The 57,671-nt window shown below is 41.4% G+C and carries 54 protein-coding genes and 6 pseudogenes (1 of these 60 running past the window's edge); 35 read left to right on the forward strand and 25 right to left on the reverse strand.

Annotated features, from left to right (window positions below; genetic code table 11):
- A pseudogene (locus tag LC033_RS01590) lies at nt 1-187 on the forward strand (IS3 family transposase); the annotation flags it as partial.
- A gap of 321 nt (nt 188-508) precedes the next feature.
- Here the strand turns inward: LC033_RS01590 and LC033_RS01595 are convergent.
- The gene (locus LC033_RS01595; protein ID WP_226566548.1) at nt 509-1,294 is read right to left on the reverse strand and encodes a carbon-nitrogen family hydrolase; all 786 of its coding nucleotides are present in this window, start codon (nt 1,292-1,294) and stop codon (nt 509-511) included.
- Nucleotides 1,295-1,456: 162 nt separating this feature from the next.
- Between LC033_RS01595 and LC033_RS01600 the strand changes: the two are divergent.
- A pseudogene (locus tag LC033_RS01600) lies at nt 1,457-1,934 on the forward strand (acetylxylan esterase); the annotation flags it as partial.
- On the opposite strand, the gene LC033_RS01605 reads toward LC033_RS01600, so the two are convergent.
- A complete protein-coding gene (locus LC033_RS01605; RefSeq protein WP_226566549.1) occupies nt 1,931-2,245 on the reverse strand; it encodes a hypothetical protein in 315 nt (104 codons plus the stop codon). The pseudogene LC033_RS01600 and the gene LC033_RS01605 overlap by 4 nt on opposite strands.
- 92 nt (nt 2,246-2,337) lie before the next feature.
- Between LC033_RS01605 and LC033_RS01610 the strand changes: the two are divergent.
- The 6 genes and pseudogenes from LC033_RS01610 to LC033_RS01635 form a co-directional block, all read left to right on the forward strand.
- Nucleotides 2,338-2,497: pseudogene (locus LC033_RS01610) on the forward strand (DNA polymerase beta superfamily protein); the annotation flags it as partial.
- On the forward strand, nt 2,487-2,651 hold the full coding sequence (locus tag LC033_RS01615) for a nucleotidyltransferase domain-containing protein (protein WP_264188593.1): 165 nt from the start codon (nt 2,487-2,489) through the stop codon (nt 2,649-2,651). The pseudogene LC033_RS01610 and the gene LC033_RS01615, both read left to right, overlap by 11 nt.
- Nucleotides 2,652-2,895: 244 nt before the next feature.
- On the forward strand, nt 2,896-3,813 hold the full coding sequence (locus LC033_RS01620) for a proline dehydrogenase family protein (protein WP_226566551.1): 918 nt from the start codon (nt 2,896-2,898) through the stop codon (nt 3,811-3,813).
- 23 nt (nt 3,814-3,836) lie between these two features.
- Entirely contained in the window at nt 3,837-5,384 is a 1,548-nt protein-coding gene (gene pruA / locus LC033_RS01625; protein WP_226566552.1) for an L-glutamate gamma-semialdehyde dehydrogenase, read from the forward strand.
- A gap of 114 nt (nt 5,385-5,498) precedes the next feature.
- Complete coding sequence (locus LC033_RS01630) at nt 5,499-6,731, forward strand: PucR family transcriptional regulator (protein ID WP_226566553.1); 1,233 nt, start codon at nt 5,499-5,501, stop codon at nt 6,729-6,731.
- Between the two features lie 165 nt (nt 6,732-6,896).
- A complete protein-coding gene (locus tag LC033_RS01635) occupies nt 6,897-7,034 on the forward strand; it encodes an ArsB/NhaD family transporter (protein ID WP_264188599.1) in 138 nt (45 codons plus the stop codon).
- Nucleotides 7,035-7,036: 2 nt separating this feature from the next.
- On the opposite strand, the pseudogene LC033_RS01640 reads toward LC033_RS01635, so the two are convergent.
- Nucleotides 7,037-7,667: pseudogene (locus LC033_RS01640) on the reverse strand (transporter substrate-binding domain-containing protein).
- A 205-nt stretch (nt 7,668-7,872) separates the two neighbouring features.
- On the opposite strand from LC033_RS01640, the gene LC033_RS01645 reads away from it, so the two are divergent.
- Entirely contained in the window at nt 7,873-8,205 is a 333-nt protein-coding gene (locus LC033_RS01645; protein WP_226566555.1) for a YckD family protein, read from the forward strand.
- Nucleotides 8,206-8,422: 217 nt separating this feature from the next.
- A complete protein-coding gene (locus LC033_RS01650; protein WP_264188594.1) occupies nt 8,423-8,533 on the forward strand; it encodes an AAC(3) family N-acetyltransferase in 111 nt (36 codons plus the stop codon).
- A gap of 200 nt (nt 8,534-8,733) precedes the next feature.
- Here LC033_RS01650 and comJ read toward each other — a convergent pair whose 3' ends face one another.
- From comJ to LC033_RS01665, 3 genes are all read right to left on the reverse strand, one after another.
- Complete coding sequence (comJ, locus tag LC033_RS01655) at nt 8,734-9,120, reverse strand: competence protein ComJ (protein ID WP_226566556.1); 387 nt, start codon at nt 9,118-9,120, stop codon at nt 8,734-8,736.
- Nucleotides 9,121-9,136: 16 nt separating this feature from the next.
- Nucleotides 9,137-9,382 carry a hypothetical protein gene (locus tag LC033_RS01660; protein WP_226566557.1) on the reverse strand — a complete coding sequence of 82 codons (246 nt, stop codon included), beginning with the start codon at nt 9,380-9,382 and terminating at the stop codon, nt 9,137-9,139.
- Between the two features lie 127 nt (nt 9,383-9,509).
- Nucleotides 9,510-9,938: a NucA/NucB deoxyribonuclease domain-containing protein gene (locus LC033_RS01665; protein WP_226566558.1), complete on the reverse strand. Its 429-nt coding sequence runs from the start codon at nt 9,936-9,938 to the stop codon at nt 9,510-9,512.
- Between the two features lie 368 nt (nt 9,939-10,306).
- On the opposite strand from LC033_RS01665, the gene LC033_RS01670 reads away from it, so the two are divergent.
- From LC033_RS01670 to LC033_RS01695, 6 genes are read left to right on the forward strand one after another with little or no spacing between them, the layout of a single operon-like run.
- Nucleotides 10,307-12,376 carry a hydantoinase/oxoprolinase family protein gene (locus LC033_RS01670; protein WP_226566559.1) on the forward strand — a complete coding sequence of 690 codons (2,070 nt, stop codon included), beginning with the start codon at nt 10,307-10,309 and terminating at the stop codon, nt 12,374-12,376.
- Complete coding sequence (locus LC033_RS01675; protein WP_226566560.1) at nt 12,366-14,357, forward strand: hydantoinase B/oxoprolinase family protein; 1,992 nt, start codon at nt 12,366-12,368, stop codon at nt 14,355-14,357. Before LC033_RS01670 ends, LC033_RS01675 begins: the two co-directional genes overlap by 11 nt.
- Nucleotides 14,354-15,439, forward strand: a complete 1,086-nt coding sequence (locus LC033_RS01680; RefSeq protein ID WP_226566561.1) for an ABC transporter substrate-binding protein — start codon at nt 14,354-14,356, stop codon at nt 15,437-15,439. Before LC033_RS01675 ends, LC033_RS01680 begins: the two co-directional genes overlap by 4 nt.
- Nucleotides 15,440-15,447: 8 nt before the next feature.
- Nucleotides 15,448-16,539 carry an ABC transporter ATP-binding protein gene (locus tag LC033_RS01685; RefSeq protein WP_226566562.1) on the forward strand — a complete coding sequence of 364 codons (1,092 nt, stop codon included), beginning with the start codon at nt 15,448-15,450 and terminating at the stop codon, nt 16,537-16,539.
- Entirely contained in the window at nt 16,539-17,411 is an 873-nt protein-coding gene (locus LC033_RS01690; RefSeq protein ID WP_226566563.1) for an ABC transporter permease, read from the forward strand. The genes LC033_RS01685 and LC033_RS01690 overlap by 1 nt, the downstream gene beginning before the upstream one ends.
- Nucleotides 17,401-18,204, forward strand: coding sequence for an ABC transporter permease (locus tag LC033_RS01695; RefSeq protein ID WP_226566564.1), 804 nt, complete (start codon nt 17,401-17,403; stop codon nt 18,202-18,204). The genes LC033_RS01690 and LC033_RS01695 overlap by 11 nt, the downstream gene beginning before the upstream one ends.
- A gap of 179 nt (nt 18,205-18,383) precedes the next feature.
- Here LC033_RS01695 and LC033_RS01700 read toward each other — a convergent pair whose 3' ends face one another.
- The 9 genes from LC033_RS01700 to tcyA all read right to left on the reverse strand — a co-directional run bounded on the left by LC033_RS01700 (nt 18,384) and on the right by tcyA (nt 25,298).
- A complete protein-coding gene (locus LC033_RS01700) occupies nt 18,384-18,923 on the reverse strand; it encodes a hypothetical protein (RefSeq protein WP_226566565.1) in 540 nt (179 codons plus the stop codon).
- Nucleotides 18,924-18,943: 20 nt separating this feature from the next.
- Complete coding sequence (locus LC033_RS01705) at nt 18,944-19,477, reverse strand: stage II sporulation protein M (protein WP_226566566.1); 534 nt, start codon at nt 19,475-19,477, stop codon at nt 18,944-18,946.
- Nucleotides 19,434-20,123, reverse strand: coding sequence for an ABC transporter ATP-binding protein (locus LC033_RS01710; RefSeq protein WP_226566567.1), 690 nt, complete (start codon nt 20,121-20,123; stop codon nt 19,434-19,436). Before LC033_RS01710 ends, LC033_RS01705 begins: the two co-directional genes overlap by 44 nt.
- A gap of 8 nt (nt 20,124-20,131) precedes the next feature.
- Nucleotides 20,132-21,556, reverse strand: a complete 1,425-nt coding sequence (locus LC033_RS01715) for a hypothetical protein (RefSeq protein ID WP_226566568.1) — start codon at nt 21,554-21,556, stop codon at nt 20,132-20,134.
- A 65-nt stretch (nt 21,557-21,621) separates the two neighbouring features.
- Nucleotides 21,622-21,921: a hypothetical protein gene (locus LC033_RS01720; protein ID WP_226566569.1), complete on the reverse strand. Its 300-nt coding sequence runs from the start codon at nt 21,919-21,921 to the stop codon at nt 21,622-21,624.
- A gap of 256 nt (nt 21,922-22,177) precedes the next feature.
- Entirely contained in the window at nt 22,178-22,870 is a 693-nt protein-coding gene (locus LC033_RS01725) for a 4'-phosphopantetheinyl transferase family protein (protein ID WP_226566570.1), read from the reverse strand.
- A gap of 177 nt (nt 22,871-23,047) precedes the next feature.
- Nucleotides 23,048-23,791, reverse strand: a complete 744-nt coding sequence (locus LC033_RS01730; protein ID WP_226566571.1) for an amino acid ABC transporter ATP-binding protein — start codon at nt 23,789-23,791, stop codon at nt 23,048-23,050.
- Nucleotides 23,792-23,803: 12 nt separating this feature from the next.
- Nucleotides 23,804-24,496 carry an amino acid ABC transporter permease gene (locus LC033_RS01735; protein ID WP_226566572.1) on the reverse strand — a complete coding sequence of 231 codons (693 nt, stop codon included), beginning with the start codon at nt 24,494-24,496 and terminating at the stop codon, nt 23,804-23,806.
- Nucleotides 24,483-25,298, reverse strand: coding sequence for a cystine ABC transporter substrate-binding lipoprotein TcyA (gene tcyA / locus LC033_RS01740; protein ID WP_226566573.1), 816 nt, complete (start codon nt 25,296-25,298; stop codon nt 24,483-24,485). Before tcyA ends, LC033_RS01735 begins: the two co-directional genes overlap by 14 nt.
- Before the next feature lie 322 nt (nt 25,299-25,620).
- Here tcyA and LC033_RS01745 point away from each other — a divergent pair, with 322 nt between their 5' ends.
- Nucleotides 25,621-27,054 carry an amino acid permease gene (locus LC033_RS01745; protein WP_376776389.1) on the forward strand — a complete coding sequence of 478 codons (1,434 nt, stop codon included), beginning with the start codon at nt 25,621-25,623 and terminating at the stop codon, nt 27,052-27,054.
- 45 nt (nt 27,055-27,099) lie between these two features.
- Here the strand turns inward: LC033_RS01745 and LC033_RS01750 are convergent, their stop codons facing one another.
- Nucleotides 27,100-28,593, reverse strand: a complete 1,494-nt coding sequence (locus LC033_RS01750) for a peptide MFS transporter (RefSeq protein WP_226566574.1) — start codon at nt 28,591-28,593, stop codon at nt 27,100-27,102.
- 473 nt (nt 28,594-29,066) lie between these two features.
- On the opposite strand from LC033_RS01750, the gene LC033_RS01755 reads away from it, so the two are divergent.
- The 9 genes from LC033_RS01755 (at nt 29,067) to LC033_RS01795 (ending at nt 37,179) form a co-directional block, all read left to right on the forward strand.
- Nucleotides 29,067-29,204, forward strand: a complete 138-nt coding sequence (locus LC033_RS01755; RefSeq protein WP_226566575.1) for a hypothetical protein — start codon at nt 29,067-29,069, stop codon at nt 29,202-29,204.
- A gap of 19 nt (nt 29,205-29,223) precedes the next feature.
- On the forward strand, nt 29,224-30,339 hold the full coding sequence (locus LC033_RS01760; RefSeq protein ID WP_226566576.1) for a right-handed parallel beta-helix repeat-containing protein: 1,116 nt from the start codon (nt 29,224-29,226) through the stop codon (nt 30,337-30,339).
- Between the two features lie 200 nt (nt 30,340-30,539).
- Nucleotides 30,540-31,871, forward strand: coding sequence for an LLM class flavin-dependent oxidoreductase (gene scmK, locus LC033_RS01765; protein WP_226566577.1), 1,332 nt, complete (start codon nt 30,540-30,542; stop codon nt 31,869-31,871).
- An 11-nt stretch (nt 31,872-31,882) separates the two neighbouring features.
- Nucleotides 31,883-32,386 carry a GNAT family N-acetyltransferase gene (locus tag LC033_RS01770; RefSeq protein WP_226566578.1) on the forward strand — a complete coding sequence of 168 codons (504 nt, stop codon included), beginning with the start codon at nt 31,883-31,885 and terminating at the stop codon, nt 32,384-32,386.
- Between the two features lie 22 nt (nt 32,387-32,408).
- Nucleotides 32,409-33,203, forward strand: a complete 795-nt coding sequence (locus LC033_RS01775) for an amino acid ABC transporter substrate-binding protein (protein ID WP_226566579.1) — start codon at nt 32,409-32,411, stop codon at nt 33,201-33,203.
- 24 nt (nt 33,204-33,227) lie between these two features.
- Nucleotides 33,228-33,902: an amino acid ABC transporter permease gene (locus LC033_RS01780; protein ID WP_226566580.1), complete on the forward strand. Its 675-nt coding sequence runs from the start codon at nt 33,228-33,230 to the stop codon at nt 33,900-33,902.
- A 12-nt stretch (nt 33,903-33,914) separates the two neighbouring features.
- Entirely contained in the window at nt 33,915-34,661 is a 747-nt protein-coding gene (locus LC033_RS01785) for an amino acid ABC transporter ATP-binding protein (protein WP_226566581.1), read from the forward strand.
- A 35-nt stretch (nt 34,662-34,696) separates the two neighbouring features.
- Nucleotides 34,697-35,854 (forward strand): amidohydrolase, encoded by a 1,158-nt coding sequence (locus LC033_RS01790; protein ID WP_312887852.1) that lies wholly within the window; start codon nt 34,697-34,699, stop codon nt 35,852-35,854.
- Complete coding sequence (locus tag LC033_RS01795) at nt 35,845-37,179, forward strand: MmgE/PrpD family protein (protein WP_226566582.1); 1,335 nt, start codon at nt 35,845-35,847, stop codon at nt 37,177-37,179. The genes LC033_RS01790 and LC033_RS01795 overlap by 10 nt, the downstream gene beginning before the upstream one ends.
- A gap of 75 nt (nt 37,180-37,254) precedes the next feature.
- Here LC033_RS01795 and LC033_RS01800 read toward each other — a convergent pair whose 3' ends face one another.
- The 4 genes from LC033_RS01800 to LC033_RS01815 form a co-directional block, all read right to left on the reverse strand.
- Nucleotides 37,255-37,560: an SMI1/KNR4 family protein gene (locus LC033_RS01800; RefSeq protein ID WP_312887853.1), complete on the reverse strand. Its 306-nt coding sequence runs from the start codon at nt 37,558-37,560 to the stop codon at nt 37,255-37,257.
- Nucleotides 37,561-37,839: 279 nt separating this feature from the next.
- Nucleotides 37,840-39,216: an aspartate kinase gene (locus LC033_RS01805; protein ID WP_226566583.1), complete on the reverse strand. Its 1,377-nt coding sequence runs from the start codon at nt 39,214-39,216 to the stop codon at nt 37,840-37,842.
- Between the two features lie 172 nt (nt 39,217-39,388).
- Nucleotides 39,389-40,825, reverse strand: coding sequence for an MDR family MFS transporter (locus tag LC033_RS01810; RefSeq protein ID WP_226566584.1), 1,437 nt, complete (start codon nt 40,823-40,825; stop codon nt 39,389-39,391).
- Nucleotides 40,826-40,841: 16 nt separating this feature from the next.
- The gene (locus tag LC033_RS01815; protein WP_226566585.1) at nt 40,842-41,708 is read right to left on the reverse strand and encodes a TetR/AcrR family transcriptional regulator; all 867 of its coding nucleotides are present in this window, start codon (nt 41,706-41,708) and stop codon (nt 40,842-40,844) included.
- A gap of 159 nt (nt 41,709-41,867) precedes the next feature.
- Here LC033_RS01815 and LC033_RS01820 point away from each other — a divergent pair, with 159 nt between their 5' ends.
- On the forward strand, nt 41,868-42,119 hold the full coding sequence (locus LC033_RS01820; protein WP_226566586.1) for a hypothetical protein: 252 nt from the start codon (nt 41,868-41,870) through the stop codon (nt 42,117-42,119).
- Here the strand turns inward: LC033_RS01820 and gabR are convergent.
- Nucleotides 42,107-43,531 carry a MocR-like transcriptional regulator GabR gene (gabR, locus tag LC033_RS01825; protein WP_226566587.1) on the reverse strand — a complete coding sequence of 475 codons (1,425 nt, stop codon included), beginning with the start codon at nt 43,529-43,531 and terminating at the stop codon, nt 42,107-42,109. The genes LC033_RS01820 and gabR overlap by 13 nt on opposite strands.
- A gap of 107 nt (nt 43,532-43,638) precedes the next feature.
- Between gabR and gabT the strand changes: the two genes are divergently transcribed.
- From gabT to LC033_RS01840, 3 genes are read left to right on the forward strand one after another with little or no spacing between them, the layout of a single operon-like run.
- Nucleotides 43,639-44,955, forward strand: a complete 1,317-nt coding sequence (gabT, locus tag LC033_RS01830; RefSeq protein ID WP_226566588.1) for a 4-aminobutyrate--2-oxoglutarate transaminase — start codon at nt 43,639-43,641, stop codon at nt 44,953-44,955.
- Nucleotides 44,956-44,976: 21 nt separating this feature from the next.
- Entirely contained in the window at nt 44,977-46,335 is a 1,359-nt protein-coding gene (locus tag LC033_RS01835) for an APC family permease (protein ID WP_226566589.1), read from the forward strand.
- A gap of 3 nt (nt 46,336-46,338) precedes the next feature.
- Complete coding sequence (locus tag LC033_RS01840; RefSeq protein WP_226566590.1) at nt 46,339-47,733, forward strand: NAD-dependent succinate-semialdehyde dehydrogenase; 1,395 nt, start codon at nt 46,339-46,341, stop codon at nt 47,731-47,733.
- Between the two features lie 642 nt (nt 47,734-48,375).
- Here the strand turns inward: LC033_RS01840 and LC033_RS01845 are convergent.
- Together LC033_RS01845 and LC033_RS01850 are read right to left on the reverse strand one after the other, a co-directional pair.
- A complete protein-coding gene (locus LC033_RS01845; RefSeq protein ID WP_226566591.1) occupies nt 48,376-48,990 on the reverse strand; it encodes a YcnI family copper-binding membrane protein in 615 nt (204 codons plus the stop codon).
- A gap of 15 nt (nt 48,991-49,005) precedes the next feature.
- A complete protein-coding gene (locus LC033_RS01850) occupies nt 49,006-50,640 on the reverse strand; it encodes a copper resistance CopC/CopD family protein (protein ID WP_226566592.1) in 1,635 nt (544 codons plus the stop codon).
- Nucleotides 50,641-51,145: 505 nt separating this feature from the next.
- On the opposite strand from LC033_RS01850, the pseudogene LC033_RS01855 reads away from it, so the two are divergent.
- From LC033_RS01855 to LC033_RS01870, 4 genes and pseudogenes are all read left to right on the forward strand, one after another.
- A pseudogene (locus LC033_RS01855) lies at nt 51,146-52,589 on the forward strand (PTS mannitol transporter subunit IIBC).
- 66 nt (nt 52,590-52,655) lie between these two features.
- Nucleotides 52,656-53,090 carry a PTS mannitol transporter subunit IIA gene (locus LC033_RS01860; protein ID WP_226566593.1) on the forward strand — a complete coding sequence of 145 codons (435 nt, stop codon included), beginning with the start codon at nt 52,656-52,658 and terminating at the stop codon, nt 53,088-53,090.
- A gap of 1 nt (nt 53,091) precedes the next feature.
- Nucleotides 53,092-54,179 (forward strand): annotated as a pseudogene (locus LC033_RS01865) (mannitol-1-phosphate 5-dehydrogenase).
- Nucleotides 54,180-54,279: 100 nt separating this feature from the next.
- Nucleotides 54,280-56,028 (forward strand): methyl-accepting chemotaxis protein, encoded by a 1,749-nt coding sequence (locus LC033_RS01870; protein ID WP_226566594.1) that lies wholly within the window; start codon nt 54,280-54,282, stop codon nt 56,026-56,028.
- A gap of 39 nt (nt 56,029-56,067) precedes the next feature.
- On the opposite strand, the gene LC033_RS16980 is transcribed toward LC033_RS01870, so the two are convergent.
- Nucleotides 56,068-56,313 carry a DUF2651 family protein gene (locus LC033_RS16980; RefSeq protein ID WP_226566595.1) on the reverse strand — a complete coding sequence of 82 codons (246 nt, stop codon included), beginning with the start codon at nt 56,311-56,313 and terminating at the stop codon, nt 56,068-56,070.
- Between the two features lie 46 nt (nt 56,314-56,359).
- On the reverse strand, nt 56,360-56,647 hold the full coding sequence (locus LC033_RS01880) for a hypothetical protein (RefSeq protein ID WP_226566596.1): 288 nt from the start codon (nt 56,645-56,647) through the stop codon (nt 56,360-56,362).
- A 183-nt stretch (nt 56,648-56,830) separates the two neighbouring features.
- On the opposite strand from LC033_RS01880, the gene LC033_RS01885 reads away from it, so the two are divergent.
- Nucleotides 56,831-57,671, forward strand: partial view of an aminopeptidase gene (locus LC033_RS01885; protein WP_226566661.1) — the 5' portion only. 413 nt of this gene lie beyond the right edge of the window; the window shows 841 of its 1,254 coding nt (coding positions 1-841); the start codon lies at nt 56,831-56,833; its stop codon lies beyond the right edge, outside the window.

Consider the following 57,671-nt stretch of genomic DNA (forward strand, 5'->3'; position numbering starts at 1 on the left):
GCCTCCATCGAATCGTTCCATTCCTCACTAAAGTCTGAAACGTTCTATCTTAACAGGATTGATCGAACTACGACCAACATCGTAGAACGCACTGTCAAAGAATACATTTATTATTATAAACAACATTCGTATTCAAACAAAACTAAACAACCAATCACCGATAAACTATCGGCAATTGGCTGTATAAAGGTGTTTTGATCCCTGTCTCAAAAACGGGGGTCAGTCCCGTCTGAGGTAGACTTTTTTCTATTGATATAAGAATCACCCCGTGAGCTAGAAAGGCTTTTACTTGCTGGGAAGCTGTATCTGGCTATCCTATCTCTTCCTGTCAAACACGAACAATTGAAAATGAAGCAAATGCTGACAGAGCTCCTCCTTCTTTTTTTCCAAAAACCGCTTATGTAGAAGAACGGTATTTAACGAAAGCCGTTCAAGCACTAATGGACCTTTCATCAAGCGAGTTAAACAAACGTTTAATCAAATACAGAAAGCTGGTTGTCCCTTGCTTCTAATATACATCCAGACGTTGATCCGTCATGACAGGAATTTGTTTTCTCACTTCATCAACTAGCTGAAGGTCAATTTCTGCATAATAAATGTCTTCTTCATCGTTTGTCTCAAGCAGTATACGGCCAAGTGGGTCAATCACCATGGAATGTCCAGGAAATTTAGTGTCTTTACTTGTGCCCGTCCGGTTGACAGCAATCATAAAAGACTGGTTTTCGATCGCTCTTGCGATGAGCAGGCTGCGCCAATGATCCACTCTTGCTGACGGCCATTGGGCGGTATTGACGAGCACTTTCGCTCCTTTGTTTACAAGTGTTCTCGAAAGTTGCGGGAAGCGAAGGTCATAGCAGATCATCGCGCCGATCTTCACATGTTCATGATAGGTAAATAAACCAAGCTGATCACCAGCGGTTAAATAGTTGTGCTCATCCATTAAGCGGAATAAATGAATTTTGTCATAATCTAACACAAGCTCGCCTTGGCGGTTAAACACATACATCGTGTTGGTGATGTCTTCATTTTCTGCCCGTTTATTTAGTATACTTCCTGCGATGAGATACACTTGGTGATTGCGGGCAAAGGAAGAGAAGAGATGTTTTGTGCGTTCGCCGTTTACATCGGCAAGCTGATCTGCCTGTTCTAATGCATATCCTGTATTCCACATTTCTGGTAAAATAATCATATCAGGCTGTTGACGCATCGCTTCTTCTAGAAACGCCTCTGCTTTCTTAAAGTTTACATCAGGTTTTCCAATTTGTACGTCCATTTGGACAAGGGCGATGTTCATGTCGATTCCTCCTTCTTTCTCTTGCGTGTAATTGTTGGTAGATATTTCCTGATGTCATCTATGCATCAAGCCAGTTTCTTAATCATAAAGGTTTCTGTCACCTTTGCCAATAGAAATGTCAGAAGGTTTTGTCTATAGCACATCGAAAATGGCTTTCTATCTATCGGTGTGATTGGTGGGAGTCAGAGGGGCGCATTAGCGATTGCAGCTACGACACTTTCAGACATTCCAAAGGCCGTTGCGGCTAATTACCCATACTTATCAAACTTTGAGCGTGCAGTGGATGTGGCTTTGGAGCAGCCTTATTTAGAAATTAATTCATACTTTCGAAGAAACAGTGATCCAGAAGCCGAAGAAAAGGCATTTGAGACATTAAGTAAGCTACTTTGATTTAATCAATTTAGCAGGTTGAGTGAACCAGCCATCATTGATGTCGATCGGTCTTGATGACAAAGTGACACCACCATCCACTGTGTTTGCGGCATACAATCATTTAGAGACAGAGGAAGAGCTGATGGTTTATCGGTATTTTGGTCATGAGTTTATACCGGCTTTTCAAACAGAGAAGCTGTCCTTTTTACAAAAGTATTTGCTGAAAAAAAAGAAAGGGGCCGCTCAGGGTGAGGGCCTCTTTTTTTAATAACTCGTATTCTGTCTCGTTTTTTCATCAGGCACTAACGCCGTGATGATGAGGACAAGGGCTGTGATGATATGAAGGATAAATCCGACAATTGGAATCCAGGCTAGGCACGATGTGACAATTCCGACGATACTTCCAATCATTGGTCCGTGGTCTTGCTTCGACAAGCCGAGTGTGATAATATGCAGAATCAGCATGACCATGAGCGGTGTATAGCCATTGCTGATGACAAATAGTCCTCCAATCACGGGGATGGCAAGGCAGGCTTCAAAAATCCCAGTAATCCATTTCATAATCCGAGATATAGACATCAGGTCCAACTCCTTTTTCATATATGCCTTATTCGTATTTTCCCAAAATGTGAAGAAGTCATGCAGATTTCTAAAGAAAGAGTTGATTGAAAATGAGAAACAGGATCAAGGAAGAGCTGAAAATCATTGAAGAAACATATGACGTAAAGATTTGCCTTGCAGTCGAATCAGGCGTGGGGGTTCCCTTCGACGGATAGTGATTATTATGATGTTCGTTTTTTATACGTTAACTGTTCCTCCTATGGATTTACAAGAAATGCTACTTGTGGAGGATGAACCGCTTTTAGCAGAGATTCATGAACTGCTAAAACGCAAAATGGAAGGAAAAGAAATGGTTGTAGAGAATCGTCTCGCCTATGTTCCCCCTTTATCGACAAAGAGCTGGCTCTTTTTCAAGATTTGGTGAAAAGCTACAAACAGCCGAAAGACAATCTAACGTAAGAATTTAATGAGTTACTTCAGTCTACCCTTGATGAGGTGTGGGCATAAGCGAGGAAGAGCCAGTTGATTAGCGGCAGTCTCTTTTTTATCTCTTATTGTGATAAAACCACAAAAAAAGTCAGAATTTTTGTCACCTTCAAATATTGTAGCGGACAGCTTATGAGCTTTACAATAAAGACATAGCTTACAAAGAGTGGGAGGTGCCCTTTATGGAGTCGGTCACAAGAAATTTCTTCTTGGTTTTGTCAAAGAACAGTCTCTTGAACCATATCGCTCGTAATTGGGGAAGTGCTGTTGCATCAAAGAAAATCATCGGGGGGAAAGATTTTGATAGTGCCGTCCCTGTGATTAAACGATTAAATGATCAAGGAATGGCGGTGACAGTCGATCACCTTGGTGAGTTTGTCACAAAGGCTGAGATTGCAAATGAGCGGACGAATGAGTGTATTCAAACCATTCAGCGAATTGCTGAGGCCAAACTCAATTCCCACGTATCACTCAAAATGACGTCACTTGGACTAGATATTGATGATGACCTTGTGTATCGCAATATGAGAAGCATATTAGATACCGCAGAGAAACATCGTATCATGGTGACAATTGATATGGAGGATGAACAGCGCTGTCAAAAAACGCTGGACATTTTTAAAGAGATGAAATCTCAATATGAGTATGTTAGTACGGTTCTTCAGGCGTATTTGTACAGAACAGAAAAAGATATTGATGACCTAAATGAGTTACAGCCATTTTTAAGACTTGTAAAGGGTGCCTATAAGGAATCCGCCGAAGTGGCGTATTCAAACAAAAAAGATGTCGATCGGAATTATAAGAAGCTGATCGAAAAGCAATTACTGTCAGGGAACTATACAGCCATTGCGACACATGACGATCAAATGATAGAGTTCACGAAAAATATTGTGAAAAAACACAATATACAGACAAATCAACTTGAATTTCAAATGCTGTATGGCATGAGATCAGAAACGCAGCAAGCGCTTGTGAAAGAAGGCTATCAAATGAGGGTCTATACACCGTATGGACGAGAGTGGTATGGCTACTACATGAGACGTCTTGCAGAACGACCGGCAAACATTGCATTTGCTTTAAAAGGGATGACGAGAAAATAATTTGAAACGGGAGCGTGACAAAAATGACAACACCTTACAAGCATGAACCATTTACGGATTTTAGCCAGGCAGAAAACCGCCAAGTGTTTGAACAAGCATTAGCAAAAGTAACAGAATCTCTTGGTCAAACATATCCGCTAGTGATTAACGGAGAAAGAATCGAAACAAAAGACAAGATTGTATCAATCAATCCGGCAAAAAAGGATGAAGTCGTTGGAACCGTGTCAAAGGCTGGGAAGGAAGAGGCAGAACAAGCGGTTCAAGCTGCCGCAAAAGCATTTGAAACATGGCGCTATACCTCTCCAGAAGAAAGAGCAGGCGTGCTATTCCGTGCAGCTGCAAGCATTCGCCGTAAAAAGCATGAGTACTCGGCACTTCTTGTCAAAGAAGCAGGGAAACCATGGAATGAAGCGGATGCAGATACAGCAGAAGCGATTGACTTTCTAGAGTATTATGCCCGCCAAATGCTAGAGCTGGCCAAAGGTAAACCTGTTAACAGCCGTGAAGGCGAACGAAATCAATACGTATACACACCAACTGGCGTGACGCTCGTGATTCCGCCATGGAATTTCTTATTTGCGATCATGGCAGGAACAACAGTAGCCCCAATCGTAACGGGGAATACAGTCGTATTAAAACCAGCAAGTGCTACCCCTGTCATCGCTGCTCGTTTTGTTGAAGAGCTTGAGCAAGCAGGTCTTCCAAAGGGTGTTGTGAACTTTGTACCAGGAAGCGGAGCAGAAGTGGGAGATTACTTAGTCGATCATCCGAAAACAAGCCTCATTACATTCACTGGGTCGAGAGAGGTAGGTACGCGTATCTTTGAACGCGCGGCAAAAGTTCAGCCAGGACAGCAGCATTTAAAACGTGTGATTGCTGAAATGGGCGGCAAGGATACTGTTGTTGTAGATGAGGATGCCGATGTGGAACTAGCAGCTAACGCTATTTTTGCATCAGCGTTCGGGTTTTCAGGTCAGAAATGTTCGGCTGGATCTCGCGCTGTCGTACATGAGAAGCTGTATGATCAAGTGATCGAGCGAGTGAAGGAAATCACCGAAATGAAAACAACAGCTAATCCATTATCTGCTGATGTCTACATGGGACCTGTTATTGATCAGGCTTCTTTTGACAAGATTAAGGAGTATATCGATGTTGGCAAGCAGGAAGGTCGCTTAGTCACCGGCGGAACGAGTGACGATTCTGAAGGATACTTCATCCATCCAACCATTTTTGCAGATCTCGAGCCAACATCTCGCTTAATGCAAGAAGAAATCTTTGGACCTGTATTGGCCTTCTCAAAAGTTTCAAGCTTTGATGAAGCACTTAAAGTAGCCAACAACACTGAATACGGTTTGACAGGTGCTGTCATTACAAATAACCGTGATCACATCAACCGTGCTAAGCAGGAGTTCCATGTGGGGAATCTTTACTTTAACCGTAACTGTACAGGGGCAATTGTGGGATACCACCCATTCGGCGGCTTCAAAATGTCAGGAACAGATTCAAAAGCAGGCGGTCCAGATTACCTCGCTTTACACATGCAGGCGAAAACGATTAGTGAAATGTTTTAATATGGAAAAGCATGAACCTGTAAAGGTGGGTTCATGCTTTTTTTACCTGTTTCTATACAAATCTGACTAGAAAGCAGTATGATGAATGTATCACTTAATCAGGGAGAAATCGGTATGGAAGAGATATTAGAAAAGCTTCATACATTTTTTGATGTCGATAAATTAATTGCATTTATTAGCGGCTATTTAAAAAAACCAGTCATTTTAGAAAGCACAGAATGTCAGCTGCTTGCTTATAATTCTTATAGCATTCAGCAGTTTGATCCAGTCAATCAGCAAACGATTTTCTCAAAGGAATGCCCGGGAGCTGTGGTCGATTGGCTAAAAAAAACAGGGGTAATGGAGAGGCTGTATACAGATTCAAATCCTTTTTATGTAAGTGGTCATGATGAGCTCGGTTTTAATCGACGGGTGGCTGTGAGTGCAAAACACAAACAAGAGATTGTTGGATTTATTTGGGTGCAGGACATTGAGGATTCTCTCTCCCAGGAGGAGCTGCAATTTTTACACGAGGCGTCCTTTCAGGTTGGAAAAGTTATTTATAAAAATAAGAAACAGATGGAGACAAAGGAAGGCAAGATTGAAGAATTTTTCAAAAAGGTCATGGATGATCATTTTTATACAGAAGAAGAACTAAAATGGGAAGCTGAGAACTTAAGCATTCCACTTCCAGCTGTATTTACTGTCATGGTTGTCCACGCCGCCGATAACAAAAGTGAGACGGCAGAAGATGTCAAGGATGTGATTAGAACCTATTTGCAGCTAGAAGATAAGGTCAATCACGTCTATTCCGTTCAAGCAGACATCGTTGTCATATTAGGCAGTCTGTCAGACCGCCACTCACCGAAAGCAACTGCCGCTGATGTTATCACTCATCTCCAATCGAAAACTCATTCACATCCATCCCCTTTGTATATTGGGATGGGAAGGGAATATCGAGATGTCATGAAAATGAGTACAAGTCGATTTGAAGCGATAGAGGTCGTGAAGGCAGTGAAAATTGTCGGGGGACAAGAACTTATTCCATATGATTATGAGAATTTGGGAGTTTTCCGTTTCTTAGACTCCATTTATAGCCACCAAAAGAAGAAAAACGACTATAATCCAGATTTGTTACGTTTGAAGGAAAAAGACCGCGATAGCCAAACATCTTTTTTAAAAACCCTTGAGGTTTACTTATTAAATAATTGCAAACTAAAGCCAGCGGCGGAGCAGTTGTTTATTCATCAAAATACATTAAACTATCGAATGAAACAAATCTTTGATATGACCTCAATTGATTTGAGTCATTTTAGCCAGAGATGTGAGTTATTTATCGAATTGATGCTGATGAAAAAAGATCAATAAACATGGAAGCCGCAGGTGCACGAGATCACCTGCCGATTTTCATGTGAGATGCGAAAATGTCATACAATCGCTAAGTTTCGTTGTATGATAAATAAAGTTTTTATGAGGAAAGTGAAAGGAGCTCACCCTTTTGGATCAGTCACCTTGACCATCTTGATTTTCATCATGACCCTCGTCCTTGTCATTTGGCAGCCAGGACGTGCAACCATTGGATGGTCAGCATGTAGATGGCCATTCTTGCCCTTGCCTGTGGTGTCGTTCATCTGGTTGAAGTCTGGGAAGTCACACAATTGGAAATGTTGACATCAGCATCCAATTTCTTTTGAGACGTTGGCATTGTTAAATAATTTCTCAGAAATCTTTTTCATGGTTCCGTTTTTTTCACGACAAACCCTTGTTCATTCGGCATGTATTTTAAGTCAGGGTGAATGATGAAATTTAATTTAGGGAATGCAGCAAGAGCCAGTGTTTGCAAGTAGTAGTCATTCAGAATGACATCTGTTCGGCCATTCGCTACATCCTTTAATTATTGCTCGTTTGTGGCATTATCATAAATGACTTCCTTTGCACCGTGCTTATGGGCGACATCCATGTAAATGGTCGTTACAGCACCTGCTGCTTTCTTTCCTTTTAAATCCTTTAGGTTCTAATACCAGACAAATCACCTTTCCGTACGATAGCCGTTAATATTTATAAGGAGTTGAAAATGTGAACTTATCCTTCCCGTCATCTGTGATGTCGATATCGTTTGCTGCGGCATCCACTTGACTTCAGAATGAATGGCGATCAGCATACAATCAAAGCCCATTTCCTTAAATTCCTCTTTGTCGTCAAGGCGTTTAAAAGCTTCTTTGACACTTCGACTTCATAGCTAGTCAACCAGCTAGATTGACTGCAAGCAGACATGACAAGTATGAAAGCAGACACAACAAGCATCACCCATATAGGTTTTCTATGATAAAAACGACTCATTTAAGAATCCTCCTCTATTTTTACATAGCACTTTTTCGGTTAGGACAACGTTTTCAGACGAAAAGCAAAAAAATAAGAATATTATGTGCAATTCGATGGTGTGTGAAATAATGTATAAAAAAGGAAAGTGCGTGCAAAATAAAATTGAATAAAGGAGGGATCAACAGAGATGAAAAAAATAAGTGGCTTGATCATGTTATCGATGATGCTATTATTTGGTTTGCAGATGGAAAAGGCTCACGGAGAAACACCTCAAATGGAAAAGCGTCCTGTGACGCATCAAGTAAAATTAACGACAGAACAACAAAAACAAATTGAAGGGCTTGAGCAGCAAATTCTTTCTAAACGAAAAGAAGTCATTGAAAAATATGTTCAGTATGGTGTGTTAACAAAGGAACAAGGCACACATATCACGAAAAGAATGGATGAACATTACAATCACTTAAAAAATAACGGGTTTGTTCCATTACTGAAAAAGCCAAAGCACCATCGACCATCATGATGAAACCGGCAGCAAGGTGTCGGTTTTTTTGTTGTTTATTAATCAAATGTGTTTTTTTAGAAGGTGAGGGTCTCACCTCTTTAGGAACGAAAATGGTTTGATCTACACGTTGCTCTAGAATGTAAGCTTCTAGTGCAAATCTTGTATCGGCTTATCACACCAATTTGAATCATCATGCTCTTCCTTATGGTTTTGGGAAAAATCCCCCCTTGGCCGCATGAATTATCTCGATGCAACAGTGCTGCTGATTGGTACGTCATTTGAGAGTCATACAGCCTTTCACTTAGCTCAGTATAAAATCTGTCAGCAAGACCTCATGACAAGATGAGCCCCTATTTTAGAAAATGGGTCGAGGGTGTGGAAAGAATATCAAGATATCACAAGAGAAGAATTATTTGATCAGATCGGTCAGGATTTTATACATTCCTGATGTACCCATTATCGAGGTCAAATCGGGCTGGCCAATTCGTATTTATTGCTATGAGGGAATCGGTAGACTTTGCGGAAAAATGGCTTGATCGTTATGGTCTACTCAGTCTGAAAATTAAAATAATAGAGATCTTGATCAGGATGATGTGATGTATAGCAAGTGAGCTGATAGTCTCCTTTTGGAATGGAGAAAGATAGCACCTGTGCCATGACGCTTGTCATATGAATCTGATCGCTTGAATGTGTAAATGGCACCGTTATGGCTCTATGAACGGATACTGGGGGCTCCTTGCTATTTAATGTCACGATAATAGAAGCCTTTCCATTGTTGATGGCTTCAAAAGAAACACCTTGATCTCCAGTTGCGAATCCTTGATGAATGGCATCATCTGACCAATCAATAACAGGGGGTACCTCGCTTCCAGCGTATACGGTGATTTGGTGATAGGAGATAGACAGGGAATATGTTTGGTTTAAATCATTCATATAAAAAACTCCTTTATTAGTGGATTCTGTTCAGCAAGTTATATCGTTGAAAAATAGTAATTGTATCACCTGTATAGTCGGCTAATTGGTCAACCAATGTGACATGGTCATTGATTTGGGTATACCCGCTGTAAAGCTTGTCATCTTTTATTTGCCATGAGCCATCAATCTTTTCATTTAGATCGGCGTATCCTAGTTTTAAATTCCCTTTTGCTTTTTCAGTGGCCATTTGCTTAATGTTCTCTGTCATTTCGCAATTCATGCTTCTTCACTCCTTTTAGGTAAAAGATAGGATATCCCTCCTTAAGGATTATCGGCATGAAAAAGATGTTTGAAATACCTGCATGCAGTTACGCGAAAATTTTTTAGTGTAGAAAAAATAAAAGATGCTATTCAATGATAAATTGAATTCTTGTACCATCAGGGTCATCTGACAATTGATGACTCACCCAAGAGCCTGCCCCCCTGTTATCTGAGGGACGTACATATTTCACAGAAGCCCCTGTTCCTCCTTCTTTACACATCGCCATTGGCCATTCGTCCCGGTCAAATCCATGCTTTGTTGGAATGCCATGAAGTGATCGATCTCTCTGTTCATCGCTATTTTTACGATCAACCGTACAAATGGATGAATGGCCTTCATCAACGGCTTCTTCTATGTGTTTCGCTGTTTCTGGATAACGATCTGACGGAAAGTGTATGGTTTTGTCATAAGATGAATTCGTCGTCTCTTGTTTACTTTGCTCTAGCTGGAAATAGCCTGTTGCTACACCAATAACAATGAATAAAAGCAGGAGAATGGTTTTAAGAAGTTTCATAGATGCTTAGCTCTCTTTCTTTTGTGTATTTTGTAAACAGAAGTATAGCAGAATTACTTACCAATTTCTTCTGGTTTTGAAAAAACGTCTTTTAAAGTTCGAAATACGTATTTTCCCCGTTTTGTTCTGGTTTCATATTTGTATAAAATCATAATAATTTTAATTTTGCTGATGATAAAACGGTTATGAATATGCAAAATAGCTTTATTACGGGTTTTTTGGCTTATTTCACGATTTTAACACACCAGAAATTTTAAAAAATAAAATTGACTAGACCGATATGCTTTAATAATATGGAGTCAAATATCAAAAAAATGTCGTAATTTATCAAAATATGATTCTATTTACATTGCAGGAGGGAAGTACATATGGCGGATATCTCTTATCGGCTTGGAATAGACATAGGTGGAACATTTACTGATTTATTGCTGATGAATGAAGCAACAGGGGAGCTAACTGAACTCAAGACACCTACAGTGACAGATGACCCAGCCCAGGGAATTATCAATGGGCTAAACCTTCTAAAAGAAAGAGGTGTCAATTTATCCAAAATCCAATATCTCGTACATGGGATGACAATAGGCCTTAATACATTATTGCAGCGAAAAGGAGCGGATTTGGCCCTTTTTGTGACGGAAGGTTTTCAAGATATTTTGTCCTTACAACGTTTACGTTTACCCATTCCTTATGACTTCAATTCTCGTTTACCAGAACCATTGATACCACGAAAGCATGTATACCCAATCTCTGAGAGGTTGTTACATGATGGTACGATTAAAAAACCTCTTCATCTGCAGCAATTAGATGATGCTGTACAGCAAGTCATCTCTAAAAAGCTCGAAGGTATCGTCATTTCTTTTTTACATAGTTATCAAAATCCAGTTCATGAATTACAGGCAAAAGCCTATATCAACCACCATTACCCTCAGTTAGAAGTCATTACTTCTTCAGAATTATGGCCAGAAATGAGGGAATACGAGCGTACAGTGATGTCTGTTGTGAATTTGTACATTCAACCAAAGGTGAAACAGTATTTACAAACATTGAAAAGTCGCTTGAAAGAAGAAGGTGTACCAATTTCTCCATACATTACCCAATCAAATGGTGGTTTAATGAATGCAGAAAGTGCAGCAACCTCACCCATTAAAACGCTTTTTTCTGGTCCGGCAGCTGGTGTCATTGGTGCGGCAAAAATCGCAGCATCTACGAACGAATCCAATTTGATTACTTTTGATGTTGGGGGTACGAGTGCGGATATCTCGATTATTCAAAATAGGCAGCCTACAATGACCCAATCAAGTCAGCTTTCAGGCTTTCCTATCATTCTTCCATCTGTTGCGATGTATTCAATTGGGGCAGGTGGAGGTTCTGTAGCGTGGATTGATCAGGGTGGGCTGTTAAAGGCAGGTCCGGAATCAGTTGGTTCCCACCCTGGCCCAGCTTCGTATGGAAAGGGAAAGAAAGCAGCTTTAACTGATGCGTTTCTCATATGCGGTTATCTCAATGAGGATCGTTTTGCAGGCGGCCATTTACAATTGCAGCTGTCTGCAGCGAAGTTGGCCTTTCAACCAGTTGCTGATGAGCTGAATATAACGGTCGAACAGGCGGCTGACCAGCTCATTCAAGTGGCTGTAGCCAATATGTACACTGAACTAAGCAATGTCATGGAGCAGCAGGGGTTTGACCCTAGGGATTTTAGTTTGCTAGCATTTGGCGGCGCAGGACCCGTTGTAGCAAATTTCCTTGCCAGAGAAATTCATGCGAAAAATGTGGTCGTTCCTCAAAGCGCTGGTACATTATGTGCGCTAGGTGCGCTAACAGCTGATTTTATTCATGATGCTGTGTTGTCCAAGAAAATATGCTTACAAGACTATACAATTGACCAATTAAAACAAGATTATGAAATGCTTTCGTGTAGAGCAACTGATTGGTTCAGTCAGCAACACATTCAACATATCAAAGAGACATCCATTCTGTTATTGGCGGACGCACGCTATCAAGGGCAAGCATTTGAGATTGAATTGCCATTATCGGCTGATTGGCTGAAGCAAGAACAAAATATCCATCAGCTCACTGAAGCATTTCACAAACTGCATAAACGTCAATATGGACATAGAGATGATCAGGCAAAAATTGAGTTTACTCATTTACGAGTTCGAGTCATAGGCGAGACGCCGTCGCTACCTTTCTCACCTGTTCATGAAAGCATCGGACAGTCTTTAACACCACATGAATATAGACGTATCTTTATAGAAGAAAAAGAGTACAAAGCATCTGTTTACAACCGGAGAACTCTGCCAGTAGGTTCTGTCGTGAATGGACCTGCCGTTATTGAGCAGGATGATACAACAACAATGATTTTGCCAAACTGGGTAGGAAGCATAGACCATTCTGGAAACTTGGTGATTTCATGGGAGGTGGATTTACATGAAAACTGATCCAGCAAAGCTTGAGATGATGCGTAGTTATTTTAATGCGATTGCATCAGGCATGGGACATATTATTGAGCGAACGTCATTTACGACCTTCGTAAAAGAATCTGCTGATTTTGGGACAGCATTAGCCACGCCGTCTGGGGATTTCTTTGTTTATCCGAAGACAGTCGGTGTGACAATCTTTTTAGGGCTGAGTCTAAAAAAGACGATTGAAGAAAGCGGGCCGATGCAGCCTGGTGATATTATCATCACAAATGATCCTTATACGACAGATGGTTTAGCAACTCACCTTCCAGATGTTCATATCATTAAACCCATTTTCATAGATGATGAAATCGTGAGCTATGCTTGGTCTTTTGTCCATGTAAGTGATGTGGGCGGTCTTGTGCCTTCGAGTATTTCACCTACTGCGACGGATGTTCATCAAGAAGGATTAAGAATCCCGCCAGTGAAAATTTATGAGGCGGGGAAAGAGAATCAGGTGGTTCGTACCTTTCTAAGAGCAAATAGCCGGGCCAGTCATTTAAATGATGGAGATATCAATGCGATGATTGCTGCAGTCAATACAGCAGATATTCGGTTAAAAGAAATGATCGAGAAATTTGGGGAAAACGAAGTGAAGCAAGGAATGCTCGACCTGTTGAAGCAAGCCGCGGATCGTGCAGGAAAGGTTATTGATGCCATTCCAGATGGAACGAGTGAATTCGCTGATTATTTAGATGATGATATGATATCGAACGTGCCTATCCGATTAAAAATCAAGTTAACGGTCAAAGGAAAACAGCTGACTCTGGACTTTTCTGAGTGTGACCCACAAGTAAAGACAGCTTTTAACCTTGTCACCAACGGTCAGGAGCATTCCTTCCTATATCAAGGGTTGATTAATTACATCATTAGTAAAGATCCGTTTATACCGATTAATGGTGGAATTACGTATCCAATAGAAGTTATTTCTCCTAAAGGAACGCTTGTGCATCCAGAATATCCGGCCTCTGTCGGTATTCGGCATTCAATTACAATGAGGCTGTACAATGTTGTTTTAGGTGCAATTGGAAAGCTGTTACCTGAAGCAGTACCAGCAGCAGGCGCAGGTCAATCCGCTATTGTTGTTCTCTCTGTTCCTGATGATCAAACAGGGGGCAGGAAAATGTCCGTTGTCGAACCACTAGGCGGAGGCGGCGGTGCTCAACAAGGTGCTGATGGAGTTGATGGTATCGATCATTCATCAGGGTTTTTAAAGAATACACCTATTGAGAGCTTGGAACAGCATATCGATATTCATGTTCACCGATATGAGTTCTTACCGAACACAGGTGGAGCGGGAGAGAATAGAGGCGGACATGCCATTTGTTTAGAATTTGAAGTAATAAAGCCTGAATCGATGGTGACAGCACGAGGGATGGAACGGATGAAATTCCAACCTTGGGGATTTATGGGCGGCCGGGCAGGAGCAGTTGGTGAGGTGAAAAAAATCACACCAAATGGAGAAAAACAAAACCAGTCAAAAATTGATGTCCTGCGTCTTGAAAAAGGTGATATTGTTCAATTGATTTCACCAAGTGGTGGAGGCTGGGGGAATCCATTTGCTAGAAAGAAAGAAACAGTGCTTCAGGAAGTGGAAGAAGGTCTTTTGAGTGAAGAAAGAGCGCTTCAGCAATATGGCGTCAAAGTTTATTTAGACCACAATGAATGGAAAATTGACGAAGAGCAGACCAGCAGGCTTCGCGAAAAGGTCTATAATGAAGTATTTACTGACGTCGTGTGGGATTTTGGAAACGAACGAGCAGCTTATGAGAAAGTATGGACAGGCGAAGCCAGCAGCGAACTTGCCGTTCAGCTTCGTTCATACCTACCTAATGAACGTACGCGCTATAAGCATGCGGTTCATGACTATTTTAGACATAGAGATGAACCGTTATCAAAGGCGGATATTGTGAAGGCACTTGACCAAATGAATCAACAAAAAGGGGGAAATGAATCATGAAAAGAAGATTAATCACCATGTTTGCAGGCATCCTATCAATGGTTCTGTTATTGACTGCTTGCGCTGGAAATGGACAGGATCAAAGCAAGCAACAGCAGACTGTCATCGTTGGTGTATACGGTGGTGATTGGGAAAAGAATATAAAGCCAATTTTTGAAACGTTTGAAGAAGATACTGGAATTAAAGTTCAAACCGTCTCTGGGGCAGATTCGGAATGGTTTACGAAATTAAAAGCATCAAATGGTAAAAATCCACCGTATGATTTGCTCATTTTACAGCCTGATACGATTCAAAGAGGCATTGCAGCAAACGTTCTTGAGTCCATTGACGAAGATCAAGTACCGAACGTGAAAAAACTTTATCGTTCTGTTCAAAAAAAGCTCACTGTTGATGGAAAACAATATGCAGCAGGCTTTAGTATGGGCCAGCTAGGGATTGCTTATAGAAAAGACCTTGTAAAGCAGGAACCAAATAGCTGGACAGACCTATGGAGCAGTCAGCTTAAAGGGAAAATTGCCATTTCTTCGCCAACCTATTCAGCCGGCTTGCAATTTTTCTCTGCACTTGTTCACGCTCAAGGGGGGATAGAGTCAAATCCTAAGGATATTGATAAAGCATTTAAAAGCCTAGCACAATTAAAAGGGCATGTAGCTGCTTTCCCAGATAACCCAGGGTCTATTCAAACCTTGTTAGAACGTGGTGACGTTGCGGCAGTTCCATATTGGGATGGTCGAGTATTTGCACTTGAAGAAGAAGGAATGGATATTGGTTTCTCCTATCCGAAGGAGGGCGCTGTTGCAGCTGTCGCGAGCTGGGCGTTAACGAAGGGAAGCCAGCATGAGGAAGCAGCTTATAAACTATTAAACTACTTAAGTGGAAAAGAAGCTCAGGAGTCTTTCTCTGAAAAATCTTACTATGGTATGTCGAATTCTGATGTGAAATACGGGGACAAGATTAAGGGAAAAGTGAAGGTTGGAGAGAATTATTATAGTAAGCTTACTTGGGTAGATTACGAAACAGCGACTTCAGAGCTTGGTAATTGGACAAATCGATGGAACGAAGTATTAGGCGGAGGAAAATAGGTGATCGCATGATTGGAATCAATTTAGAACACATCAGCCAGCATTTCGGCGAGCAGATTGCTCTTGACGATGTCAGTCTTAAAGTGAATGAGGGGGAGTTTTTCTCCCTTCTTGGCCCTAGTGGCTGCGGAAAATCTACTTTACTAAACATCATTGGCGGTTTTTTAGAACCGACAAAAGGAGTCGTCTATATTGGCGATCAAGATGTGACTGCTTTACCGCCTTATCAAAGAAAAACGGGTATGGTTTTTCAAAGCTATGCACTTTTCCCACATCTCACCGTATTTGATAATGTGGCGTACGGGTTGAAGGTTCAAAAGAAAAAGAAAGGAGAAATTAAGCAAAAGGTCATGGAGAGTTTATCTCTGGTCCAATTAGAGGTATTTGAGAAACGAATGCCGCACCAATTAAGTGGTGGTCAGCAGCAGCGGGTGGCGATTGCAAGGGCGCTTGCAATTCAGCCGTCTGTTCTCCTTCTGGATGAACCGCTCAGCAACCTAGATGCAAAGCTAAGAAAAAATATGCAGACTGAGCTTCGAAATATTCAAAGGGATGTCGGGATTACGACCATTCTTGTAACTCATGATCAGGAAGAAGCCTTAAGCCTGTCAGACAGGATTGGCATTTTAGGAGAGGGAAGAATTCAGCAGATTGGGACGCCTTTAGAGGTATATCGACAGCCAAATAATCGATTTGTCGCTGAATTTATTGGGCAGGTTAATATATTTGAGGCAGTGTATGATGAATCTGGTTCCACATTCACTGTTCCACATTTAACCCAGTTAAACGGACAGCATGTTCAATTGAAGGCTGCGGTGTATAAAGAGAAGAGAGAGAAGTATTTACTCATGCTGCGTCCTGAGAGAATCAGCATATCTTCTGTGCGAGAGGAAATACAACCAAACCATGTCACAGGCATTTTAGCATACGTCAATTATATAGGGCACTCTTTACGTTTGGTCGTGGGGCTTAATAGAGGTGAAATTATTGTGCATGCATCAGACGCAGCATTTCCTCAGATTCCAGAAGTTGGGGAAACTGTGCATATTCATTGGCAGCCTGAAGATATCGTTTTCTTAGATTCGAAGGTGCATACGTGATGCGAATCAAAAAAAAGAATCAACGATTTCATTGGTTTATGCTGCTGCCAGCTTGTTTGTTTCTTGTTGTATTCCTTCTTGTTCCGCTTGTGATGATGTTCGTCCTTAGTTTTCGTGATGTTGATTCAATGATGAATACATTACAATCCTATAGCTTTTCTCAATATATATATATGTTTACGACAGATGCGTATGTGAAGGCAATTGGAAGTACAGTGTGGGTAGCATTAAAGACAACAGTAATTTGTTTATTGATGGCTTATCCTGCAGCGTATCTTCTAGTAAAGGCACCTACCCCGCGACTACGGGCATTTCTCTATATCCTACTTGTGTCGCCACTTTTGACAAGTATTGTCATTCGGACGTTTGCATGGATCGTTCTTCTCTCGCAACATGGTTTGATCAATGGCATGTTATTAGATTTACATGTGATTGAGCAGCCCTTATCTATGCTGTGGAATATGAATGCGGTGATTATTGCTTATGTTCAAGTGATGCTACCTTTTGCGGTGCTGCCTATTGCAACCAGCTTAACTGAAATGGATCGTCATTTAAGACAGGCTTCTATGAGTCTTGGGGCTGGGCGTATTCGTACTTTTTTACATGTGACCTTACCACTTACCATTCCAGGCATGATCACTGGGGCGATTATTGTCTTCTCATTAGCAGCGGGGAGCTATATCACCCCGCTTTTAGTCGGCGGACGAATGCAGCCGCTGCTCCCGTTATCTATTTATCAGCAGGTCATGCAAGTCTATAACCTACCTCTTGCTGCTGCCATGTCGTTTACCTTGTTGGTTTGTGTGCTCGTGGTGGTCAGTCTACTAAGCTATCTGTTGAAGTGTTGGGAGGCGAGAATGAATGCGTCATAAGTCAATAAGTGATCGCTTGCTTTCAACCTTGATTTGGATTGCTGGCTCACTAGTTTATCTCTTTTTAGCCATACCTGTTCTTGTCATTGTCCTTTCTGCTTTTAGTCCGAATGCCTTTCCTGAATTTCCACCGACTTCGTTTTCAGTCCGCTGGTTTCAAGAAGTCGTGTCGAATCCAGAATGGATGGAATCTTTGCGCACCAGTGCCATTCTGCTATTGATTGTTACGCCTCTCACTGTTCTTTTTGGAACGATGGCTTCGTATGCTTTAGCGAGGCTTTCTTTTAAGGGGAAGGAGGCCATTCAAGCTTTCATTTTGTCACCTCTCATGATTCCGCAGGTGGTGTTAGGAATTGCCATGCTTTACTTGTTTACGGCTATGGGCTTTACAGGGTCTCTGTGGGCGCTAGTCATTGGTCACATCATTATCGGTTTTCCATATGTGATTCGAACGGTTGGCGTCAGTGTCTCGAATCTTGATCCGCGTCTTGAGCTAGCTTCGATGAATCTTGGTGCCGGCCCGATTCGCACTTTCTTTCGAGTGACGATGCCATTGATTAAGCCAGGAATCATTGCGGGTGGTGTATTTTCAACTGTGACGTCATTTGGGGAAATATCGATCAGTTTGTTCGTCTCCTCTCCCCAAACCATTACGATTCCAGTGAGAACATTTAATTACATTGAGCAAACCTTTGATCCAAGTGTCAATGCGATATCTGTCATATTTATTATCATTTCTATCATTGCGTTGCTTATTATCGAGAAAACGATCGGCCTGTCTAAAGTGATGTAAATATAAAGAAGAAACAAGGAGCTTTCATTTGAAATGACAGCTAAGCTTGTAGAGAAAACGATGTTTTTCTACAGGCTTTTTTGTTTAAATGGTTTTGAATTAGTTTCCATATTGATGAAAGAAACAGAAAAAGGCTGTCGATTTTCTCGACAGCCTGACGGCCCATAATGGACATTTTTCTACTGTGGAATGAAACTGGAAAACGCTGATATAGCTAAAGAAAATAAGAATAATAATACAAATGGAATATAAAATTTATAACTTCTGTTTTCTTTATCTTTTACGTAGGAATAGCACCATAAACTAAATGATGCTATAACAAAAATGTTGGCATCCCATAGAAATGGAAGTGTAATCATATGTTCAGCATTAGATACATTCAAGAGGTATAAAATAATAACAATTACATTACCTATTAAAATGCAGTAATAAGCCATTATCCCTCTTTTAAATATGCTTTTATAGGATTCATTTATCCCGAGAGTAACAAAACTTAGAAAGACAACTAATGAAAAAAATAAAACTTCTACTATTGGTTTAAATGTTTCTCCAATAACAGCAAGTGATATGCCTATCCACTTACTTACTTCAATTATATCTCGATTTCCTTCGAGCTGTAGATCTAGTAGATTCTTATTAATTTCATCCATTTTCAATATAGAAAGGATGAAGGCTATTATACCAGAGAGTATACTTACGACTATAATATGTTTTTTCATAATAACATCCTTTTTCAATATCAAATTTTTATAAAATAAAATTCAATAATTGAAGCAATAAATAACAAGAAAACTCCTGTTATAAGCTGTTTGAAGTAGGTTTTTCCTTTTGTTTTAAATGAAATTCTGTCTTTAGAAAGAAGGTATCGTATAATGTGTCTTGATATATCAAACGAGACAAAATAGAAAAGGAAAAGACCAATAATTTCTGGAGGTAAATGGAAAATTATATAGTATAATGCTACATCAAACCCATATATATATGTATATGATATAAAGAATGCTCCAAGGAAAAAGCCATTTAAAAAAATAATGATACTAGAAAGTAAACCTAAACTAACTATACCTGATATTAATATAAGGAGTGACACAGAAAGGTTATTCATAAAAATTTCTTGATAGCTATCAATCTGTATGTTGTCTTTAAAATCTATACTATCAATAAACGTTGAAGCAAAAATACTTAAGGTAAACCCCCCCAGAAATAGTATTAAAAAAACTGAAAAATTTTTAAGATAATTTTTCAAAAAACTGTTTTTCGATTTGATCTTCATGAAACGTCACTCCTGAAGATTTTTTTTCTGAGTGTATGATACTACCATTATCAATGAAAAGGATTTCATCGCATAAATCTGCTGCAAATTGAATGATATGTGTGGAGAGCAAAATGATTTTGTTGTCGTCTCTGAAACTTCTTAAATGTATTTTCATGTCAGCCATGTTTGTAGGATCAAGACCTGTAAAAGGCTCATCTAATAAAATGATGTTTGGATGATGTAATATTGTTAAAATAAAAGACATTCTTTGTCTCATTCCTCGTGAAAGAGTAGATGAACGACGATGAGCTTGTTCTTTTAATCCATATTTGCTCAACAGATCATTGACTTGATCAATTTCTAAGGGTTGTTCTACAAGCATGGATTGGTATTTGATCAACTCAAAACAGGTTAAGTTTTCAAATAGAGTCGGATCGTCTTCCATGTATCCGACAGAAGAAAAAGTTTGCTTACTATTATTTATTAATATTTGACCTTCATCTGGGTTTATTAATCCAGCTATCATTTCTAAAATAGTAGTTTTTCCAGCACCGTTTTTACCTAATAGTCCAATAATTGAACCTTCTTTGAAATGCATTTCATTAATCATGACTTTAAAGTTAGATTGTTTGTATTCTTTGGTTAGATTATGAACTGATAACATACAATCCCTCACTCAAATAATGTTTTAAAAGATTTATAGTTTTTATGTATTGTTCTATCCCAAAATGTAAGTATTAAAGATACAATTATAATTGTACTAGCGATCATAACTGTATTTGTCACAATGAAATACACTGTGCTATTTGTGGAGATAACTGATAAAGCTAAAATAAAACCATAGCAAATATTTAAAGTCAATTTACTTAGGGAACTTGGCACTTGATAAACAAACTCCCATTTAAAATAAGGAAATAAAATAGTTGAACCGACAGTGCAAATAGCGATTAGAATGCTAGTGTTTATTAAAGTAATTATCACGAAAACAGGCTGATCTAAACGTATTGTAAAACTAGAAAAAATGGTATATAAAATACAAAAAAACGAATGTAGTATGATAGATAAAATAATTTTAACTTTAATTTTGTTTTTTACCAAATTAGGTAATTTTTGTTTTAAAGGGAGAATTGGACCGTCAATATCAAAAGAAACATAAGATTGTATTGCGTTTGATATAAGAATCATAGGGAAAATCACACTAAAAATAAATAAAAAATCATTTTCTATATTCGGTGTTTCAAGTTGGTTTGTATTAACACCATAAAGAATTAGACCAAATAACCCCCCAGATATGGTTAATATAAATAGTAAAACAGACCATTGGATAGGTGGGGTTCTCATTAGGAGTGTAATTTCATAAAACAAAATATGATTAAACTTTCTAGATGTTCCTTTTTGTTTTTCTTTAGTTTTTTTATGAAAATAAAAAATTGGTACATTACGAATATTTAATTTCCAATTTTTAACTAACAGTAAACTAATGAATGTGAAGATGAAAATAATATAAATTGAATAACGAGGTAAAGGGTTTGTTAATAAATTGAATTTGTATACAGTGAATACCCAAATTGCAACGAGACCTGTCGTTATATACCCAATTGTTGATGAAATTGCAAAAAATTTAGGATTTGAAAGAAGTAACAAGACATGTAATCTAAGTAGATACCCTAAAATGAAAGAAGTGACGCCCAAAGCTGCTAATGTAATAGATTCGTTATACCCGTTTATACTTAAATTTGTTAAGTAAGACCCTAAAAAGAAGAAAAATAAACCTGCAATAATACTGAAAAACTTGCTCATGTCTTTGCCGAAAATGTACTGATCTAGATGAATTTTTAAAATAGCCATCTGTTTTTTATCTGAAGAGAAAAGGATTCTCATCAAACTCTTATCAATATTTACTGTTAACATTAAGATGAAGAATGATAGATAGATTATTGATAAATTTTTAACGAAATAAGTAGTTAATACACCTAGTAATAGGGGTGTGATTATGTATAAGAAAGCAAATAATACAAAAATGAGAGTGTTATTACGTTGATGTCTTCTTAAATCGTTGATTAACAAGATTTTTGTGTATGTTAAATATTTATGCATTTATAACACTTCCATTTTAAAAGATGTATAGAGAAGGTAGTTACACCTTCTCTATTAAATAATTTTTAGAAAGAAATAGCGTATTTCACTCCATGTTTTCTAGCATAACTAATTACTAGAGAAGCAATAGCACCAAGTCCAAAAGTTCCTAAGACAGCAGCGATAGCACCAACTGTACCAGCTGCATTTAGAATTGCACTAATAGAAGTTAATGCCCAACCAGGTATTTGAGGATAGTTTGCTACTAGATTTGCAAAAGGTGTAACTGGTTCAAGAATCAATAAAATCAAAGTTGTTAAAGTTAGAGTAAAAACAAGACTCAAGCCTAAAAAAGCAAAAAATCTGTTTTTTAATCCTATTTCCATATTTAACACCCCCTTCCTTACTTATATATCCATATTATACACAAAAAGGAATTTTAATAAATAGTTTTTTAATACTGTATTTCATTTAGTTAAACATAAAATTCAGATTTATTTTAATGAGTTGTCATAATTGACAGAACATACATTTTCTAAAATTAGCAACTGATTAACTGTTGTAACATCTGGCATGTGAAGAAGAGCAATTAACACGTGGAGTGGATTTGCTAAAGACGGCACTTCAGCAAATCACACGTTATTAGAGACGGGACAGAACCTCTCTGCAAGTGAATGTCTCTACGCTCTCAGCCGCAACAGGCTTTCTCGTGCATACGGCCATTTGATAGGCAGGATCAAGTGAGTATGTTTGGACAAAGCAAGGGGCTTCATGATCAGGTAATGTCAAAGTAGCCTGTCCATCTTCTGACAGACGGGCTGTAAAGGACGAGAGCCCGTAGGATAATCCCTGTCCGGTCAGCTTGATAAAGGCCTCCTTCATTGACCAAAGATGAAAGAAGTAGGCTTCTTGCCGTTCCACTGGCTGTGAAAGTAAATCCTGATATTCATCAGCTGAAAAAAATCGCTTGGCAATCGCTAGATCAACGGGCTTCATTTCCTCAATATCGATGCCAACGGGTGCATCATCTACTGCGCACACTACCCAATCGCCAGAGTGAGAAAGATTAAAATGAAAGGAAGGGACTTGCTGGACAACAGGCTTGCCATTCCCTTCTGTTTCAAAAACGACCTGATCGATAGGCAGATCGTACATATCATGAATCATTTGACGAATCAGCACGTCACCTAACAGCGTTCTTCTTGCATCAATCAGAAAACGGAAACGCTCAGCCGCTACGCGCTTTTCAGGTGACACAAAGGGCTTCAGTTGATCTATTTGTTTTCGTGCATCTATTTCATCTAATTGTTGTAATTGGATAGCGAAAATCTTCATAATGAACCTCAATTTTTTTTACATTTATTGTACCATTTGACGAACACCGTGCGAAGCATCCTTTTCAATAAAAGCATAAAGTGACGGCGGGATCACGATGGTCTAAAATATTCTGTGATTTTTGCACAAAAAAGATAGAAAAAGACTGCTCTCATCACGTGAGAACAGCCTTTTTGATCATACTGGATTCAAAATCCGGTTTAAGAATTGCATTGTTCGTTCTTCCTTCGGTCGTTTGAAAATTTCTTCTGGAGGACCTTGTTCGACGATGACACCGCCATCAATAAAAATCACTTCGTCCGCCACTTCTTGGGCAAACTTGATTTCATGTGTGACAACCGCCATGGTCCAGCCTTCTTTGGCCAGATCCTTCATGACCTTTAAGACTTCCCCGACAAGCTCAGGGTCAAGCGCAGAAGTTGGTTCATCAAAAAGCATAAGCTCTGGCTGAATAGCTAGTGCTCGGGCAATGCCGACACGCTGCTTTTGTCCGCCTGACAGCTGGAATGGGTAAAGATCTTTTTTATCTTCAAGCCCAACCTTTTGTAAGAGTTGGATGGCTTCTTTTCGAACCGTTTCCTTCGTCCGGCGCTGTACTTGGACAGGACCTTCCATTACATTTTCAAGAACTGTGCGGTGTGGAAACAGGTGATAATCCTGAAACACCATTCCCGACTTACGACGAAGCTTCAGCAGGTCAGCTGGTTTAATCTTTTTTGAAAAATCAATCGAGAAATCATCGAAGGTAAAGGAGCCGCCATTTGGTGTTTCAAGTGCATTTAAACAGCGAAGCATCGTTGTTTTTCCTGAACCTGATGGCCCCAAAATGGCTACAACCTGCCCTTTGTTGATCGTAAAATCAATCGACTTTAATATCTCATTTTCACCAAAGGATTTGTTTAAGCCTTTGACTGTTAGCATGTCGTTCCCTCCTTACCTTGCGACATATCGATCAAGTCGTTTTTCAATTTGGTTCTGCACGAGCGATAGAATGAAGCAGATTATCCAATAGATCAAAGCTGCTTCCATATAAACGAACAAAATTTGATCCAAGTTCGCCGCAGCAATTTCCTGTGATTTACGGAAAAGCTCTGCGACGAGGATTTGGGAAGCAAGGGACGTATCCTTCACTAGGCTAATAAATGAATTAGATAGTGGTGGAATCGATACACGAACAGCCTGCGGTAAAATGACACGGACGAGCGTTTTGCGCTGAGTCATCCCAATGGAATAACCAGCTTCCCATTGTGCCTTTGGAACAGAAAGGACGGATGCTCGGATAATTTCCGAGGCATACGCACCTACGTTTAATGAAAAAGCAATAATGGCACTTGGATATGGATCAAGTGTGATATTAAATGTCGGAAAGAAATAGAAAATAATAAACAATTGCACAAAAAGCGGCGTTCCACGAACGGCCGATACATAAATGGAAAAAATCCATCTGAGCGCTTTGATCTTAGACATTCTAGCAAGAGCTGTTACAAGTGCGATAAAAAGACCAATAATAAAGGCAATGATGGCCAAGGGAATTGTATAATAAATTCCTTGCATCACCATTGGCCAAAAAGATTGCTGCAGAAGATCCCACGGAATGACAACTCCTAGGAAATTATTTTGAAACATCTTCACCAAACCATTTCTTAGAAATCTTAGCGAGTGTACCGTCTTTCTTCATTTCTTTTAATGCGCCATTCACTTTGTCAACGACTTCGCCGCTGCCTTTTCTGAACACAAAATAGGTTTCTTGAGGATCTCCTGTTTCAAATGCAACTTTCAGGCTTTTGTTATCGCTTGTTTTCAAGTAATTCAATACAGCCAATTTGTCATTAAACGTCAGATCAGCACGTCCTTGTTGGATCAATTGAATGGATTGTGCAAGACCTTCAACGCCTTCAATCTTAGCACCAGCATCTGTGGCTAGTTTATTGTAGTTGCTTGTTAACGATTGTGCTGCTTTTTTTCCTTTGACATCAGATAGTTTCTTAATGTCGTTGTTATCTGATTTTGTCACAACAATCGCTTGAGATGTTGTGTATTTATCAGAGAAATCATATTGATTTTCACGTCCAGTTTTACCAACTTGGTTCGCTACCACGTCAAAACGCTTTGAATTCAATCCAGCAAACATGCTGTCCCATTGTGTTTCTTTGAATTCTGGTTTTAAGTCAAGGCGTTTTGCTACTTCTGTGATGACCTCTACATCATAGCCAGTTAATTTATCTGTCTTTTTGTCATGGAATGTGAAGGGAGCATAAATACCTTCTGTACCTATTGTTAATACGCCTTTATCCTGAATAGATTTCCACAGGTCACCTGATTCCTTCGACTCAGATTGTTTATTAGCGTTGTCGTTTGTAGTTGATCCACATGCAGTGATCAATGCAACACTAGCCCCTAAAATAATGGCAAAGAACATTTTTTTCATTTTATTCCCCACTTTTCTTGTTGGTATTTACAACATTGATCATACAGAGAAGCAACCTAAAAGTAAAGCCTTGAAATTATCTTGAGCGAATCCCACCAACTTTATGCCTTCAACCCTTTTCTTTCAAACCTCAATCGTCTTGAAAGTCTATCACCTTTTATTTGTGCGAACATTACTAAAATAAAGTCTTTGTGAAAGTGACGATAGAAGGAAGCATATTTATGATAAAAGATGTATAATTAGTAGGTTGTTTTGAAATGGAATGAATCACATGGAGACACGTTTTGATAACACAGCATCTTATAAGAAGGAGGGCATCATTGTGGATGTTGGACAAAATCAGCCTGAACAATTGAAAAGGACGATGACTTCCCGCCATTTATTTATGATTTCACTTGGCGGTGTCATTGGGACAGGCTTTTTCTTAGGAACGGGCTATACGATTGGACAAGCAGGGCCAGTTGGAGCCGTTCTTTCTTATATTGTGGGCGGATTGATTATGTATTTAACCATGCTGTGTCTTGGGGAGCTGTCAGTCGCACTTCCTGTGTCTGGGTCGTTTCATACGTATGCAACCAAATTTGTCAGTCCTGCAGCAGGCTTTGCTGTTGGCTGGATTTATTGGCTTGGCTGGGCGGCAACAGTCGCACTTGAATTTTTATCAGCAGGACAGCTAATGAGGCGCTGGCTCCCGCAAGTGGATGTGTGGATTTGGTGTTTGATATTTGGGTTGTGTCTTTTCTTATTAAATGCCAGGTCAGCGAAAGCGTTCGGGGAGTCGGAATTTTTCTTTTCAACCATTAAGATTATCGCTATCTTATTATTTATTGGTGTAGGCGGAGCTGCAATGTTTGGCTTGATTCAAACGACGAGCGGGGAACCGGCTCCTTACTTCAGTCATTTCGTGAGTGATGGGCTGTTTCCGAATGGCTTGCTCGCCGTTGTTGTCACAATGATCACGGTGAACTTTTCGTTCCAAGGGACAGAGCTGATCGGAATTGCGGCAGGTGAGAGCGAAAATCCTGAGAAAACTGTACCTCGCTCTATTCACCAAACGGTTTGGCGTACACTCATCTTTTTTGTCTTATCTGTTTTCGTATTAGCGGGTATGGTGCCTTGGAAGGAAGCAGGTGTACTCGAAAGCCCATTTGTCACCGTGTTTGAGAGAACGGGGATTCCTTATGCGGCAGACATCATGAACTTTGTTATTATCATCGCTTTATTATCTGTTGCAAACTCTGGCTTGTATGCTTCAACGAGAATGCTGTATTCCTTATCGAAGGAAGGAATGGCAGGAAAGGCGTTCAGACGAGTGAATCAGCGCGGTATTCCGATGAATGCTTTGCTACTTACTTTTCTGTTTACAGGCATTTCGCTATTATCTGGGTTCTTTGCAGAGAAAACCGTCTTTGTCTGGATTGTTTCAATTGCCGGCATGAGTGCCCAGGCTGGCTGGATCACGATTACATTATCACAGCTTCTTTTCCGACGAAAGTACGTGAAAGCGGGCGGAAAGCTGGAAAACTTAAAATTTAAAACACCCCTTTATCCGGTCCTGCCGATCATTGCTATCACGCTGAATTCGATTGTTTTGATCAGCCTTGCCTTTGATCCGGAGCAGCGTATCGGGTTATATGTCGGCGTACCACTCATGATTATTGGTTATGTCGTCTATCATCGCTATGTGAAAAAACATCAGGTGAAAAGTGAACCGCTCAAGCTGCAAATCCATGGAGATGATGAGATTCGTTTTTAAACCAACAAAAAGAAGCCCACCCCATCGGAAGGCTTCTTTTTTGATTTAATGTACGCCTTTCATCGCTTTCTTAATGACGGGTGAAAGCAGCAGCATGACACCACATAAGACGATAGCGATGAGGCCGATGATACCGAAATAGACGGTTTCTGGTACTTTATCAAACAGTTTGACCACTTGCGCATTGATTGCCTGTGCCATTGCATTTGAAAGAAACCAGAGGCTCATCGTTTGCGCTGAGAAAGCAGAAGGTGCAAGCTTGGTTGTCGCTGACAGCCCAACTGGTGACAAGCAAAGCTCTCCGATCACAACAAGGAAGAAACTTAGAACGAGCCATAATGGGCTCACCAATGTGTTTGGACCAGACATGTATGCAGGAATGATCATGACGATGAAGGATAACCCTGCAAACAGAAGGCCGAGTGAGAACTTGATCGGAGTAGACGGCTGTTTCTTACCAAGTCTGACCCATAGCCAAGCAAACACAGGGGACAGCAGCACAATAAAGATCGGGTTCAATGATTGGAACCAAGAAGAGGCTAGTGTCATCCCAAGGAAATTCAAATTTGTTCGTTGATCCGCATATGTGGCTAAAATGTTTGAACCTTGTTCTTGAATCGCCCAGAACATCACCGCAGCAAGGAACAATGGAATATAAGCGAGTACCCTGGATTGCTCCACTGCACTCGTCTTTTTACTGAAATACATCACAATAAAATAAACAACTGGAATGAGGACGCCAAGGACACTGACAAACCAAGTGAATAGATTAATAGTGATCGCTCCTGTTTGAATGCCAATGACAGCAAAAACAGCGAGCACAAGCACAATCAATGTTCCGAAAATTTTGAAGTTCTTGCGTTCAGTTGCTGATAGCGGATTTGTTACATAAGTGCCGGCAAGACCAAGATTCGGCTTTTTCGTGATCACAAACGTAATCAGTCCAACAAGCATACCAACGGCAGCGAGTGAGAAACCAAGATGGAAATTCACTTTTTGACCGAGTGTTCCGACAATTAATGGGGCAATAAAACCACCCATGTTGATCCCCATGTAGAAAATACTAAACCCAGAGTCCCTGCGAGGGTCCGTTTTTGTATACAGGTCACCGACAATGTTTGAGACGTTCGGCTTCAGGAGACCTGTTCCAATAATAATCAGCCCCATACTAATAAAGAGTGCTGTTGCTCCGCTTGGCAGTGCCAAAATGACATGACCAAGCATAATGAAGACCCCGCCATAAAAGACCGTACTGGAAGAACCGAATACCCGGTCGGCGAGCCATCCACCAATAATTCCTGACATATAGACAAGAGCACCGTAGACAGACATGATCGAATTGGCTGTGGTCTGGTCAAAGCCAAGACCGCCTTTTGTCACCTCTGTGTACATATAATAAATAAGCAGTGCACGCATCCCATAATAAGAAAAACGCTCCCAAAATTCAGTGAAAAACAGTGTGTAAAGTCCTTTAGGATGTCCAAAAAACCCTTTTTGAGGTACACTTTTAACAATTTTATCGTGATCAATTGTAGACATGGCATAGATCCTTTCTTAAAAAAAGAGATATGAGAAACATGATATTCTTGTATCAATATAAAACTATTCTAAAACAGGGAAATATTAGTTCAATAGGCTTAAAGACTCAAAAAATGAAAATTCATTCAAGTGAAAATGATCAGAAAGTTATCCTCAAATAATTTATATAAAATTTGAAGTATTGTACAACCAAACCTTTTGCACATGCATAGAATGACAAAAGAACATGTGTGAAAAGGAGGGGTTTAAGTTGGGGGAATTAAATGATTCTGATCTAAAAAACTGTTGTGAATGTATTGGATTTTGGCGTGATGCCGACGGAAAAACAGACTGTACGGCTAATCTAAACAAATGCTTAGAATGGACGAAAGCACAGGGCTACTCTCATGTCTGGCTACCGAGTGGAACGTATCTAGTAGATGCGTTGTACAGAGGTGATTACATTTTTTCCTTTCCGGTGTGCAGGCATACGGGTGCCAAGTCATATTTTTATTGAGATGGGGTCAGATGCGGTGATTAAAGTGAAACGGCTGTACAATTACGGATTCACGACGAAACAATATATCGATTACAGGCTGCAATGGTGTCATTGTCGAGGACTGTTTGCTTGAAAGGGCAGGGGTAAACGGGGTGGAACCGAAAATGGGGATTGATATTGAAGGATACGGAGAAAATGCGATTAATTTGGAGAAACCGCTGAATATTCAAATCCGAAACAACATTGTCAGAGGGGGTGATGCAAGCTCCATCTATAATTTCAACGGCTATGGTGTGATCATTGAAGGCAATCAAACAGATAGCAGCATCTCCTATGGCTTCGCCACAGAAACGATCATTGCAAACAATTTAATCCGTGCAGTGGGAGGGGGCGTGACAAAAGCAGGGATTACGAGCTTAGGTGTCTCGCTTGGTCAAACGGAAAACAATGTGATCATTATTGGCAATATAATTGAGGGGTTTGAGAAAGGCATTGATGTGAGGGGAGACAGTGTTCATATTACAGGCAATAAGATCAGTCTTTTTGAAGATGCGGCTGTGTCTGTTTATATGGCCAATAGCATTTTAATTGAAGGGAATCATATTGAATCAGGGACGAATACACGACTGAGAAGTGCATCACTGCGTATCTATCAATCGGATAGTGTCGTCTTTTCAAACAATACAATCTACTCTGTCATCGATGCAGCAATGGTGAGAGGAACGAATATCCTTATCCAGCATAATCAATTCAAAGAATTCAGCAGAGGGATATGGGTGCAGGAAGGAGAAGCAGGGATCAACGGCAATCACTTTATTCAAGAAGGACAATCGCTGCTCACGTCCTCGTATACCATTAGCGTCACTGGGAATGCAAAGGCTTTCATATGGCAGAATCGATTTAAGCACTATCAAAACTACGCGGTCTACAGCAGCACGACAGGGCCATTAGAGATTAAAGATAATTCCTTTAAAGAAACATCCTTATATGTTGTGATGTACATTAAAAATGGTTCACCACAAATTGGAGATAACCGCTTTTATTTAAATCGTTCAATAGGACAGCCAACGGCGATTTTTATTGACCAAGCCACCTTAGCACGTGTACTGCGGAATAACATCATCAATCTATCTCCTCAAAAAGCGATCGCCATCCGCACAATGTCTTCCACTCATTCTGTTATTGCTCATAACATGCTGGAGCGTAGTCAATTGATGACACATACAAGTGACCGGCTCATCGGAAATATTGAAATCGACACACCGTAAAAGTTAATAAAAATCCCTTATTTTGGTGGTTTAGAAGGCGGTTGACAATCATGTAAAAAGGGCATATAGTAATAATTATTTTTCATTTTTCGCAACATTCGCCCTTTTTTTATGGATAAAACCGATTAATTCAATCAGAAAAATGTATCTTTTGAGGATCTCAGCTTGATACAGTAGGATATAGAAAGGATGAAGAACAAGTGTCACAGCCAAAACGGAAGCTCAAGCTAGGCGTATTTATCGCAGGAACTGGGCATCATGTCGCCTCTTGGAGACACCCGAATGCAGTACCAGATGCAGCCATGAATCTTGATTACTTTAAACAATTAGCGAAAAAGGCAGAGGAAGGAAAGCTGGATCTGCTCTTTTTAGCCGACAGCTTATCCATTAACGAAACCTCTCATCCGAATGTATTAACGAGATTTGAACCGCTCACACTGCTTTCTTCAATTTCAGAGTCTACCTCTACAATTGGTTTAGCAGCAACAGCATCCACTACATACAGTGAGCCATTCCATATTGCGAGACAGTTTGCCTCACTCGATCATTTATCAGGCGGCAGAGCGGCATGGAATGTTGTCACATCTTCTATTGAAGAAACAGCGAAAAATTTTAGTGGAGAAGAGCATTTAGCGCACCACAAACGATATGAGCGAGCAGAAGAATTCGTAGATGTCGTCAAAGGTCTTTGGGATTCTTGGGAAGAGGATGCACTTGTGAGAAACCAAGAAACGGGAGAATTCTTCGAGACTAGTAAGCTTCATGAGTTGCAGCACAAGGGTGAGTTCTTCTCTGTACGGGGCCCACTCAACGTATCACGCACGCCGCAAGGTCAGCCAGTGATCATTCAAGCAGGGTCTTCCGAAGATGGGCAAAAACTTGCAGCTAAAACGGCTGAGCTCATTTTCACTGCGCAAAACGATCTCGACAAGGCGAAGGAATTTTATCAAAACTTAAAAGGGAAAGTAGAGGCTGCTGGACGTGCTAGAGAGGATGTTAGCATCATGCCAGGTATCTTCCCAATCATTGCCGATACAGAGGAAGAAGCAAAAGCGAAGTATGAAGAATTACAAGAGTTGATTGTTCCAGAGATTGGCCTTAGCATTTTACAAAACTACTTAGGTGGTATTAACCTCACGCAGTATCCATTAGACGGTCCGCTTCCAAAGATTGATCCAAACACGTCAAATGCGGTGAAAAGCCGTTTTGATCTTGTGATGAATATGGCGATAAAGGACAACCTGACCATTCGCCAGCTCTACCAATCTGTTGCAGGATCTCGTGGTCATCATATTTTCATTGGAACTCCTGAGCAGCTAGCAGATGTGATGGAAACATGGCTCACTGAAGAAGCGGCAGATGGCTTTAACGTCATGCCACCCCTATTACCAGAGGGACTTGATGTATTCGTAGATCGTGTCGTTCCAATCCTTCAGGAAAGAGGCTTATTCAAAACAGATTATACAGGACAAACCTTACGAGAAAATCTCGGATTAAAGCAGCCAAAAAATCGTTACACGACATCAGGATGAGGTGACAAACGTTGGGATACACTTTTCGTCTGGCAACAGAGGTAGATATAGAGGCACTGCTTGAGCTAACAACAAGAGCCTATGAGCCGATTCGTGAGCTCGGCATCCAGTTCCAAGCGGCACATGCAGATTTCGCCCTTGTTCAGCAAAATGTACAAAAGAATCTTTGCTATCTCATGGAAGAAAACGGTGAGCTTCTATCCACCTTATCGCTTCGTATGCCTTGGGGAGAGCAGCCAGGACCGTTCGGCGTTCCGCACATATGGTGGTTTGCCTCAGAACCAGCGGCTAAAAAGGGCACAGGCTCAGCCTTGCTGGAATGGGTTGAATCCGAAGTGCTAAGGGATACACTGAAGATACCGTATGTGTCCCTCGGTACAGCTGATAAGCATCCGTGGCTCATGGACATGTATGAGCGCAAAGGCTACGTCAGAGTAGGAGAAAAGGATTTAGGCAAGGGTCATATCACGGTTTATTTTAAAAAACAAATAAGAACAGATATTGCACAATTATAAGAGGAAAGAAGGGTTCACGAACATGAAAAACAAAAAGTGGCTAATCGTTCTATTTGTAGCAATGCTTGCGGTTTTAGCAGCTTGCAGCGGCAACAATCAAAGTGAAGGAGAAGACGAAAAAGTATTAAAAGTAGGCGCTACAGGACAAAGCTATCCGTTTGCTTATAAAGAGAATGGCAAGCTTGTTGGATTCGATGTCGAAGTGACAGAAGCAATTGCGAAAAAACTAGGCTATAAACTAGACTGGCAGCTAAGTGAATTTAGCGGACTGATGGGGCAGCTGACATCTGGTAAATTGGATACTGTCTCAAACCAAGTAGCCATCACAGATGAGCGCAAACAAACGTTCAACTTTACAGATACGTACGCTTACGCAGGAACTCAAATCATTGTAAAAAAGGACAACAACGACATTAAAGATCTTGATGATTTAAAAGGAAAAACAGTTGCGACGGTTCTTGGCTCAAACCATGCCAAAAACCTCGAGAGCAAAGACCCAGACAAGAAAATCAATATCAAAACATATGAAACGCAAGACGGCGTATTAAATGAAGTCGCAAATGGCCGTGTGGATGCTTACGTAAACGGACGTAGTGTATTACTTGCTCAAATTGAAAAAACAGGCCTTCCACTGAAAATTGTAGGCAACCCAATTGTTTATGAAGAAGTGGGCTACCCATTTGCCAAAGATGAACAGCATGACAAACTAAAAGAAAAATTTAACAAAGCGATCAAAGAATTAAGAGAAGACGGGACACTTAAGAAGTTGTCTGAAAAATATTTCAAAGACGATGTCACAGTGCCAATTAAAAAATAAAGACAGCGGTGGTGAACAGTAGACATGAATAAAATTGATTGGCAGTATATGGTGACAGTTTTTCCGACCTTAATTCAATACTTGCCGATAACGATCTTCATGGCGATTGTCTCCATGGTATTTGCCATTATCATTGGTGTGGTATTCGCTCTCATTACAAAAAACCGGATACCTGTCCTATACCCATTTGCCAAGCTGTATATTTCTTTTTTCAGAGCGGTTCCAACCTTGGTTCAGCTCTTTCTCATTTATTTTGGTCTTCCACAGCTATTCCCTGCGATGACCTCAATGGATGCCTTAACAGCGGTCATTATTGGATTAAGCATTAAAAACTCAGCGTACTTAGCAGAAATTTTTAGAGCTGCTCTTAACTCTGTGGATGAAGGGCAGCTGGAGGCCTGTTTATCTGTCGGCATGACAAGATGGCAGTCTTACGTGAGGATTATTTTCCCGCAGGCAGTCAGAAATGCCATTCCAGCGACGGGGAACACCTTTATCGGTCTTTTAAAAGAAACCTCTCTCGCCTTTACCATTGGGGTGGCAGAAATATTTGCACAAGGGAAGATGATTGCATCGGCGAACTATAAATACTTTGAAACCTATTTAGCCGTTGGGATTGTGTACTGGGTGCTTACGATGATTTATAGCTTCCTGCAAGACGTATTTGAACGAAAAATCAGCAAACCTTACCGGAATTAAGGAGGTGTGGACATGATCAAGCTCACCAATTTGAAGAAATCATTTGGCGACCTTGTCGTCTTAGACGGCATTGACCTTGACGTACAAAAAGGGCAGGTTGTGGCCATTATCGGACCTTCTGGCTCCGGTAAATCAACATTGCTGCGCTGCTTAAATTTATTAGAAACCCCAGATGAAGGCACGATTGAAATTGGCGATGCGAAGCTGAATGCGTCCAAATATACACGTAAAGAAGCGCATCACCTGCGTCAACAAACGGCCATGGTGTTTCAAAACTATAATTTATTTAAAAACAAGACAGCCCTCCAAAACATTACAGAGTCACTGCTTGTGACGAAAAAAATGACCAAACAGCATGCGAATGAGATCGGGATGAAGCTGCTGAAGAAGGTAGGGTTAGAACAAAAAGCTAACAGCTATCCGATCACGTTATCTGGCGGACAGAAGCAGCGGATTGGCATTGCCCGTGCGTTAGCGGTCGATCCTCATGCCATTTTGCTGGATGAACCGACGTCAGCACTAGATCCAGAGCTAGTCTCAGGCGTGCTTCAAGTCATTAAATCCATTGCGATTCAAGAAACGACCATGATCATCGTCACACATGAAATGGCGTTTGCAAGAGAAGTGGCAGACCATGTGATTTTTATGGCAGATGGTCATATTATCGAGCAAGGGACGCCAGCACAATTGTTTGATGAAACGAAGAATGAACGAACAAAACGATTTATCAAAAAAGAAGCAGCGGCTGAAGAAGCATAAGCTGCTTTTTATTTCTTAAGAGAGGTGGATGTCTAGTGAAATCAATTGGAAATGAAGCCTTAAACAAACGTTTAATTAACATTCGCAGAGCGCTTCATGAATATCCAGAATTGTCATTTGAAGAATATGAAACGACAAAGAAACTGCGCCGCTGGTTAGAAGAGGAAGGGATCACTGTACGTGATGTCCCTGCTCTTCAAACAGGGGTTGTCTGTGAAATAAAAGGAGAACAAGAGGGACCAACGATTGCTCTTAGAGCCGATATAGATGCACTTCCGATTGAAGAAGCATCTGGCGAACTATTTTCTTCAAAGGTACCGGGCAAAATGCATGCATGCGGTCATGATTTCCATACGGCTTCGATTTTTGGTGCGGCCGTCTTATTAAACGAGCGTAAACACGACATCAAGGGAACGGTTCGCATTTTGTTCCAACCGGCTGAGGAAGTCGCTCAAGGGGCAAAACACGTCATAGAGGCAGGAGTTTTAGATGGGGTTGATGCGATTTTCGGTATGCACAATAAACCTGACCTGCCAGTTGGCACGATCGGCATCAGAGAAAAGACGTTAATGGCTAGTGTCGATCGGTTTGAAATCGATATTAAAGGAACGGGTGGTCATGCAGGGATTCCGAATCACACAGTGGACCCGATTGCCATCAGCGGGCAGATCACAAGCGCCCTTCAGCAAATTGTCAGCCGCCGCATTAGCCCCTTGGATCATGCGGTTGTCAGCATCACATGTATTCAAGGCGGCACGTCATGGAACGTGATACCTGACCGTGTCGAAATGGAAGGAACCGTTCGAACGTTTGAGCCGCAAGTAAGAGCGATGATTCCAGATCTTATGAAACAAATCGTGAGCGGGATTGCAGAAGGATTTGGAGCTAAGGTAGAATTGAGATGGCATCCTTATTTGCCTTCTGTGATGAATGATGAGCGGCTGACAAAGGTGGTAGAAGAAACGGCTGGTGCGCTTGATCTCACAGTAGCGCAGGCAGAGCAGTCACCAGGCGGAGAAGACTTTGCCCTTTATCAAGAGAACATTCCAGGCTTTTTTGTATGGATGGGGACAAGCGGCACAGAAGAGTGGCACCACCCTGCCTTTACGTTAAATGAAGACGCACTTCCAGTTGCCGCAGCTTTCTTTGCCGAGCTTGCGGTACGGGCATTGGAGTCACGATCATGGAACTAACGAAACAGCTAGCAGAGGCAGTGCTGTCAGCTGATCCGCTGCAAGATCGACAGGCCATACAAATGGCTAAAAACGGTCTGTTAGACGTTGCGGCAGCAGCGTTTGCTGCTAAAGAGGATGAAGGTCATCAGAAGCTGATGACGCTTGTGGAAGAAGAAGGAGGAGCAGCTCAAATTCCCGTCATTGGACAAGGGAAGAAGGTCAGCCGACAATCAGCAGCGATGCTAAACGGCTACCTCATCCATGCTCTTGATTATGATGATGTGCATTCAGATGTCAGAGGACATCCAAGTGCAGTCATCGTCCCGGCTTTGCTTTCGCAGCTCACAGCAGGTAAAAGTTATGGTTACCGATTTTTAGCCGCCTATATAACTGGCGTCGAAGTGATGGCAAGGCTCGGTGAATCCATCGGCAAGGCGCATTACGAGCGAGGCTGGCATAATACGGGAACACTCGGAGCCATTGCGGCAGTATGTGCCATTGGCTATTTAAAAAATGTCTCTCAGGAAGAGCTGACGAAAGCGATCGGCTTTGCTGGTGCGCAATCAGCCGGAATGCGAAAGCAATTTGGAACTCATATGAAGCCATTACAAGCAGGCTTAGCCGCTAAAACAGCCGTGTGGTCAATGGATGTAGCTTGTTTAGGTTTTGGCGGAAGTGACTCGGTTCTTGATGGGGAGAATGGTTTCTTTTCACTCTATGGAGATCAGGAACTGGCGGAAAGACGATTGCTAGAAGGCTATGGCGTTACGTGGCGCATTGTATCGCCAGGGTTATGGTTCAAAGTTTATCCATTCTGCTCAGCTGCACACCATGCAGCAGATGCAATTGAGTCTTTGGTGAAAGAGCGGGCATCCTTACGGGATCAGATTGAACAGGTAGATGTCATTTTTCCACCTGGCGGAGATGCAGCACTCACTGAGCGGACGCCTTTGACTGGAGAAGAAGGACGATTCAGTGTCGAGTACGTCATCGCACTTGCGGTGTTTGGATACACTTTTTCACTAGCTGCCTTTACGAAAAAAGCCATTTCACCTGAGCTGCGGACATGGATGAAGAGGGTCAACAGAGAATATGATCATACAGTGGAATCCCATCCTGATGCCGTTCCAAAAGGACGCTTTACGATTGTGAAGCTCACATTATCTGACGGCACTACCATCAGCAAGCGGGTCGATATTCCGCGGGGAGCACCGGGACACGCTTTATCGAAAGTAGACATCATGCAAAAGTTAAACAGTGTCACAGACGTCTCACATGCGCAGATGATTGTACAGGCAATTGAAGAGGAAAACGACTCTTCTTATTTGCAGCTACTGGCATGATACGGAAAAGGCCCATCTATAGAGATGAGTTTTTTCAATGGATTCATTTATTATCTGCAAAAGAGTCAATGCCTTCTATGATTGAGCAATGCAGATATTCATGGTCTTTGGCGTAAATCGTATCATCTCGTAAGGAGACCAATTAAGCACCGGGCACTCACCATCTTTCATTTGGTTTGTGTCTAAAAACAGCATATACTGACCGTGATTGACTATGAAGACATAGCCTTCGGGAAGACCTTGTTCTTGAAAAGTACGAGTGGCCTCAATGACAGGTGATTCTTCAATTTCACCTGGCGAACCACCTTCAATCCAAACGCCCAAAATCCCGCCAGTTCCAAACTGTTTGATACACCATTTATAACTCAGGAAGCGTGATATTTAATTCTTTTTCAATATCAGAGACTTCTTTATCAGGTTCGTTTGCCGCTTCAAAAAGAACAGGCTGGTGTATATGTATAACCACTCATTCAGTTTCGGTAAACGAATCTTTACGAATGGTGGTATCTTTAAATGAAATATTCGACTTAGTCACACTGAACGCAAGATCTTGCTTAATGCCCGTTAAAATAACCGAGATCCCTAAAAGTCTTAACGTTTGTGCATAGCTGACCAAATATTGAAAAAGACTGCCGATCCGAAGATCTGACAGTCTGCAAATTAAATGGAGACAGGCATATTTGACATAGAGAAAAATTCCTCATACAAGGCTTGAACGGCTTCTTTTTCTTGAGCCGCTTTGACGCCAAACATCATGCTGACCTCTGAAGATCCTTGATTGATCATTTCAATATTGACTTTAGCTTTTGACAGCACCCTTGCTGCTCTTGCTGTTGTACCAACATTATGACGCATCGCTTCTCCCACGACCATAATGAGGGAGAGATTCCGCTCTAAAGCAACCTCATCTGGATCAAGCACGAGCTTCAGACGGTCTAAAAGCTCTTGTTCAGTATGCTGCTCCTCAAGCTGATCCTGCCTTAAAATAATGGTCATATCATCAATGCCAGAAGGAACGTGCTCGTAAGTAAGCCCATATTCCTCTAACGTTTGCAGCACCTTACGTCCGAAGCCAACTTCTCGGTTCATCAAATACTTCCTAATATAAATGCTGCAAAATCCATTGTCTGAGGCGATCCCAACAACAGGCCCATTCGTATAATCCCGTTGATTGACGATTTTTGTACCTTTGGCTGCTGGGTTATTGGTGTTTTTAATCTGAACAGGAATGCCTGCCCGGAAAGCTGGAATGAGTGCTTCATCATGGAACACCGAAAAACCAGCATAGGACAGTTCTCTCATTTCCCGATATGTCAGCTCAGTGATTTCCTTTGGATCGTGAACGATTGTTGGATTGACGGCGTAGACAGCATCCACATCTGTAAAGTTTTCATACACATCAGCCTGCAGCCCGTTTGCCAAAATGGAGCCTGTAATATCTGATCCGCTTCGAGAAAAGGTGACGATATCACCCGCTACACTATATCCAAAAAAACCAGGGAATATAATGACGCCAGAACGCTCTCTTAATTTGTACAAATGTTCATAGGATTCTGGGAGGACTTGCGCTTGACCAGGCTCATCGCTCACAAATAAACCAGCTTCTTTTGGATTCACATAGTGTGCTTCGACACCTTGATGGCGGAAATAGGCTGTAATCAGCTTTGCATTATTATCTTCACCGCTTGCCTTGATGGCATCAAGATAGCGCTCAGGATGAGACGAATCATCCTGTAATAATGCATCTAGGTTCTGCCGAATGGTGTTAATAATGTCATGACCTAATCCAAGTTCATCAGCTATCGAGGCATATCGTTGGATAACTGCTTCCTGTAAATCATGTGCTTCACCCAAACGTAAATATTGTTCACCGCAGCTAATTAATAGATCGGTAACCTTCGTATCCGTTGAATGCCGTTTTCCTGGTGCGGAAACAACGACTGCTTTTCGAGCTGGATCTGTTGTTACAATATCAAATACCTTTTGCAGCTGCTTGCCAGATGCAAGAGAACTGCCACCAAATTTAACGACCTTCAATGCATACATCTCCTATAGTAAAAATTTTCTCACAAATTGAATAGTTTCTATTATCAACTCTTTCCTTCAAATTATCAAGGTTTTTCTTTATGGGAAGAACAAATGTATTTTTGGAGAGGATAATATAGGCGAATCCTATGAAAAAAGAGCTGGCAGTATGCCAAGCTCTTTCTTATGAAGATGAGGAGGAAGAAAGCTCCTGCTTCATGACTTTGTGATTACGTTTTTCTTTTAAGAAAGATGAGAGGATGAGACCAATCACTGCAATAAGACCAGCAACAAAAAATGACGTATTCATGCCATGTACGGCTGATTTCATCGGATTGGCTAGTTCTGCATTTGTGGCAGAACTGCTCATTATGGAAACAAGCACAGCCGTCCCAATAGAGCCACCCATTTGTCTCATCGTGTTATTCATCGCTGTCCCATGCGGGATGAGATGAGGGGGTAAAGAGTTAATGCCTGCTGTTGTCAGCGGCATCATGATCATCCCAACCCCGATTAAACGAACCGTATAGGCAACCGTAATCAGTGTGATCGATGAATCGAGACTTAGCATCATAAATGGCAAGGTGGTGACGGTTAAAATCGTAAATCCGCCTAATGCCAGTCCTTTTCCGCCGACCTTATCAAAAATCCGTCCGATAAGCGGTGACAGGAAGCCCATAAATAGAGCACCTGGCAATAGGATGAGCCCTGTATCAAGTGCAGACAATCCTCTGACATTCTGCGTATAGAGCGGCAGAATGGTCTCGGTTCCGATCAGTAAAGCAAAGACGAGCATACCAAGGAAGGTCGTTAAGCTAAAGATCGAAAACTTAAATACACCAAATTCAAGCATCGGTCTTTTCAAATTCGACTGACGCAGGATAAAGAAGAACAAGCTCACTGCCCCGACAATTAGCGAAATGAGGACAGTCGCACTCGTCCAGCCATATGTTCCGACACTAGAAAATCCGTACAGTAACCCACCAAATCCGAAGGAAGACAGGATGACAGATAAGACATCAATGCGTGTTTCTCTTTGCTGCGTGACATTTTTCATTAAGAAGAAAGCAAGAATAAGATCAATTATACCGATTGGCAGAACAATATAGAATAAGTACTTCCAAGTAAATGTGTCTATAATCCAGCCGCCAAGTGTTGGCCCAAGCGCTGGTGCGAATGAAATGACAAGTCCGACCATGCCCATGGCCTGGCCGCGTTTTTCTTTCGGGAAAATGGTTAAAAAAATCGTTTGCATGAGCGGCATTAAAATCCCCGCTCCTGCTGCCTGCACGATACGCGCTGCAAGTAACACCGGGAAATTCGTTGCAAATGCCGCAAGAATTGTACCAGCTGTAAAAATACTAAGAGCCGTTAAAACCAAGGTGCGGCTCGAAAATTTTTCAATTAAAAAAGCGGTAATCGGGATGAGAATCCCGTTTGTCAGCATAAAGGCTGTTGTCAGCCATTGCCCTTTGCTGACATCAATATTGAATTCCTCCATGATATGTGGGATCGCTGGAATGAGCAGCGTTTGGTTTAAAATCGCTACGAATGCCCCAACGAGAAAAATCCCAACAATCACAGATCGATTATAGGATGTATGTGTGGTTGATTGGTTCATGTTATCCCTTCTTTATCTATAAAATGATGCTTTTCAGCTGTGACGCGTTTTGAGATAAAAAGCTGTTTTTACCTAAATAATCGAGCAATGAGCTGATTAAAAAGGTTCTCGGTTGGTCCTTTGATAATTCTTGATTGAGCAGCTCAAACGCAGAGAGGAGATGATCTTTTTCTTCTCCATTTGAGAGTGAGTGAAGCTCTTGCTTCATCTTCGTTAAGTACGTGATGACCTGTTTTTCCTCATCATATTCGTCCTGTGGGGAAAACAGATAGGAATCCATCAGCTCATTTGTTAACACAGGTTCAATGGAGCAAGGCTTTGTCGATACACGGTCCATCACACCGATGATCATTTCGGCGGCATTTTCTAATTGGATGTTCTTATGCTCTATGGCCAGCATTAAGATGAATTCTCTCATTAATCCATTGAGGACAATCACGAGATCCCAGACATAAGGAGCAACCGATTCACCATACGTGCTTAAAATAATGTCTCTGTGCCGCTGCATGATAATGGAACGTGTTTCACGCAAATGCTTTTTGACAATGGGTGAATGCTGAAAAAATGCTTCGAAGGACAGCATACTCAAAAATTTATGATTCTCTTTAAACTCCTCAAGCTCAAGCTTAATCTTCTTTGTGAACTTTTCCTTTTTCGATAGCCTCGTCTCTGAATGAATGATGTGAGAAATCTCCCTCATTTTCCGCTGATTATATTTAATCAGTTCTAATAAAAGCTCTTCTTTCGAATCAAACAGTTTATAAATGGACGCTTTTGATACTTTACAGGCATCGGCAATCGACTGCATGGAGACACTCATATAGCCTTTTTGTGAAAACAATTTCTTTGAAACACGCAAAATCTCTTCTTGCTTTTCGTTCATCATTATAAGTCCTTTCCGAATCGGTAAAACCATAGGGTCACAATGGAAACCAAGTAGTCACATTTTTGACATGATAACAAAACCAATCGCTCATTTCAAGAAAACGATCTTAAAAAATGTTTGTAGGTAGGTATTTGATCCTTCCATTTAGGTAGGAGATTGTATGCTGGAACAAAATACTTTTATCGTATGAATAATCCAAACCATCCAAACCATCCAAACCAAGATGACATGCCGCTGATTTCTGTGCTGCAAGCATTGGCTGATCATGTAAGGGTAGAAATTGTCCGCCTAAGAAAAGATGACATCGAGACTGTCTTTACAGGTCTTTTGTCATCCGTTTCATCAGTAGATAAAAAAATGGTAAGCCAGCGGTCTATGAAGAACAGCTGGCTATTTTATGTCCCGTAAATCGACTCATACAGCCGTTTCACAGCCGGCTGAATCTCCTCTGGACGTATGTGAGAAAAGCCAAATACGAGTGGAACAAATCCTTTTTCATGCCTTGGCGATTGGTCATCCAGGGTGAAACGGTCCATACCGTACATTTTCAGCTTTCTTTCTTTGGCACGCAGTAAGATCTCATGCTGCGTACGATCTGAGCGGAACTCTGCGATAAAATGAAGACCTGCATTTTCGCCGATAATCCGCACATTGTCACCGAAGACGGTTTCGAGTTCTCCAATGAGCTGCTTCCGTTTTTCCTCATATAAACCATTCATTCTTTTAATATGCCGCTGGTAAGCGCCGTCTTTAATAAAGTAAAGAAGGGTGTATTGGGTAATAAGATTGGCTGTTTGAATGAAAAAATGCTGTTCTTCCTTATAGCGTCTTAATAGATGCTGCGGCAGCACCATGTAGCTTATCCGCAAGCCGGGCAGCAATGATTTTGAAAAGGTCCCCATATAAATGACTTTGTCATATCGATCAAGGCTTTGCAGAGCTGGTATGCTGTCTGTCCCATACTTAAATTCACTGTCATAATCGTCCTCAATGATATAGCGATCTGGATGATCGGCCGCCCAGTTTAATAGCTGAATTCTTCGAGAAATTGGCATGATCACCCCTGTTGGGAACTGATGAGAAGGGGTAATGATCAAAACATTCGGCTGTTTATTCTGAATGTCGCTCATCCGCACACCTTTTTGGTCAATTCCAATCGTTTCAATTCGGTGATGATTATTTTTCAGCATTTGATAGAGTCGGCGATAGCCAGGGTTTTCTAACCCGTATACTTGATCAGCTGGAAGAATGCTCGATAACGAATGAATGAGTGATTGTGTGCCTGCACTTAAAATAATCTGCTCTGAGTAGCATTTGACGCCTCGTGCAAGTCCGATCATCCGGGTAATTGTTTCCCGTAATTCATAAACACCCTGTGGATGCGGGAGCTCGCTAAAGGATTCTTGGTGAAGGTCGATTGCCTTTTGTTCACATTTCAGCCAACTTTTAAATGGAAAATTTGCTGTATCGACAGAGATGTGTGAAAAGGAATACCAATCGTCTCGTACAATAGGTTCTTCCTTTAAATCCGCAGGAAGGGAGGAGGGTTTCAGCTGATCCGACTCATGAAACGTTTCTAGCGATTCTACGAAAAAGCCTTTGCGTTCCACAGAATATAAATACCCCTCTGCGAGTAATTGCTGATAAGCACCATTGACTGAATTGATACTGACTTTTAATGTATCGGCTAACTCTCGTTTAGAGGGTAATTGATCGTGTGGCTGAAGGTTTCTATTTAAAATTTCGTCTTTGATTTTCGTGTATATTTGGTGATAAATAAATCCGTTTGTCCCTGTTAGATCTAGTTGAATGGTTAGCATAATGTCATTCATCCTCTCTGATACCATTAAAAAAATGATATTGGTACTTTCTATCATACCAAAAAATATTCAGAATAATAAAAAAGATATAAAGGGGATGGATGAGAATGAGTCAAACGACAACAAACCGTTTTTCAACAGAAGAATGGCAGGAGAAAAGAGATCAATACGTTGCAAGAGGCGTCAGTAATGGCAACCGTCATCTTGCAGCGAAAGGGAAGGGAGCCGAGCTTTTCGATATTGATGGGAATCGTTTTATTGATTTTGCAGGCGCCATTGGCACGTTAAATGTAGGACATTCACATCCAAAGGTTGTGGAAGCAGTCAAAGCACAGGCAGACAGTCTGATTCACCCAGGCTTCAATGTGATGATGTATGAATCGTATATCGAATTGGCAGAAAAGCTTTGTCACTTAACACCAGGGGATCATGAAAAGAAAGCCATTTTCTTAAATTCAGGTGCAGAAGCTGTTGAAAATGCTGTGAAGATTGCACGTAAATATACGAAAAGACAGGCTGTTGTGTCCTTCACTAGAGGCTTCCATGGCAGAACGAATATGACCATGAGTATGACGAGCAAGGTCAAGCCTTATAAGTTTGGTTTTGGACCATTCGCATCAGAGGTGTATCAAGCCCCATATCCTTATTACTATCAAAAGCCAGAAGGATTAAGTGATGAAGCTTATGACGAGTACATGATTGATCAATTCAATCAATTCTTTGTGGCGACCGTTGCGCCAGAAACAGTGGCTTGTGTGGTCATGGAACCAGTCCAAGGGGAGGGCGGATTCATTGTGCCATCGAAGCGATTTGTTCAGCACGTCGCTTCATTCTGTCAGCAGCACGGTATTTTATTTGTTGCGGATGAGATTCAAACAGGCTTTGCAAGAACGGGGAAATACTTTGCGATTGAGCACTTTGATGTCGTTCCAGACTTAATCACTGTGTCAAAATCACTTGCAGCTGGCTTACCGCTAAGCGGAGTTGTTGGCAGAAAAGAATTGCTTGATGCAGCAGATCCAGGGGAGCTCGGAGGAACTTATGCAGGCAGTCCGTTAGGCTGTGTGGCAGCACTAGCTGTTCTTGATATTATTGAAACAGAACAATTGAATAAACGATCTGAACACATTGGACAAATCATTGAGGACAAAGCGAATGAATGGAGAACAAAGTACCCATTCATTGGAGAAGTCCGCCGCATAGGGGCAATGGCTGCGATTGAAATTGTCGAAGATCAAACAACGCGTACACCAGATAAGAAAACAGCCGCAGCCATTGCAGCATATGCAAATGAGCACGGGCTGCTCTTATTAACGGCAGGGATTAATGGGAATATTATTCGCTTTTTAACACCACTTGTCATCACAGATGAGCTGCTACATGAAGGACTAGGTATCATCCAAGACGCCTTCACAGCACGCTAAACAACAAAGGGGGATGGTTGTATGCAAAAACAACAAATGGCAAAAAACATGTCGCAGTCAGACGTACTGTTTTTATCGATTGGTGCAATGCTCGGCTGGGGCTGGGTTGTACTTTCTGGAGATTGGATTTTAACAGCTGGATTTTTAGGCAGCGTGATTGCCTTTGTGATAGGGGGCATTCTCGTCATCTTTATTGGACTCACATATGCCGAGCTTTCGTCTGCGATTCCTGAGACAGGAGGGGGACTCGTCTTTGTCCAGCGGGCATTTGGGATAAAATCGGCTTTTGTCTCGGCATGGGGCGTTTTGTTTGGGTATGTGTCCGTTATTACATTTGAAGCTGTCGCGCTACCGACTGTCATTGATTATGTCATTCCAACACAGCACGTTGGTTTCCTATGGAATATAGGGGGCTGGGACGTTTATTTCACTTGGGTGTTAATTGGATCTGGCGGTGCATTATTTTTAACTGCACTGAATTACATTGGTGCAAAGCCAGCTGCTATTTTTCAATCCGTATTTACAGTAGCGATTATCCTAACAGGACTTCTACTGTTAGGCGGTGCGACGTTTAACGGAGACTTATCAAACCTTGAGCCGATGTTCCAAGGCGGGGTTGGTGGTCTCATGGCAGTCTTAGTCATGATACCGTTTCTATTTGTCGGTTTTGATGTCATCCCTCAAGTGGCGGCGGAAATCAATGCACCGAAGAAAATCATCGGAAGAATTCTGATTATATCCATTGTGAGTGCAGTTGTTTTCTATTTACTCATTGTCTTTGGAGTTGCAGCGAGCATGTCAAAGGGACAGCTTGAAGCCTCATCACTTGCAACTGCAGATGCAATGGTGCATCTTCTCGGCCATCAGGCATTCGGTACTGTACTCGTGATTGGCGGAGTAGCAGGAATTGTGACGAGCTGGAATGCTTTTATCATTGGTGCAAGCCGAATCCTGTACGCAATGGCGGAAAGAGGCATGATTTCAAAATGGTTTGCGTATATTCATCCAAAGTATAAAACACCGACAAATGCGATTTTGTTTCTTGGCGGATTGGCTTTTTTCGCACCGTTATTAGGTCGCCCTGCCCTTGTATGGATTGTTAATGCAGGTGGTGTGGGAATCATTGTCGGGTATTTAATAGTGTCCATCGCCTTTATGAAACTTCGTAAAACAGAACCAGAGCTTGATCGTCCATACCGCATTAAATACTGGCGGACAACAGGAGTATTTGCCATTGGACTTAGTCTCCTTTTTCTTTCATTTTATTTTCCAGGCATGCCGGCCTCTCTGTCATGGCCAGCTGAATGGATATTGCTTTTAGGTTGGGCACTCATTGGGTATATACTATATGTAATGAATTCAAGAACGAAGGAGAAGTAGAGCATGACAAACGAACTAAAAGTGTATAATCCTGCAACAGGAGAAGAAATTGCCTCGGTTGCTCAGCATACAAAAGAACAGATTGAAGATGCGATCACCCGCTCACACAAAGCATTCAAAACATGGGCAAAGACGTCTGCACATGAACGTGCGAATATCATTCGTAAGTGGTTTGATCTGGTCATTGAACATAGAGACAGACTAGCAAAGGTCATTACTGAAGAAAATGGAAAGCCGTATCAAGAAGCAATAGGGGAAATCGTCTACGCTGCTGGGTATATTGAATGGTACGCAGAGGAAGCAAAGCGCATTTACGGCCGAACCATTCCGTCTCATACGACAAATAAACGTCTTTTCGTCACAAAACAACCAGTTGGCCCAGTTGCTGCAATTACACCGTGGAATTTCCCCGCGGCAATGATTACAAGAAAGGCTGCACCAGCTCTTGCGGCAGGCTGTACGTTTATTGTGAAACCGGCTGAGGATACGCCACTGACAGCCATTGAACTAGTGAAATTAGGTCATGAAGCTGGGATTCCAGAGGATGCCTTGCAATGGGTAGTCGGTGATGGAAAAGAAGTTGGTGAAATCTTCACAGATAGTCCGTTGATTCGCAAAATGACGTTTACAGGCTCAACGCCAGTCGGAAAGCATCTCATCAAAAATAGTGCCAGCACAGTCAAACACGTATCGATGGAGCTTGGCGGTCATGCTCCGTTGATCGTAGACAAGGATGCGAACCTTGAACTGGCTGTGAAACAGGCAGTGGCATCTAAGTTCCGTAATGCAGGACAGACCTGTGTCTGTGCCAACCGCATCATTGTGCATGAAGAAATTCATGAAGCGTTTGCTCAAGCGTTCAGCAAAGAAGTAGAAAAGCTGAAAGTGGGAAATGGTTTTGAACAAGGCACTTCCATAGGACCAATTATCAATAAGCGCGGCTTTGATAAGATTGTCGATCAAATTCAAGATGCGGTCGATAAAGGGGCGAAGGTACTTGTTGGTGGAGATACACATTACGACGATGAGAAGTCCTATTATTTTGTACAGCCAACGGTTCTCACACACGTCAATCCTTCTATGAACATCATGCATGAAGAGACCTTTGGTCCAGTGGCACCGATTACGACGTTTCAAGCGTTAGACGAGGCGATTGAATTAGCCAACGATACACCTTTTGGACTTGCAGCTTATTTCTTTACAGATAATTACCGGAATGGACTTTACATCTCAGAGAATCTTGATTACGGTATTATTGGCTGGAATGATGGGGGTCCATCGGCTGTTCAAGCACCTTTTGGCGGTATGAAGGAGAGTGGCATTGGTCGTGAAGGCGGTATCGAAGGCATCGAGCCATATTTAGAAACAAAATATGTATCCATTGGTTTAGATGGATAATGAATGATTTTAGACTGACCGAGAAACCTCGGCAGTCTTTTTTTGTGTTAGACAGTTGGAGGGAATAGTTGATCCACTGTTTCTTTCGTTTCCTTGAGGATTTCGTGGATGTCATTCTGCAGATGCTTGATTCATACTGCTGAATAAGAGCAGTTCAACTGGCTCCAACGATAAAATTAAAGACTTCTGTACAGTCGTCATGAGATGGGATGGGGTAACGAAAGTTCTAGGGGCATCGTACATGTTCATAATGACAGCTTTTTTGTCCTGGAGCAGATTCTCAATCCCTTGTTCCTTGGTCTGATAAGCAAATCCCTCCGAAAAGGACGCACTCTACATAGCCCTTTAACATGGAAATCGGAAGAATAAATGTTGGACATCCGCTTTTTGAATGAGTTTCTGTCCTGTTTGAATGGCAATCGGCACATTACCGCTTTTGATCGCTGCCTTTTCCGCAATGGAGAGCTGCAGTTGAGCAAATATGATTAGTAGTTGGTTATGTGTCTCATTATGGCATGCACCTGTATCCTATTAAATCCTATGTTGGAAATGGTAGGTTGTTAAAATAAAAAGCGATCGTCAGAAAACGATCGCTTCAGCGTGTAGACAAACCTTCTCTTTCGGTGTTAGTCCTGGCAGATTTTATTTCTTTCTGAAAGCAAGTCCAAGTGCAATGAGTGCCACGACTAGAGATGCAATGGACAGGCCAAGGGCAAGTGGTGAGGGAGAAGTAGTGTCTGTTTCAGATGCCTTTTCTTCTTTTGGTTTTTCTTGACCGTGTGAATCCGTTACGGTATTAGAAGCGACGATGTTTGTGATCGAATGCGGTTTATCAGTATCTTTATCGCCAGTCCATTCAACGACCGTTCCATCTTTATAATATTGATAAGCATCCCATGCTGCTTCGCTTGCTTTTTCAGGGTTTTTCGCTACAAAAACGAATTGTTGGAACTGTCCAGCTAGCACACCATCACCTGTTGCTTCCCAAGTGACTCTTGTGACTTTGCCATTTTTCTCTTCAGTTGTTGTTTTCCAGCCAGGTACTGGCTCGTATTGTTGGAATTCTACGCCTTTAGGCATTGTGACGACAACCTTTGTGGTCGGGCTGTCACTCTCAGAAGGTACTTTTAACGTATAGGTTTCCCAAGCGTTTGTTGCAGACGTATTAGGCTTGACTGTTACGTGTGCACTCACAGGAATCGCCAGTAAGAATGAAGCGAGAAGCATTGGTAATAAAGCTTTAACGTATTTTTTCATAAATATGATCTCCTTTTAGTTTCTTCTAATAAAAGTAGTGTTGATGTTTTCAAAAGAACCAGTTAATGCATGGATTTCAATCTTCCAAGTTCCTTTTTCATTTAATAAGAGATTTTCAGCAGAGAAGTGTCCATTTTTTAATTGTTTCAGCTGAAATTCGCTCGGTGTCTCTTCACCGAATAAGGCGACTTTATGGATCTTGGCTGTCACAGATTGAATGTCAGTGATTGTTTGCCCATTCCCCTTCGTAAATCCCACTTCGAACGTATTTTTCCCAGGGGCATTCGGGGTAATGCTCAAGGACACAATGTCACGATGCTCGACCTGATTTGCTCCAAAGAATGGTTCTGGTGCAGGGGGGGGAGGGCTCGGAATATTGGTGAATACAGCCGTTAATAACAAAATAGCGATCCCAATGATCCATTCTACCCGTAAGGAAACGTTTCGATTGTGTTTCTTTTCCCATCTTAGCATCAAATAATGGACAAGCCCAAGGAGGCCCATGATGATAAATAAACCAATCTTGATTAAAAGCGTCCGTCCGTACACTGTTTGGAAAAGAGCATCAAACGATTGCAAAATAAAGATCGCATTCACAAAGCCTGAAAACATTATTAGCCCAACAGAGAGCAACGCCCACGGATGGAAGGCTGTTAGTGTCTTGCGTAAGAGCGGCTGATCTTCATTTGGCAGCTTCTTGAGCAAAAGCAGAACAATGGAGGTTAAACCCCCGACCCAAATGGATGCAGAGACGAGATGGATGAAATCAAGTGACGTTGTCAGTATTTTATTATCTGTTGCTGCTGGGTGACCGATCTGTGCTTTCAGCCAAAGGAGCACAGTGAAAATGAGCAGCGGAAACATCCATACCCGAAAAGAAGTGAAGTTCCTTTTTTTCATCGCCACAATGGTCCAGATGGTGAGAACAACAAACGATGCCATGAGCATCATCCACAAACTACCACCAGAAGTAGACAAAATGGTTTCTTTTAAAAGCGATGGTTCAAACGCCTTCCAATACGACACGTTTGCCGCTGATTTTGTTTGAATCGGCAGCTGGAGCACGAGTGCTCCGCCCATCATGATGAGTGAGAGTGTTAACAGCCACTTCATTCGTTTGGCTAATGCGGTTTTAATGGCTGCCTGAAACCAAAACAGTCCAAATAAAATAGTCCCCAAAAATAAGCTAAACGACGTATAGAGAAAGGCTTTGTCAATGGTCGAAGCCATATTAATGGATTCATTCGATTGACCTTGATCTAATTGGTCAAATCCTCCATCCGCTTTTCCAATACTAAATGGGATCATGCCAGAGACAGAGTGTCCATCCGCTGATACCGCATTCCACTGAATGGTGTAAATCCCTTTTGGTAAATCCTTTTTTAAAGCAGCTTCCATGATCTTTTGATCCTTAATGACCGTATCTCCCTTATCCACACGATCACCTTTTGCATTTAGCACCTTAATAGCATGAAAGCCGCTTTCAATTCCTTCACTAAATGTGATAGAGACTGAAGGAGGCTGCTTGTCGAGCTCTTCATTTGCCGCTGGATTTGAGCTCACCACATATGCATGAGCAAATGCTTCCTTCGGCATGAAAAAAGCGAACATCACGACAAGAATCAGCAGCCAGTTGCGATATTTCAACAATGTCAATAACCGCCTTTCTACCTATGAAAACGTCTCATGTATCAGAAAGAAAGCGGAAGTAAACTGTGAGTCACAGAAGAAACCGCTCTTCCTATTGTGCCGCCCACTTTAAAAGGTAAACGAAACAAACAGCAAGATGGTTCACTTTTTCTGTGTCATGTCTGCGCAGACGTTTCTTGAATAAATAGCTTTGATCAATATAAGCCTATTCGATTTAAGAAGAGAAAACAAGAAGCGACCATTTGAAAGTTGTGAAATTCCAATGAATTTTCTATCAAAACTACGTCAGATCAGCCTTTTTACCTGTTATTTCCTGTTTTATATCAGAGAATTCATTCATTTTTAAATTTTGTCACACACTAAGTGACAAAGTGACATTTAGTTTTAATAGAAGGGAAAGTGAAAGCGTTTTACGATAGGTATAAGGGCTTCACCAACACTTGTTCTTATATCTTTTGACCTATAAAGCCCTGAATAAAGGGAGAGAAGAAAGGGGTTTTCACAGATGCAGGAAAAAAGAGGATTCCGCGTGAAAGTACAGCGCTTTGGAAGCTATTTAAGCGGCATGATTATGCCGAATATTGGAGCATTTATCGCTTGGGGGCTTATTACAGCTTTGTTCATTCCAAGTGGTTATGTTCCAAATGAACAATTAAATACACTCGTTGAACCAATGATCAACTACTTACTGCCGCTATTAATCGGATATACAGGCGGTAAACTCGTCTATGACCATCGAGGCGGGGTCCTTGGTGCAACCGCTACGCTTGGGGTCATTGTTGGTTCTGATATTCCAATGTTTTTAGGTGCCATGATTATGGGACCACTTGGCGGTTATCTCATTAAGAAAGTAGACCAGCTATTCAAAGATCGAATCAGATCAGGTTTTGAAATGCTTATTAATAACTTCACGGCAGGTATCCTCGGTGCCATTCTTGTTGTCATTGATTTCTACGCAATCGGCCCAGTGGTACTTGGCCTTAATAAAGTCCTTGCCGCAGGTGTAGATATCATTGTCAATGCACATTTACTTCCGCTGGCCAGTATCTTCATTGAACCTGCGAAAGTATTGTTCTTAAACAATGCCATTAACCAAGGTATTTTAGGCCCTTTAGGGGTGGAGCAAGCAGCCAAAACGGGTCAGTCTGTTCTGTTCTTGCTTGAAACAAACCCAGGACCAGGTTTAGGTGTTCTTCTTGCGTGCGTATATGTTCTTTGGAAGAGGGAATACGAAGCAATCTGCACCTGGTGCAATTGTCATTCAGTTCTTAGGGGGAATCCATGAAATTTACTTCCCGTACATCTTAATGAAGCCAAAACTCATTTTGGCTGTCATTGCAGGTGGAGCAAGTGGTGTTCTGACTTTCACTTTATTAAATGCAGGATTAAAGGCTGTCCCATCACCAGGAAGTATTATCGCGCTCATGCTAATGTCACCAAAAGGCGGCCACCTTGCCGTTCTAGCAGGTGTTGCGGTGGCAGCGGTCGTATCGTTCCTTGTCGCTTCTGTCATTTTGAAAGCGTCCAAAGCAACTGATGAGGACTTAACGGCAGCAACAGAAAAGATGCAAGACATAAAAGGGAAGAAAAGTCCAGCAGCAGCTCTAACAGCACAAAAAGAAGATGCGGAAGCGAACGAGCAAGCAGCATTTCCAAGTGATGTCAATCCAGATGACGTGAACAAAATCATCTTTGCCTGTGATGCAGGAATGGGCTCAAGTGCGATGGGCGCTTCCATCTTAAAGAACAAAGTCAAAAAGGCAGAGCTTGATATTGATGTGACAAACACATCCATCAGCAACATCCCAAATGATGCCGATGTGGTCTTTACCCATAAAGATTTAACAGACAGGGCCAAGGCAAAACTGCCGGGAGTTGTGCATATCTCAGTTGACAATTTCTTAAACAGCCCGAAATACGATGAGCTGATTAAGAAATTAAAAAAATAACATGACAAAACGGGTTGAGTTCAACTTTTCCTGATTTTCCATTCTAAAGAAGGTGTGTGATCATTCATGAAACAAGTACTTTCAAAAGACAATGTTTTTCTGAACGAACAAGCAGGTTCTAAAGAAGAAGCCATTAAAAAAGCAGGAGAAGTCCTAGTGGCGAACGGCTATGTCACGAGCGATTATGTTGACAAAATGTTTGAAAGAGAGAAAATCTCATCTACATTTATGGGCAACGGGATTGCGATTCCTCATGGGACAGAAGATGCCAAAGCAGCTGTCCTGCATTCAGGAATTTCAATCATCCAAATCCCAGATGGCGTTGAATATGGAGAAGGAAATATCGCCAAAGTCGTATTTGGAATCGCTGGGAAAAACAATGAGCATCTTGATATTCTTTCTCAAATTGCGATTGTCTGTTCAGAAGAAGAACATGTAGAACGCATCATTCATACAAAGGATCAGGATGAACTGATCGCCATCTTTAATGAGGTGAACTAACATGAAGGCACTTCATTTTGGAGCAGGGAATATTGGCAGAGGGTTTATCGGATCTTTATTAAAGACATCAGGCTTTGAGCTTGTATTTACGGATGTAAATGAAGCGGTCATCAATGAGCTGAATGAAAGAGGAGAATACACGGTTGAACTCGCAGCACCGGGGCAGAAGCAGGAAGTGGTAGGTCCTGTGTCAGCGATCAATTCGGCACAAAACCCAGCGGCATTAACAGAGGCTGTTGTCACAGCCAATTTGATTACGACAGCCGTTGGACCAGACGTATTGAAGATCATTGCCTCATCTATTGCTAAAGGGTTAAAACAAAAAAAGTCTGACCATATCATCAACATTGTTGCCTGTGAAAACATGATTGGGGGCAGCTCTCATTTAAAAGAAGCCGTTTTTTCTCATTTGACATCAGATGAACAAGAAGCGATATCACAAACAGTTGGCTTTCCAAACGCTGCGGTTGACCGCATTGTTCCGATTCAGCACCATGAGGACAATCTCAAAGTGTCAGTTGAGCCATTTTTTGAGTGGGTCATTGATGAGACGGGCTTTATTGGAGATGTTCCTCAGATTGACGGAGCGACATTTGTAAAAATTTGACGCCATATATTGAAAGGAAGCTCTTCACTGTCAACACAGGACATGCCCTAGCGGCATACGTCGGTTATCAGCAGGGCATTCAGACGATCAAAGAAGCTGTCGACACACCAGAGATACGTCAAGTTGTCGAAGGTGCCCTTCACGAAACGGGCAGCTATTTAATTGACACATATGGCTTTCAAAAAGAACGATTTGAAAATGCCTTTATTTCCGATGAAGTGACTCGTGTCGCACGTTCCCCCCTCAGAAAGCTGGGGGCAGATGACCGCTTGATCGGTCCAGCGAAGAAAATCAAACAGCCAGTTTATTTAATCAAAGGCATTGCCGCAGCTTTGGCTTACGATTTTGCAGAAGACGAAGAAGCTGTTCGCATGCAAGCACTAAGGAAAGAAAAGGGCATTGAAGGTGTGCTGCAAGAGATATGTGGACTTACGCCAAAAGAAGATCTCTATCAAGCCATTCTGAAAGAAACAGCCCTATAATCGAAAAATCCCTTTCCATTTATGTGTAACCGGTTTTTTCTATGACTTTTTTAATACTTTCCCTCGCTTGACGATATATGAAGTAAGGGGGAATCTGAATATGAAAAAGAAAGCGTTCGTTTCAAGAAGTGTCTTTTTTCAATTAATGTCTGCCATCATCGTGATTACGATTTTAACAGGCGGACTTGTTGGAACAACAGGTTATTTGTTAGCGGAAAATATACTAATTGATGCAGGGAAAGCAGATTTAAAACACATCGTCAACGGAGCAATGGCCACACTTGAACAATTAAATGACCGTGTGGAGAAAAAAGAACTGACACTGGAACAGGCGCAGGAACAAGCCCGTATTTACTTGAGTGGGCCTAAAAATGACAAAGGGGAAGGATACCAATTTCAAAAATCAGATTTTATCTATAAAAATAAAGGCTATCTTGTCGCATATGGAGCGGATTATTCATCACAAGTACATCCTGTCAATGACATTGGCTCTATCCCAGATAACACGACCAACCGTCAAAAAATGGTCGCTGGCGCCACAGCAAAGGGCGAGGATGCACACTATGTCACCTACATGGATAAAGACAATGCGACTGGGGAAGAAAAGCAAAAGATGGCCTACATGAGCCAGTTCACGCCATGGAATTGGAGTGTAGGGATTGCAGTATTCGAGGATGAATTTTATAAAGAACTAGAACAGATGAAGCTATATATTATCCTGATTACAGCGGGTGTCGCTTTCCTTAGCCTTGGAGTCTTTTATTTGGGCGCTCGAAGAAAAATCAGACTGCTCAAGCAAGTCACTGCTGCTTCAAAAGAAATTGCGGCTGGTAATATTGAACGTACGAGCTTAAAAGAAACAACGGATGAAATCGGACAGATGGCACAAGGCTTTAACCATATGTCTGGAGAACTCAGAGCACTTGTGAGAGGTTTACAGGAAACGAGCAGTCAACTCGTCGAATCAGCGACAGATTTATCTGCGATATCTGAAGAAACATCAGCCAGCAGTGAAGAAATTGGCCGAGCGATTGGCGATATATCGACTGGTACGCTTCATCAGGCATCAGACCTTGAGGTGGCCAATCAACAAATGACCCAGTTCAATCAATCCATTGAAAACGTCAAAGAGCAAAGCGATCAAATTAAACGAATTTCTGACCAGTCGAATCAATCATCACAGCAGGGCCAGAAAATTGTTCAGAAATTAAAACAATCAAACGAACAATCGATTCAGGCGTCTCAAGGAATTAGAACTGGGATCGAGCAGTTAAGTACAAAAGTTCAGGATATCTCTCAAATCACAGACACGATTGAAAGCATTTCAAATGAGACCAATTTACTTGCACTGAACGCAAGTATTGAAGCGGCACGCGCAGGAGAGCACGGCAAAGGCTTCTCCGTTGTGGCGAGTGAAGTACGTAATTTAGCTGAACAAACAAAGCAATCAGCGGTCCAAATTCAGCAAATGATTCAAGGCATTAAAGAAGAAACGACGGCAACAGCCGGCATGATGTCTAAAACAATGGAACGTTTCACCGAGTTAGATGAAGCGGTACAAGCAACAGAACATGAATTCAGTACCATCTCTATGTCAATTTCACAAACCATTGTCGAAACAAATGCGATGACAAAAGAGCTCAATACATTGCTGGAACAAAACGATCTCATCACAAAAGCGATGCATGGTGCAGCACATATTTCTCAAGAAAATGCCGCCGCCATCGAAGAAATCACAGCATCTACAGACGAACAAGTCACCGCCATCTCCAATGTGGCGAAGGCAGCAGAAAGGCTCAATGAGCTAAGCATGCGATTGAACCAGGATATTGCACGTTATCGTCTATAAATCATTACAGGACTGGATTATGATGCAGTCCTGTTTTTCTTAAGGAGCCTTCTTAATAATGAGAAGAGTTATGACAGAAGAGATTATGGAAATCACAGTGTAGCATACTACCCAAAATAAAAAGGAAAGGTTTCCTTCTGCTAAAGTAAATAAACACACCAAACTTAATAAGAGACAAACATGAGGAGAAACCCAGATGTTTCTAAAAATACGTGTTCCTAATACCCCTATTAGAATGGACAATATGGGCAAAACACAAACAATTAATAAAACAATAGATCCCACTAGGTCATCCCCCTTATTACTGAATTAATTCAAGTCGTCCCGTTTCTCAATCTTTTTTTGATTGAATATCAATAGATTTTGCTAATTTTCCTTTTTTAATGTTATATAGATCTACACGTCCTATCACATTTTGTTCCTTTTGAGTATGGTATTTAAAAAACGCATACATGTTATCTTTAGAGAATTGAATGTTTTGGAGATATTGTTCTTCTTTTGTTTCTTTCATATCAAAAGCTTTTATTAAGTTAAAATTTTTATCATAGATTAATACTTTACCTTCAGAGGATGGAATAGCAATATTACCATTGTGAAGGACTTCAATTTGTGTTGGCATCAATATGGGGTATTCTAATGGATTTCAAAAGTGGCTCATTCCTATGTTTCCGCCGTGCCCTTTAGAAGAAATCACATCCCAAGAGAATTGTTATATTCATGAGATAAATGGAGACCTATGCTTGTCTAAGTGTCAAAATTTAACATTTTATCAAGGAATAAAAAGTTAGGAGATGAATGTGTGATGACGAAAGGAATATATGAGCTTATTAGTGAAGAACAATTGCAAAAGTATGCCGAACTTGCGGTGCGAATTGGTGTAAATGTGCAAAAAAATCAATTAGTGGTTATTCATAGTGACATAAAAAACGCAACTTTTGCACGTCTTATCCAAACTGCAGCCTATGAAGCGGGGGCTTCAAATGTGGTGATGGACTGGACAGACGAACAGTCTACCCAAGCATTTTATATACATGCCACAGATGGTGCCATCGATCAATTTCCCGACTGGCAACATGCCCGTTATAAGGAGTGGGACGATGCGGGCGCTGCTTACATCCATATTATTTCTGAAAACTTCAATATCTTTAAGAATGTTTCCCCAGAAAGGATTAGTCGCTTTCAAAAGGCTTTCCGCACCAAGTTGGAGGATCATGATGCAATGATTAGGTCCCACAAGGTACGCTGGTGTCTTCTAGCTGTCCCGTCCTTCGCATGGGCCACGAAAGTATTTCCTCATGTAAGTAAAGAAGAAGCTGTGCAATTGTTATGGCAAGCTATCTTAAGTGGTGCGCGGGCAGTTGGAACAAATCCTATCAAAGACTGGGAAAAACATGACCGAGCCTTCGAGTCCCGGAAAACGTTTCTAAACGATCACCAGTTTGCGGCACTGTATTTTACCAATAGCCGGGGAACAGATCTCGTCGTCGGCATGCCAAAGAATCATGTCTTTATCGGCGGAGGGGTCACAGATAAAAAGGGAATTTCATTTTTTCCGAACATTCCCACAGAGGAAATATTCTCTGCCCCCCATAGAAATAAGGTGAATGGAAAACTCGTAGCTACGAAACCGCTTGTCTATGGGG

Source organism: Bacillus stratosphericus, assembly GCF_020524495.1.
Taxonomy (GTDB): domain Bacteria; phylum Bacillota; class Bacilli; order Bacillales; family Bacillaceae; genus Bacillus; species Bacillus stratosphericus_B.

What these genes read in the sequence shown, in the direction of transcription:
- LC033_RS01720 (WP_226566569.1), bottom strand. Translation starts at nt 21,921, where the DNA reads ATGGAAATAGGATTAAAAAACAGATTTTTTGCTTTTTTAGGCTTGAGT.
- LC033_RS01645 (WP_226566555.1), top strand. Translation starts at nt 7,873, where the DNA reads ATGAAAAAAATAAGTGGCTTGATCATGTTATCGATGATGCTATTATTT.
- LC033_RS01685 (WP_226566562.1), top strand. Translation starts at nt 15,448, where the DNA reads ATGATTGGAATCAATTTAGAACACATCAGCCAGCATTTCGGCGAGCAG.
- LC033_RS01835 (WP_226566589.1), top strand. Translation starts at nt 44,977, where the DNA reads ATGCAAAAACAACAAATGGCAAAAAACATGTCGCAGTCAGACGTACTG.
- tcyA (WP_226566573.1), bottom strand. Translation starts at nt 25,298, where the DNA reads ATGAAAAAAATGTTCTTTGCCATTATTTTAGGGGCTAGTGTTGCATTG.
- LC033_RS01870 (WP_226566594.1), top strand. Translation starts at nt 54,280, where the DNA reads ATGAAAAAGAAAGCGTTCGTTTCAAGAAGTGTCTTTTTTCAATTAATG.
- LC033_RS01620 (WP_226566551.1), top strand. Translation starts at nt 2,896, where the DNA reads ATGGAGTCGGTCACAAGAAATTTCTTCTTGGTTTTGTCAAAGAACAGT.
- LC033_RS01680 (WP_226566561.1), top strand. Translation starts at nt 14,354, where the DNA reads ATGAAAAGAAGATTAATCACCATGTTTGCAGGCATCCTATCAATGGTT.
- LC033_RS01665 (WP_226566558.1), bottom strand. Translation starts at nt 9,938, where the DNA reads ATGAAACTTCTTAAAACCATTCTCCTGCTTTTATTCATTGTTATTGGT.
- LC033_RS01650 (WP_264188594.1), top strand. Translation starts at nt 8,423, where the DNA reads ATGAATTATCTCGATGCAACAGTGCTGCTGATTGGTACGTCATTTGAG.
- LC033_RS01775 (WP_226566579.1), top strand. Translation starts at nt 32,409, where the DNA reads ATGAAAAACAAAAAGTGGCTAATCGTTCTATTTGTAGCAATGCTTGCG.
- LC033_RS01780 (WP_226566580.1), top strand. Translation starts at nt 33,228, where the DNA reads ATGAATAAAATTGATTGGCAGTATATGGTGACAGTTTTTCCGACCTTA.
- LC033_RS01715 (WP_226566568.1), bottom strand. Translation starts at nt 21,556, where the DNA reads ATGCATAAATATTTAACATACACAAAAATCTTGTTAATCAACGATTTA.
- LC033_RS01675 (WP_226566560.1), top strand. Translation starts at nt 12,366, where the DNA reads ATGAAAACTGATCCAGCAAAGCTTGAGATGATGCGTAGTTATTTTAAT.
- LC033_RS01845 (WP_226566591.1), bottom strand. Translation starts at nt 48,990, where the DNA reads ATGAAAAAATACGTTAAAGCTTTATTACCAATGCTTCTCGCTTCATTC.
- LC033_RS01880 (WP_226566596.1), bottom strand. Translation starts at nt 56,647, where the DNA reads ATGCCAACACAAATTGAAGTCCTTCACAATGGTAATATTGCTATTCCA.
- LC033_RS01705 (WP_226566566.1), bottom strand. Translation starts at nt 19,477, where the DNA reads ATGAAGATCAAATCGAAAAACAGTTTTTTGAAAAATTATCTTAAAAAT.
- LC033_RS01630 (WP_226566553.1), top strand. Translation starts at nt 5,499, where the DNA reads ATGGAAGAGATATTAGAAAAGCTTCATACATTTTTTGATGTCGATAAA.
- LC033_RS01725 (WP_226566570.1), bottom strand. Translation starts at nt 22,870, where the DNA reads ATGAAGATTTTCGCTATCCAATTACAACAATTAGATGAAATAGATGCA.
- LC033_RS01810 (WP_226566584.1), bottom strand. Translation starts at nt 40,825, where the DNA reads ATGAACCAATCAACCACACATACATCCTATAATCGATCTGTGATTGTT.
- LC033_RS01710 (WP_226566567.1), bottom strand. Translation starts at nt 20,123, where the DNA reads ATGTTATCAGTTCATAATCTAACCAAAGAATACAAACAATCTAACTTT.
- LC033_RS01750 (WP_226566574.1), bottom strand. Translation starts at nt 28,593, where the DNA reads ATGTCTACAATTGATCACGATAAAATTGTTAAAAGTGTACCTCAAAAA.
- LC033_RS01660 (WP_226566557.1), bottom strand. Translation starts at nt 9,382, where the DNA reads ATGAATTGCGAAATGACAGAGAACATTAAGCAAATGGCCACTGAAAAA.
- LC033_RS01605 (WP_226566549.1), bottom strand. Translation starts at nt 2,245, where the DNA reads ATGTCTATATCTCGGATTATGAAATGGATTACTGGGATTTTTGAAGCC.
- LC033_RS01670 (WP_226566559.1), top strand. Translation starts at nt 10,307, where the DNA reads ATGGCGGATATCTCTTATCGGCTTGGAATAGACATAGGTGGAACATTT.
- LC033_RS01785 (WP_226566581.1), top strand. Translation starts at nt 33,915, where the DNA reads ATGATCAAGCTCACCAATTTGAAGAAATCATTTGGCGACCTTGTCGTC.
- LC033_RS01690 (WP_226566563.1), top strand. Translation starts at nt 16,539, where the DNA reads ATGCGAATCAAAAAAAAGAATCAACGATTTCATTGGTTTATGCTGCTG.
- LC033_RS01595 (WP_226566548.1), bottom strand. Translation starts at nt 1,294, where the DNA reads ATGAACATCGCCCTTGTCCAAATGGACGTACAAATTGGAAAACCTGAT.
- LC033_RS01860 (WP_226566593.1), top strand. Translation starts at nt 52,656, where the DNA reads ATGAAACAAGTACTTTCAAAAGACAATGTTTTTCTGAACGAACAAGCA.
- LC033_RS01735 (WP_226566572.1), bottom strand. Translation starts at nt 24,496, where the DNA reads ATGTTTCAAAATAATTTCCTAGGAGTTGTCATTCCGTGGGATCTTCTG.
- gabR (WP_226566587.1), bottom strand. Translation starts at nt 43,531, where the DNA reads ATGCTAACCATTCAACTAGATCTAACAGGGACAAACGGATTTATTTAT.
- comJ (WP_226566556.1), bottom strand. Translation starts at nt 9,120, where the DNA reads ATGAATGATTTAAACCAAACATATTCCCTGTCTATCTCCTATCACCAA.
- LC033_RS01615 (WP_264188593.1), top strand. Translation starts at nt 2,487, where the DNA reads ATGGATTTACAAGAAATGCTACTTGTGGAGGATGAACCGCTTTTAGCA.
- gabT (WP_226566588.1), top strand. Translation starts at nt 43,639, where the DNA reads ATGAGTCAAACGACAACAAACCGTTTTTCAACAGAAGAATGGCAGGAG.
- LC033_RS01795 (WP_226566582.1), top strand. Translation starts at nt 35,845, where the DNA reads ATGGAACTAACGAAACAGCTAGCAGAGGCAGTGCTGTCAGCTGATCCG.
- pruA (WP_226566552.1), top strand. Translation starts at nt 3,837, where the DNA reads ATGACAACACCTTACAAGCATGAACCATTTACGGATTTTAGCCAGGCA.
- LC033_RS01700 (WP_226566565.1), bottom strand. Translation starts at nt 18,923, where the DNA reads ATGAAAAAACATATTATAGTCGTAAGTATACTCTCTGGTATAATAGCC.
- LC033_RS01635 (WP_264188599.1), top strand. Translation starts at nt 6,897, where the DNA reads ATGACCCTCGTCCTTGTCATTTGGCAGCCAGGACGTGCAACCATTGGA.
- LC033_RS01730 (WP_226566571.1), bottom strand. Translation starts at nt 23,791, where the DNA reads ATGCTAACAGTCAAAGGCTTAAACAAATCCTTTGGTGAAAATGAGATA.
- LC033_RS01695 (WP_226566564.1), top strand. Translation starts at nt 17,401, where the DNA reads ATGCGTCATAAGTCAATAAGTGATCGCTTGCTTTCAACCTTGATTTGG.
- LC033_RS01815 (WP_226566585.1), bottom strand. Translation starts at nt 41,708, where the DNA reads ATGAACGAAAAGCAAGAAGAGATTTTGCGTGTTTCAAAGAAATTGTTT.
- LC033_RS01840 (WP_226566590.1), top strand. Translation starts at nt 46,339, where the DNA reads ATGACAAACGAACTAAAAGTGTATAATCCTGCAACAGGAGAAGAAATT.